Source organism: Halomonas sp. GFAJ-1 (assembly GCA_002966495.1).
Classification (GTDB): Bacteria; Pseudomonadota; Gammaproteobacteria; order Pseudomonadales; family Halomonadaceae; genus Vreelandella.
On sequence record CP016490.1, the window covers coordinates 1727414 to 1785084 of the forward strand.

At 56.2% G+C, this 57671-nt stretch carries 51 protein-coding genes and 1 pseudogene (2 of these 52 running past the window's edge); 40 read left to right on the top strand and 12 right to left on the bottom strand.

Annotation, left to right across the window (positions count from 1 at the left end; all coding sequences use genetic code 11):
- Positions 1-2306: the 3' portion of a chromosome segregation protein SMC gene (locus BB497_07895; GenBank protein ID AVI62633.1), read on the top strand. It extends 766 nt beyond the left edge of the window; 2306 of the gene's 3072 nt are visible here — the last part of the coding sequence; its start codon lies beyond the left edge, outside the window; it ends in the stop codon at positions 2304-2306.
- 33 nt (positions 2307-2339) lie between these two features.
- Positions 2340-2714: a hypothetical protein gene (locus tag BB497_07900; GenBank protein AVI62634.1), complete on the top strand. Its 375-nt coding sequence runs from the start codon at positions 2340-2342 to the stop codon at positions 2712-2714.
- A 112-nt stretch (positions 2715-2826) separates the two neighbouring features.
- On the opposite strand, the gene BB497_07905 is transcribed toward BB497_07900, so the two are convergent.
- From BB497_07905 to BB497_07915, 3 genes are all read right to left on the bottom strand, one after another.
- On the bottom strand, positions 2827-4209 hold the full coding sequence (locus tag BB497_07905) for a succinate-semialdehyde dehydrogenase (protein ID AVI62635.1): 1383 nt from the start codon (positions 4207-4209) through the stop codon (positions 2827-2829).
- A gap of 126 nt (positions 4210-4335) precedes the next feature.
- Positions 4336-4965 (bottom strand): peptide-methionine (S)-S-oxide reductase, encoded by a 630-nt coding sequence (locus tag BB497_07910; GenBank protein ID AVI62636.1) that lies wholly within the window; start codon positions 4963-4965, stop codon positions 4336-4338.
- Between the two features lie 103 nt (positions 4966-5068).
- The gene (locus BB497_07915) at positions 5069-5986 is read right to left on the bottom strand and encodes a LysR family transcriptional regulator (GenBank protein AVI62637.1); all 918 of its coding nucleotides are present in this window, start codon (positions 5984-5986) and stop codon (positions 5069-5071) included.
- A 138-nt stretch (positions 5987-6124) separates the two neighbouring features.
- Here BB497_07915 and BB497_07920 point away from each other — a divergent pair, with 138 nt between their 5' ends.
- From BB497_07920 to BB497_07965, 10 genes are all read left to right on the top strand, one after another.
- Positions 6125-7636, top strand: coding sequence for a methylmalonate-semialdehyde dehydrogenase (acylating) (locus tag BB497_07920; protein ID AVI62638.1), 1512 nt, complete (start codon positions 6125-6127; stop codon positions 7634-7636).
- Between the two features lie 26 nt (positions 7637-7662).
- Positions 7663-9318, top strand: a complete 1656-nt coding sequence (locus BB497_07925; GenBank protein AVI62639.1) for a choline dehydrogenase — start codon at positions 7663-7665, stop codon at positions 9316-9318.
- Between the two features lie 198 nt (positions 9319-9516).
- On the top strand, positions 9517-9720 hold the full coding sequence (locus BB497_07930) for a cold-shock protein (protein ID AVI62640.1): 204 nt from the start codon (positions 9517-9519) through the stop codon (positions 9718-9720).
- A gap of 289 nt (positions 9721-10009) precedes the next feature.
- Positions 10010-11779 carry a potassium transporter TrkA gene (locus tag BB497_07935; protein AVI62641.1) on the top strand — a complete coding sequence of 590 codons (1770 nt, stop codon included), beginning with the start codon at positions 10010-10012 and terminating at the stop codon, positions 11777-11779.
- A 73-nt stretch (positions 11780-11852) separates the two neighbouring features.
- Complete coding sequence (locus tag BB497_07940) at positions 11853-12518, top strand: carboxylesterase (protein ID AVI62642.1); 666 nt, start codon at positions 11853-11855, stop codon at positions 12516-12518.
- Positions 12519-12594: 76 nt separating this feature from the next.
- A complete protein-coding gene (locus tag BB497_07945; GenBank protein ID AVI62643.1) occupies positions 12595-13293 on the top strand; it encodes a hypothetical protein in 699 nt (232 codons plus the stop codon).
- Entirely contained in the window at positions 13290-14780 is a 1491-nt protein-coding gene (locus BB497_07950; protein ID AVI62644.1) for an NADH-ubiquinone oxidoreductase, read from the top strand. The genes BB497_07945 and BB497_07950 overlap by 4 nt, the downstream gene beginning before the upstream one ends.
- Positions 14777-16282, top strand: coding sequence for an NADH dehydrogenase (locus BB497_07955; protein AVI62645.1), 1506 nt, complete (start codon positions 14777-14779; stop codon positions 16280-16282). The genes BB497_07950 and BB497_07955 overlap by 4 nt, the downstream gene beginning before the upstream one ends.
- Positions 16279-18051, top strand: a complete 1773-nt coding sequence (locus tag BB497_07960) for a hypothetical protein (protein AVI62646.1) — start codon at positions 16279-16281, stop codon at positions 18049-18051. The genes BB497_07955 and BB497_07960 overlap by 4 nt, the downstream gene beginning before the upstream one ends.
- Entirely contained in the window at positions 18048-19082 is a 1035-nt protein-coding gene (locus BB497_07965) for a hypothetical protein (GenBank protein ID AVI62647.1), read from the top strand. Before BB497_07960 ends, BB497_07965 begins: the two co-directional genes overlap by 4 nt.
- 120 nt (positions 19083-19202) lie before the next feature.
- Here the strand turns inward: BB497_07965 and BB497_07970 are convergent, their stop codons facing one another.
- Positions 19203-20612: a phosphate starvation-inducible protein PhoH gene (locus BB497_07970; GenBank protein ID AVI62648.1), complete on the bottom strand. Its 1410-nt coding sequence runs from the start codon at positions 20610-20612 to the stop codon at positions 19203-19205.
- Between the two features lie 200 nt (positions 20613-20812).
- Positions 20813-21682: a LysR family transcriptional regulator gene (locus BB497_07975; protein ID AVI62649.1), complete on the bottom strand. Its 870-nt coding sequence runs from the start codon at positions 21680-21682 to the stop codon at positions 20813-20815.
- Positions 21683-21792: 110 nt separating this feature from the next.
- Here BB497_07975 and BB497_07980 point away from each other — a divergent pair, with 110 nt between their 5' ends.
- From BB497_07980 to BB497_08015, 8 genes are all read left to right on the top strand, one after another.
- The gene (locus BB497_07980; protein ID AVI62650.1) at positions 21793-22656 is read left to right on the top strand and encodes a cation transporter; all 864 of its coding nucleotides are present in this window, start codon (positions 21793-21795) and stop codon (positions 22654-22656) included.
- A 104-nt stretch (positions 22657-22760) separates the two neighbouring features.
- Positions 22761-23030 carry a hypothetical protein gene (locus BB497_07985; protein AVI62651.1) on the top strand — a complete coding sequence of 90 codons (270 nt, stop codon included), beginning with the start codon at positions 22761-22763 and terminating at the stop codon, positions 23028-23030.
- Between the two features lie 148 nt (positions 23031-23178).
- Positions 23179-23646 carry an aminoacyl-tRNA deacylase gene (locus BB497_07990; protein ID AVI62652.1) on the top strand — a complete coding sequence of 156 codons (468 nt, stop codon included), beginning with the start codon at positions 23179-23181 and terminating at the stop codon, positions 23644-23646.
- Positions 23647-23768: 122 nt separating this feature from the next.
- Complete coding sequence (locus BB497_07995; GenBank protein ID AVI62653.1) at positions 23769-25166, top strand: ATP-dependent RNA helicase DbpA; 1398 nt, start codon at positions 23769-23771, stop codon at positions 25164-25166.
- 72 nt (positions 25167-25238) lie between these two features.
- On the top strand, positions 25239-26114 hold the full coding sequence (locus tag BB497_08000) for a kinase (GenBank protein ID AVI62654.1): 876 nt from the start codon (positions 25239-25241) through the stop codon (positions 26112-26114).
- An 85-nt stretch (positions 26115-26199) separates the two neighbouring features.
- On the top strand, positions 26200-28071 hold the full coding sequence (locus BB497_08005; GenBank protein AVI62655.1) for a multidrug ABC transporter ATP-binding protein: 1872 nt from the start codon (positions 26200-26202) through the stop codon (positions 28069-28071).
- Between the two features lie 103 nt (positions 28072-28174).
- On the top strand, positions 28175-29182 hold the full coding sequence (locus tag BB497_08010; GenBank protein ID AVI62656.1) for an NADPH:quinone oxidoreductase: 1008 nt from the start codon (positions 28175-28177) through the stop codon (positions 29180-29182).
- A 93-nt stretch (positions 29183-29275) separates the two neighbouring features.
- The gene (locus BB497_08015; protein ID AVI62657.1) at positions 29276-29809 is read left to right on the top strand and encodes a DNA mismatch repair protein MutT; all 534 of its coding nucleotides are present in this window, start codon (positions 29276-29278) and stop codon (positions 29807-29809) included.
- Between the two features lie 64 nt (positions 29810-29873).
- On the opposite strand, the gene BB497_08020 is transcribed toward BB497_08015, so the two are convergent.
- Positions 29874-30146 carry a hypothetical protein gene (locus BB497_08020; protein AVI62658.1) on the bottom strand — a complete coding sequence of 91 codons (273 nt, stop codon included), beginning with the start codon at positions 30144-30146 and terminating at the stop codon, positions 29874-29876.
- Between the two features lie 154 nt (positions 30147-30300).
- Between BB497_08020 and BB497_08025 the strand changes: the two genes are divergently transcribed.
- The 3 genes from BB497_08025 to BB497_08035 are packed head-to-tail and all read left to right on the top strand — an operon-like array spanning position 30301 to position 33088.
- Positions 30301-31494: a hypothetical protein gene (locus tag BB497_08025; protein AVI62659.1), complete on the top strand. Its 1194-nt coding sequence runs from the start codon at positions 30301-30303 to the stop codon at positions 31492-31494.
- An 8-nt stretch (positions 31495-31502) separates the two neighbouring features.
- Entirely contained in the window at positions 31503-32333 is an 831-nt protein-coding gene (locus BB497_08030; protein AVI62660.1) for a mechanosensitive ion channel protein MscS, read from the top strand.
- Positions 32330-33088: a DUF429 domain-containing protein gene (locus tag BB497_08035; protein AVI62661.1), complete on the top strand. Its 759-nt coding sequence runs from the start codon at positions 32330-32332 to the stop codon at positions 33086-33088. Before BB497_08030 ends, BB497_08035 begins: the two co-directional genes overlap by 4 nt.
- A gap of 4 nt (positions 33089-33092) precedes the next feature.
- Here the strand turns inward: BB497_08035 and BB497_08040 are convergent, their stop codons facing one another.
- Positions 33093-33824: a transcriptional regulator gene (locus tag BB497_08040; protein ID AVI62662.1), complete on the bottom strand. Its 732-nt coding sequence runs from the start codon at positions 33822-33824 to the stop codon at positions 33093-33095.
- 138 nt (positions 33825-33962) lie between these two features.
- Here BB497_08040 and BB497_08045 point away from each other — a divergent pair, with 138 nt between their 5' ends.
- Both BB497_08045 and BB497_08050 read left to right on the top strand, forming a co-directional pair.
- On the top strand, positions 33963-34628 hold the full coding sequence (locus BB497_08045) for a lysine transporter LysE (GenBank protein AVI62663.1): 666 nt from the start codon (positions 33963-33965) through the stop codon (positions 34626-34628).
- Positions 34629-34700: 72 nt separating this feature from the next.
- Complete coding sequence (locus BB497_08050) at positions 34701-35186, top strand: glutathione peroxidase (GenBank protein ID AVI62664.1); 486 nt, start codon at positions 34701-34703, stop codon at positions 35184-35186.
- A 19-nt stretch (positions 35187-35205) separates the two neighbouring features.
- On the opposite strand, the gene BB497_08055 is transcribed toward BB497_08050, so the two are convergent.
- Positions 35206-35589 (bottom strand): hypothetical protein, encoded by a 384-nt coding sequence (locus tag BB497_08055; GenBank protein ID AVI62665.1) that lies wholly within the window; start codon positions 35587-35589, stop codon positions 35206-35208.
- Between the two features lie 159 nt (positions 35590-35748).
- On the opposite strand from BB497_08055, the gene BB497_08060 reads away from it, so the two are divergent.
- The 10 genes from BB497_08060 (at position 35749) to BB497_08105 (ending at position 47099) form a co-directional block, all read left to right on the top strand.
- A complete protein-coding gene (locus tag BB497_08060) occupies positions 35749-36951 on the top strand; it encodes a trans-2-enoyl-CoA reductase (protein ID AVI62666.1) in 1203 nt (400 codons plus the stop codon).
- A gap of 69 nt (positions 36952-37020) precedes the next feature.
- Positions 37021-37236 (top strand): hypothetical protein, encoded by a 216-nt coding sequence (locus BB497_08065; GenBank protein ID AVI62667.1) that lies wholly within the window; start codon positions 37021-37023, stop codon positions 37234-37236.
- A 343-nt stretch (positions 37237-37579) separates the two neighbouring features.
- Positions 37580-38500: an AraC family transcriptional regulator gene (locus BB497_08070; GenBank protein ID AVI64299.1), complete on the top strand. Its 921-nt coding sequence runs from the start codon at positions 37580-37582 to the stop codon at positions 38498-38500.
- Between the two features lie 100 nt (positions 38501-38600).
- Complete coding sequence (locus BB497_08075; protein AVI62668.1) at positions 38601-39815, top strand: acetylornithine aminotransferase; 1215 nt, start codon at positions 38601-38603, stop codon at positions 39813-39815.
- A 35-nt stretch (positions 39816-39850) separates the two neighbouring features.
- A complete protein-coding gene (locus tag BB497_08080; GenBank protein ID AVI64300.1) occupies positions 39851-40915 on the top strand; it encodes an arginine N-succinyltransferase in 1065 nt (354 codons plus the stop codon).
- On the top strand, positions 40915-41946 hold the full coding sequence (locus tag BB497_08085) for an arginine N-succinyltransferase (GenBank protein AVI62669.1): 1032 nt from the start codon (positions 40915-40917) through the stop codon (positions 41944-41946). Before BB497_08080 ends, BB497_08085 begins: the two co-directional genes overlap by 1 nt.
- A gap of 79 nt (positions 41947-42025) precedes the next feature.
- Entirely contained in the window at positions 42026-43498 is a 1473-nt protein-coding gene (locus tag BB497_08090; GenBank protein AVI64301.1) for a succinylglutamate-semialdehyde dehydrogenase, read from the top strand.
- Complete coding sequence (locus tag BB497_08095) at positions 43495-44853, top strand: succinylarginine dihydrolase (GenBank protein AVI62670.1); 1359 nt, start codon at positions 43495-43497, stop codon at positions 44851-44853. The genes BB497_08090 and BB497_08095 overlap by 4 nt, the downstream gene beginning before the upstream one ends.
- Positions 44854-45065: 212 nt before the next feature.
- A complete protein-coding gene (locus BB497_08100; protein AVI62671.1) occupies positions 45066-46043 on the top strand; it encodes a hypothetical protein in 978 nt (325 codons plus the stop codon).
- Between the two features lie 27 nt (positions 46044-46070).
- Positions 46071-47099 (top strand): 5-methyltetrahydropteroyltriglutamate--homocysteine methyltransferase, encoded by a 1029-nt coding sequence (locus tag BB497_08105; protein AVI62672.1) that lies wholly within the window; start codon positions 46071-46073, stop codon positions 47097-47099.
- Between the two features lie 134 nt (positions 47100-47233).
- On the opposite strand, the pseudogene BB497_08110 reads toward BB497_08105, so the two are convergent.
- Positions 47234-47950: pseudogene (locus tag BB497_08110) on the bottom strand (CDP-alcohol phosphatidyltransferase).
- Between the two features lie 275 nt (positions 47951-48225).
- Here BB497_08110 and BB497_08115 point away from each other — a divergent pair.
- From BB497_08115 to BB497_08135, 5 genes are read left to right on the top strand one after another with little or no spacing between them, the layout of a single operon-like run.
- The gene (locus BB497_08115) at positions 48226-49206 is read left to right on the top strand and encodes a dehydrogenase (protein AVI62673.1); all 981 of its coding nucleotides are present in this window, start codon (positions 48226-48228) and stop codon (positions 49204-49206) included.
- A gap of 42 nt (positions 49207-49248) precedes the next feature.
- The gene (locus tag BB497_08120; protein ID AVI62674.1) at positions 49249-49647 is read left to right on the top strand and encodes a hypothetical protein; all 399 of its coding nucleotides are present in this window, start codon (positions 49249-49251) and stop codon (positions 49645-49647) included.
- Complete coding sequence (locus BB497_08125) at positions 49644-51599, top strand: glycosyl transferase family 1 (GenBank protein AVI62675.1); 1956 nt, start codon at positions 49644-49646, stop codon at positions 51597-51599. Before BB497_08120 ends, BB497_08125 begins: the two co-directional genes overlap by 4 nt.
- A 3-nt stretch (positions 51600-51602) precedes the next feature.
- On the top strand, positions 51603-53543 hold the full coding sequence (locus BB497_08130; GenBank protein ID AVI62676.1) for a hypothetical protein: 1941 nt from the start codon (positions 51603-51605) through the stop codon (positions 53541-53543).
- Positions 53530-54636 carry a GTP cyclohydrolase gene (locus BB497_08135; GenBank protein ID AVI62677.1) on the top strand — a complete coding sequence of 369 codons (1107 nt, stop codon included), beginning with the start codon at positions 53530-53532 and terminating at the stop codon, positions 54634-54636. Before BB497_08130 ends, BB497_08135 begins: the two co-directional genes overlap by 14 nt.
- Before the next feature lie 5 nt (positions 54637-54641).
- Here BB497_08135 and BB497_08140 read toward each other — a convergent pair whose 3' ends face one another.
- The 3 genes in view from BB497_08140 to BB497_08150 are tightly spaced (each overlapping or abutting the next) and all read right to left on the bottom strand, a layout consistent with a single transcriptional unit that may run on beyond the window.
- Positions 54642-55421 (bottom strand): creatininase, encoded by a 780-nt coding sequence (locus tag BB497_08140; protein AVI62678.1) that lies wholly within the window; start codon positions 55419-55421, stop codon positions 54642-54644.
- Entirely contained in the window at positions 55418-56230 is an 813-nt protein-coding gene (locus BB497_08145; protein AVI62679.1) for an FkbM family methyltransferase, read from the bottom strand. Before BB497_08145 ends, BB497_08140 begins: the two co-directional genes overlap by 4 nt.
- Positions 56230-57671, bottom strand: the 3' portion of a protein-coding gene (locus tag BB497_08150; GenBank protein ID AVI62680.1) for a glucan biosynthesis glucosyltransferase H. 529 nt of this gene lie beyond the right edge of the window; the window shows 1442 of its 1971 coding nt (coding positions 530-1971); its start codon lies off the right edge, out of view; it ends in the stop codon at positions 56230-56232. Before BB497_08150 ends, BB497_08145 begins: the two co-directional genes overlap by 1 nt.

A 57671-nucleotide genomic window follows, 5' to 3' on the forward strand; every position in this document is an offset into this window, starting at 1 on the left:
CTGAGCAGCGGCGAGACGAGGCCCTAACGCTGCAGCGTCAATTTGACGCCCGCGACAGCCTCGCCGCGGATAAAGCACGCCACCTTGAGCAGCAAGCGCAAATAACGGATTTCCAAAGCCGCTTGACCCAAAGCGACCACGCCCAAGCGCTGCGGCCCCACAGCACTGCGTTAGCCCAAGCGCAACAGGCGCTGAGTACCGCCCAAACAGAACAGCAGCAGGCCGATGCCGCACTCACCACTCAGCTTGCCAGCACTGAGCAAGCCAAGCACACCTTTGAGACAGCGCGCCAGCACCAAACGGAACTGCCCGCGCTACGTGAGCGCCATCGACAGTTGGGCGAGTTTATCCAAAAAGGCCAGCAGTTAAGCGAGCTTGAAGCACGCTGCCAAACGGCCCAGGCCGCTTGGCAGCAAGCCGATGACCACCTAAAGCGCGATGAAGCGCGGTTAGACAGCATTCGCCAGCAAGGTGAGGCCATTAGCCTCACTCTTGAGAGCCTGCAAGCGGAGGGTCAGCAGTTGGCCAGCGCCCCCGCGGAGTTAAGCCGCCATGAGAACCTGCTAACTCAGCGACAAGCGTTGGATGATCTTATTCGGCAGGGGCGTGAACTCACTGCTCACCAACAGCAGGCAACAGAGGCGCTCAACCGCCGACGCAGCGACGCAGAGCAGGCCAAGCGGCACGCGACGGAGCAAGAGATGCACTGGCATCAGGGGCAAGCCGCACTGCTAGCGCTTTCCCTTGAGGAGGACGCACCTTGCCCGGTGTGCGGCAGTCTTGAGCACCCGGCCCCGGCGGTTAAACATGCGGACATCGTTACCCAAGCCCAGGTGGAAACCGCCCGCTCATCCCAGGAGCAAGCCCGTCACGCATCAGAAACCGCCGGGCGTCAGGTCCAGCAGTTAGCACAACAGATAAGTTACAACGCTGAGCAGACGCAGCGCCTTAGTCAACAGCTAGGCGAGTGGGCCAGCCAGCCCCAGGCTGCGTTACAGCAGGCCTGCGAACAATTACGCCGCGAAGTTGAGCGTCGCACCTGTGTCGAGGATGAGATTACCCAGCTAAGCAGTGCTCGAGAAGCGTTACGCCGTGACTGGGGCGCGCTGGATAAACAGCTCAAAGCTCAGCGGCCTATGGTTGAAAAGGCCAAAGAAGAGGCGTTACGGCTAGAGAGCCAGCGCGATCAATTAAGTCAATCGCTGCCTGAAGATGCCCGTAACCCGTTAGCTATGCGCCAAACGCTCACGGAGCTGGATAGCCAGATTGCTGCGTTCGAAAAAGCCTGGGAGGCTGCTCAGCAGACGCTTTCGGCTAGCCAAACCCAGCAGGCGCGGGCAGAAGAGCAACTGCGAGGCGCGAATCAGCGGGTAGCGCACTGCCAGCAAGCCCTTGAACAGGCGCAGGCTGAGTGGCAAACGGCACTACAGGGCAGTTCGTTTGAAAGTGAAGCTGCCTTTCAGGCGGCTCAGTTAGAGGATAGTCAACGGCAAGAGCTAACGCGCCAAGTAGAGGCGTATCAGCGGCGTCTAGCCGAGCTTGAGGGCGCGCTACACAACTACCATGCCCAGCTTGCGGAAAAAACGCCGCCAGATCTCGCCACACTTACCACGCTCACGGAAGCTGCCCAAGCTGAGGAGCATACCCAGCTAGAGACGTGGCGGGCGTTGGATGGGCGGTTAAAGACCCTGCAGGGGATTCGTCAAAAGCTCACCGCCGCCCACGCGGCCCAGGCCGAGCTTGAAGCCCAGTATCGGGTGTGGGGAACGCTCAGCGAGGTAGCCAACGGTCGAACTGGTCATCGCATTAGCTTGCAGCGGTTTGTGCTGGGCGTGCTGTTGGACGACGTACTGATTCAGGCGTCTGAACGGCTGGTGCGTATGAGCCGAGGGCGCTATCAGTTGGTGCGCCGCGAAGACCCTTCAAAAGGCAATAAAGCGTCAGGATTGGAGCTGGACGTAGCCGACACCTACACCGGCAAGAGTCGTTCGGTAGCGACGCTCTCCGGCGGTGAGTCTTTTATGGCAGCGCTTTCGCTAGCACTGGGGCTTTCCGACGTGGTGCAGGCCTACGCGGGTGGTATTCAGCTGGATGCGCTATTTATTGATGAAGGCTTTGGCAGCCTGGACCAGGATGCACTAGATCAAGCCATTGCCATGCTCAGCGAGCTGCAAATGGGCGGTCGTATGATTGGGGTTATCTCCCATGTCAGCGAACTCAAAGAACAAATGCCAGTCCGTGTCGAAGTACGCGCCAGCCGACACGGGAGCTTGGTAGAAGTAAAAGGCGCATTACGCAGTGCCTAGCCGTATGAAGTGGCGCTCTGTTACATAGCGTTGATGAATTTAGCCGCCTTTTTAAAGCAGAGCGTTGGTTTTGAGGTATACGGAGGGCCTGGCGCGGTTTGGCTCGGCAGTTGGGCACGACAAGCACACCAGTCAACTGAATGTGTGAAATGCGGACTTTTATGGCTAGCGACTGATTTTGGGCTGAAACTAGCGCCGATTGCGCTAGAGCCGTTTGGTTCACTGTTTCGCTTCTTTGATGCGTTAAAACCACCGCCTATTCATCTGGCAGAGTACGTGCAGGGCGGAGTAGGGAGTGTATTAGATGATGTTGTCGCGGCATTGGCGACCTGGGTGGTCGTGGTGTTGGTGCTGAAGCTATGGCAACGGAGAGCATCTCAGCCTGTTAAAGCGACTCAGCTTGTTTAAGTGGCTTAGTTTGTTTAAGTGACTTGGCAGTGAGGAATAACAACGCCGCCAGCCTTTATTAGGCTAGCGGCGCTCTCTTTTTCACGCCCCATGCTACTGGGTGTTTAAAGCATTACTCTTGAACGACAATTACTGATTTAACATTGACGAATTCGTGCATTCCAAAGCCGCCGTGCTCACGACCGTAACCAGAGTTTTTAACCCCGCCAAAGGGCATTTCCGGCGTGGCTACACCAAAGCCGTTAATAAATACCATGCCCGTATCAAAGTACTTGCTGGCTAGCTCGGTGGCGCGTTTGACGTCTTTAGAAATAATGCCGCCACCTAAGCCATAGCGGCTGTCATTGGCAATGCGCATGGCATCTTCATCATCTTTGGCGCGAATTAGCGCGGCAACCGGACCAAATAGCTCGTCGTCATAAGCGGGCTGGCCGGGCGTTACGTTGTCCAGCACGGTGACTGGGTAGAAGGCGCCTTTACCTTCTGGCTTTTCACCGCCACAAAGTATCTTGGCACCTTTGCTAACACTCTCTTCCACCTGCGCGTGGAGCTTATCGCGTAGGTCGACCCGGGCCATCGGGCCAACGTCTGTATCGCTTGCTTTGGGATCACCCACCTTCACCGCTTTCATTTTCTCAACAAAGCGCTCTTTGAAGGCATCGTAGTTAGCGTCTGTGACCACAAAGCGTTTTGCGGCGACGCATGTTTGCCCGCCATTGAAAACCCGGCCTGTGACACAGGTATCTACCGCCACATCGAGATCTGCATCATCGAGTACCAAGTACGCATCGTTAGAGCCTAGTTCCAGTACGGTTTTCTTCAGATTCTCGGCCGCTTTTGCCGCTACTTGACGCCCCGCACCATCGCTGCCGGTGAGGGTAACGCCCCTTACTGCGTCATGGGCAATCACTTCATCGGAAACATCGTGGGAAATAACCAGCGTGCGGAAGACATTTTCAGGTAGGCCAGCGTCACGGTAAATTTTCTCAAGCAGCAAGCCGCTGCCCGTCACGTTTTCAGCGTGTTTTAGCAAGACGCTGTTACCCGCCATGATATTGGCGATGGAGTAACGCACTACTTGGTAGGCAGGGAAATTCCATGGCTGAATGCCGTAAATCACACCCATGGGCGAGTAGGTAATAATACCGCGCTTACCGTTACCCGGCTTGCGCTCTTCATCGGCGAGTTCCGTGGGGCCGTGTTCAGCGGTGTAATCACAGATGCCAGCGCACAGATCAATTTCCTGACGGGCTTCCTCTGGTGGCTTGCCCATCTCTTGAACGATTAGCTCAGCAAGCTCTTCTTTATGGGCACTCAGCGCTTCGCCAATGGCTTTAACCACGCTGGCGCGGTGCTCAAGGGGTTTGAGTCGCCAGTCCAGGAACGCTTGATAACTTGCTTCAACCACTTGCTTAGCCTGACTGGCATCCATGAGCGTATAAGTGGCTAGTGTTTCGCCAGTGCTGGGGTTAACTGTCGTGATGCTGTTGCTCATAAGATCTCCTATCTTTAGATCAACGGTGCGTTAGAACCTAGACCAGTCCAAAGCCGACTGGTCTATTGATGATGCTGTTCACTATAGTTGAGAAAGTGTGGTTTTGCCCAAATGAATTGTTAGCGGCTAATCGTAGGTTGGGCCGCCAGCGTCTTCCCCCCACACCTCTTCTAAGCGGTTATCTCGGCCACAGTTATGGCGGTAAAAGCGGTAGCGCAGCGGATTTTTTTGATAGTACGCTTGGTGGTACTCTTCAGCTTCCCAGAACTCGCTAGCGGGCATAATTTGCGTGGCAACTTCACGGTCAAAGCGCTGCTCTATCTCAGCCTTGGTGGCTTCGGCGAGCTCACGCTGCTCATCGTCGTGATAAAAAATCGCTGAACGGTACTGTGAGCCTACATCGCAGAACTGTTTATCAACCGCAAAGGGGTCAACGTTGTACCAAAAAATTTCCAGAAGCTGCTCGTAGCTGATCTCCTCGGGGTTATAGGTAACCTCAACAGATTGGGCGTGCCCCGTATCGCCTCGGCCAATCTCTTGATAGGTAGGGTTCTCGTGCTCCCCGCCGGTATAGCCAGAGAGGGTGGAAATAACCCCTGCTTGGCGGTCGTAAGGCGGCTCCATGCACCAAAAGCAGCCGCCCGCAAATGTGGCCACGGCATTAGGTTGTTCCTGAGCCTGAAGTGAGGCGCTGGTAAAGCTGGCGGCTGCCAGTACGCCAAGCGTTAAGGGGCGAAGGTGGGCAAAACGAGACATGGGGCGCTCCAGTGTACGTAATAAGTCATCGCTCTAGGAGTCGGTGAACGACGCTAGGTTCCCACTGCTTATATATAAAGCGCCGGAGATGTACATTAACTGTCTAACCTGGGCGATGGGGCCACACGGTATTCAGCGTATCAAGCGCTGCTTTAATAGTGGGTTCTGTTGCGCGGTCATTACGCCATATCAAACTAAGAGCGCAAGGCAGGCGGACGTTATCGGCGACAGCCAAGCCGCTCTCCTGGCGTTCGGCCATGGCCAACGCATCCCGGGCCAAGCTAAGCCCTACGCCCGCGCGCACTAAATCCAGCATGCAGGCTTCTTGGTCTACCTGGGCGACGCGGTTTGGCGTAGCGCCACTTTCGGCTAATGCACGGTTTAGTAGCCGGTAATGGGCTGAAACGGGGGGTGTCACAATCCAGGGCAGCCGGGCCAACACTTCCCAGCGGGTATCCGCTAGCTTGGCTTCCCAGCCTGCCGGGGCTACCACGTGGTAATGAAAGTGGGTGAGTTCACGCCAGGCAAGGGTGTCACTGCCCATACCTGTATTGGCGGTACCTTCGCCGGGCGGAGCGAGAAAAAAGCCCACGTCTAATTCGCCCTGCTCTACATCCGCCAACACGCTGCCGCTCATGCCGTGATGTAGTTCGGTTTCCAGCTGCGGTGCCCGAGCCATTAATCGGCTAAGAAAATCGCCTAGGCGGATAAATTCTGGATCGACAATGGTGCCAATTTTTAATTTTCCCCGCAGCGTGCTGTGTAAGGCGCTGGCGCTCTGCTCAAAGGCAAGAGCGCTGGCTAAAGCGTTTTCAGCAGCAGGGAGTAGCGCATAGCCATCGGCGGTTAGCGTTAACCCTTGGGGACGGCGAGTAAACAGCGTAAGGCCTAAGTGTTGCTGCAACTGCTTCAACTTTAGGCTGACAGCGGGCTGGGTAAGGTGCAGCTGTTCGGCAGCTCGCGACACGCTGCCGGTGCGTGCGACGGCAACAAAGGCGCGTAGCGCTGCGTACTCCTGCATAAATAGGCTCCCCATAGTGGTGTGTTATTAGTAAATCTTATACCTGGGTTAAAAATTACTCAATTGATTGCCGTGAAAAGGGGGGTAGCCTGTTGGGCTATCATTGATTACTTAAGCACTCGTTATAAAGGTAGCCCCATGACAATAACCGCTATTCAGCATTTTATTAACGGCCAAGTAAGCGCAGGCGACTCGGCTAATGCTCAAGACGTATTTAACCCCGCCACAGGAAAAGTGACGGGACGGGTAGCACTGGCCTCGCAAACGGATGTGGACACCGCTGTTCAGGCTGCCCAGGCTGCTTTTCCCACTTGGGCGGATACCCCACCGATTCGCCGCGCACGAGTGTTGTTTAAATTTTTGGAGCTGCTAAACGCTCATAAAGATGAGCTGGCGGAAGCGATTACCAAAGAGCATGGCAAAGTATTTACCGATGCCCAGGGTGAAGTGGCCAGGGGGATCGATATTGTTGAATTCGCCTGCGGTATTCCTCAACTGCTAAAAGGCGATTACACCGAGCAGGTCAGTACCGGGATTGATAACTGGACTATGCGTCAGCCTTTGGGTGTCGTCGCAGGCATTACGCCGTTTAACTTCCCCGTTATGGTGCCGATGTGGATGTTCCCGATTGCCATTGCGGCGGGCAACACCTTTGTTCTCAAGCCCAGCCCCTTGGATCCCAGCGCATCGCTGATGATGGCCGACCTCCTTAAGCAGGCAGGTCTACCGGATGGCGTGTTTAACGTGGTGCAGGGTGATAAAGATTCGGTGGAAGCGCTGATTGAACACCCCGACATTAAAGCGCTTTCGTTTGTCGGCTCTACTCCTATTGCTAACCTGATTTATGAGCGCGGTGCCAAACACGGTAAGCGCGTACAGGCGTTGGGCGGGGCAAAGAATCACATGGTGGTAATGCCCGATGCGAACTTGGATAAAGCGGTGGATGCGCTGATTGGGGCGGCCTACGGTTCCGCTGGTGAACGTTGCATGGCGATTAGCGTGGCCGTGCTGGTGGGTGACGTGGGGGATAAAGTTGTGCCTATGCTCACCGAGCGTGCCAAAGCACTGAAGGTTAAAGACGGTATGCAGTTAGATGCGGAAATGGGCCCGATTGTGACCCGGCAGGCGCATCAGCGTATTACTGGGTATATCGAAAAAGGCGTGGCCGAAGGCGCTGAGCTCGTGGTTGATGGCCGTGATTTTGACACCGGCCATACCGGCGAAGGCTGCGGTGAAGGCTTCTGGATGGGTGGCACGCTGTTTGACCACGTTTCGCCTGAGATGACTATTTATAAAGAAGAGATCTTTGGCCCGGTGCTGGTGTGTGTGCGCGTTCCCGATGTTGCCACGGCGATTCAACTGATCAACGACCATGAATTCGGTAACGGCGTGAGCTGCTTCACTGAAAGTGGCAGCGTCGCCCGTGAATTTGGCCGCCGTATCCAAGTGGGGATGGTGGGGATTAACGTGCCTATTCCAGTGCCGATGGCATGGCATGGATTTGGTGGTTGGAAGCGTTCGCTATTTGGCGATACCCATGCCTACGGAGAAGAGGGCGTGCGCTTTTACACCAAGCAGAAATCCATCATGCAGCGTTGGTCGGACTCTATCGACGCGGGTGCTGAATTTGTAATGCCTACGGCTAAGTAACGCCGCTACGTTACGGGAGCCAGTTCATGGCACACGCTGCTACTAATAACTTTGATTACATCGTAATCGGCGCAGGCACCGCAGGGTGCCTGTTGGCCAATCGACTAAGCGCCAACCCGAATAATCGGGTGCTGCTGGTTGAAGCGGGCGGGCCGGATAACTACCACTGGATTCATATTCCGGTGGGCTACCTTTATTGCATTAACAACCCTCGCACGGATTGGCTGTTTCGCACTGAGCCTGATAAAGGCCTCAACGGTCGTTCGCTGATCTATCCACGCGGCAAAACCCTGGGTGGCTGTTCCAGTATTAACGGCATGCTCTACCTGCGTGGTCAGGCAAGGGATTACGACCACTGGGCTGAACTGACCGGCAGCGACGAGTGGCGCTGGGAAAACTGCCTGCCGGATTTCATGAAGCACGAAGACCATCACCGGCTGGATGACGGTGGTGATGGCGATGCTGAGCACCGTCGTTACCACGGCCACGGTGGCGAATGGCGAATCGAAAAGCAACGTTTGAGTTGGGAAGTGCTGGATGACTTCGCCGAAGCAGCGGTGCAAGCGGGTATTCCACGCACCGATGATTTCAATCGCGGCGATAACGAAGGCGTTAACTACTTTGAGGTTAACCAGCGTAAAGGCTGGCGCTGGAATACCTCTAAGGCGTTTTTGCGGCCAATAAAGAAGCGCACCAATCTGACGCTCTGGCACTCTACCCACGTCAACCGTCTGCTGTTTGAGCAGCAAGATGGTCAGCCACGCTGCGTAGGCGCAGAACTTCTACGCGAGGGCAGCGTGATGGAGGTTGCGGCGAGTAAGGAAGTGGTACTGAGTGCGGGGGCCATCGGATCGCCGCAGATTCTGCAGCTTTCCGGTATTGGTGCGCCTGAGCTACTGCAACGCCATGGCATTGATGTGGTGGCAGCGCTTCCTGGGGTGGGTGAGAACCTGCAGGATCACCTACAGATCCGCTCGGTATATAGGGTTAATGGCGCTAAAACCTTGAACACCATGGCCAACTCCTTGGTGGGTAAAGCCAAGATTGGGCTTGAATATTTGTTGAAACGCTCTGGCCCGATGAGCATGGCACCGTCTCAGCTGTGCATTTTTACCCGCAGTTCTGACGAGTACCAACACGCCAACATTGAGTACCACGTACAGCCCTTAAGTTTGGATGCGTTTGGTCAGCCGCTGCATAACTTCCCGGCAATTACTGCCAGCGTATGCAACCTGAATCCCACCAGCCGTGGCACGGTTCGGATCAAAAACCGCGACCCACAAACGGCACCGGCCATTGAACCTAACTACCTAAGCACTGAGGAAGACCGCAAGGTGGCGGCAGATTCACTGCGCGTGACACGGCGCATTGCTGAGCAGCCTGCGTTCGCTAAATACGCACCGGAGGAAGTAAAGCCCGGAGTTGAATACCAAACCGACGATGAATTAGCGCGCCTTGCGGGGGACATTGGGACGACAATTTTCCACCCGGTAGGCACAACGCGCATGGGGCGAGCAGACGACCCGATGGCGGTGGTTGATGCACGGCTTAGAGTACGCGGCATAACGGGTTTACGCGTGGCTGACGCAGGCGTAATGCCCACAATCACTAGCGGAAATACTAATTCACCGACGCTGATGATCGCTGAAAAAGCGGCAAATTGGATGTTGGAAAAAAAGTAATTGCAATGTCATTTTTTTCCATCATAGTGTTGACGTGCGGCTAAGTTAAGCGCATGCTAAATGCAGTTGGTTAGCAAGTCGAACGTTGTCAGCAGTATCGAACGCCCAAGCGTGAGTCTGGTGAAAGTTTCTTGTTCTACCCACTGCAACTCGGGTATTACCCCGGCTTTATAATTCGCTTTATCGAGGATTTCGATCATGGCAACTGGTACCGTTAAGTGGTTTAACGACACTAAAGGCTTCGGCTTCATTTCTCCGGACGACAATGGCGACGACCTGTTCGCGCACTTCTCCGAAATTCAAGCTGACGGCTTCAAAACTCTGCAAGACGGCCAGAAGGTTTCCTTCGACGTCACCCAGGGTAAAAAAGGCCTTCAGGCTTCCAACATCAAAGTTCTATAATTAGAACCCTTGATGTTCGCAGCTAGCGCATTATGCTAGCTTGCTGAAAAACCCCGCCCTGAGCGGGGTTTTTTATTTCTACTCCAATCTACTCTGTTTCACACCTCACACCTCACACCTCACACCTCACACCTCACACCTCACACCTCACACCTCACATTCATATATTCTTTTTTGGTCTTAACCTGTTTCTAAAAATAACTTTTTAGAATATGCGATTGGCGTCACAATGCTCCCATGCTTTTTTGTTAAGCCTTTTTATAAAGCTTTCTGTTAAGGACGTGGGGTTATGTCGCTGGATGCTTGGATCGCTGTTGGGGTAGTGCTGACTATCTTTCCACTGATGGCGCTATCGCGCCTTGGCCCCGATATTATTCTGTTGGGTGCGGTAGTGGTGTTAATGACGCTGGGGGTAATTGACCCGCAGCAAGCGCTGGGCGGTTTTTCCAACAGCGGCCTGTTTACCGTGGCGTTTATGTACGTACTGGTTGCCAGTATTCGTGAAACCGGCGGTATCGACCTCATTATTCGCTATGTTCTAGGCCGCCCTAACAGTGAGCGAGGCGCGCTTGTGCGGTTGCTGCTGCCGGTGGCATCACTGAGTGGTTTTCTTAATAACACCCCCGTCGTTGCCACCTATATTCCTGCCGTGATGAGCTGGAGTCGTCGGCTGCGTCTCTCCCCGCAGCGGCTTTTAATGCCGCTGAGCTTCGCTTCAATACTGGGCGGGACTATTACCCTATTTGGTACCAGTACTAATCTGGTGGTGCATGGGCTACTGGTCGAGCGTTACCCTGATTTTGCCATGGGGCTGTTTGATTTGGCCTGGGTTGGCATTCCTGTGGCGGTGGTTGGGCTTACTTATCTGATTCTACTGGGGCCGCGTCTTCTGCCTTCCCGAGAGGGTATGGCAAAAGCCTTTGCTAACCCCCGCGAGTTCACCATTGAGATGGAGGTTGATCCTGCCGGTATTTTGGTTGACCGCACGGTGGAAGAGGCTGGACTGCGCCATTTGCAGGAGTTGTTTCTGGTCGAAATAGAGCGTGCTGGTAACGTAGTGAGCGTCGTGGGACCCGGGGAGCAGCTAAAGGGTGGGGATCGGTTAGTGTTTGTAGGCACCTCCGATGCGGCCGTTGAGCTGCAGCAGATACGTGGTTTAATTCCTTCTCACGATGGCGCTTCCAGCTTGGAGAAAGAGTTTAAGGAGCGCCGGCTGGTAGAGGCGGTAGTTTCTAATCAGTGTCAGTTTATTGGCCAGCGCATCCGCGATGGACGTTTTAGAACGCTATACGGTGCTGCGGTGCTGGCCGTTTGCCGGAGCGGTGAGCGGGTAACGGGTAACCTAGGGCAAGTGCGCTTGCAGCCTGCTGATGTGCTGCTATTAGAGGCGCGCCCACCGTTTATTGAGCGCCACCGTCAGTCGAAAGACTTCCTACTAATCAGCGAGCTGAACGGCGCAGCGCGCCCGGTTCATGAAAAAGCTCCGCTGGCCTGGGCGATTTTGCTGGGTGCTGTGCTGCTTGCTGCCTTTGGGGTGTTGAGTATGCTCAATGCCGCGATGCTTGGGGCTGCGCTGGCGCTGCTCACGGGTTGCTGCACAGTCGGGGCCGCCAAGCGAGGTTTAGATACCCAAGTACTACTGACCATCGCTGCCTCTTTTGGCGTGGGGGCAGCGCTGCAAAGCTCCGGTGCCGCCGATGTTATCGCGGGAGGCGCTCTTTCCCTGGTGGCGGGTAATCCATTGCTTTTGCTCATTGGTACTTACTGCGTTGTAGCGCTGCTCACTGAGTTAGTCACCAATAATGCCGCCGCGGTGATTATTTTCCCGGTGGTGATAGCCGCCGCTGAAAGCCTAGGGGTTAATCCGATGCCCTATGTGGTAGCGGTGATGTTTGCTGCTTCGGCGAGCTTTCTAACCCCGATTGGCTATCAAACAAACTTAATGGTGCACGGCCCTGGTGGTTATCGAATAAGCGATTTTTTACGTGTGGGCGGTGGTTTAAACTTACTTACCGGTGCCATTTCGTTGACGCTTATTCCGCTGGTTTGGCCGTTTTAAGCGGACAATGTCTCGCTGTTAACGTTACTTTGCGCTAGGGTGGCGCTTTTAAATTCAGCAAGGAATTAACCTCATGACAGCCCCAGGCGAACTGATTATTGAACCGAAAAATGGTCAACCCGCCGATGCGTGTGTGTTTATCATTCATGGCTTAGGTGCCGATGGGCACGATTTTGAGCCGCTGGTTCCCGCGCTTACGCTACCTGACGATGCGCATGTGCGCTTTATTATGCCCCATGCGCCGCGCCTGCCAGTGACCATCAATGGCGGCATGGTGATGCCCGCTTGGTATGACATTCTCGCGATGGACCTGGGGCGCCGCGTAGACGAAGGCCAGCTGATGAAATCTGCCGAGCGGATTCAGGCGCTGATTCAAGAGCAGATCGACCAAGGCATTGATAGCCAGCGCATTATTGTGGCTGGCTTCTCCCAGGGTGGGGCCGTTGCTTACCAGGCCGCGCTCTCTTTCCCTCAGCCTTTAGGCGGCTTGTTAGCCATGTCGACCTACTTTGCGACCGCCGATAGTATCGAGCTAGCCGACGCCAACCGGCACATTCCTATTGAAGCTCACCACGGCAATTTTGACCCCATCGTGCCGGAAACCCTTGGCCGCAGTGGGGTTGAGCGTTTAAAAACATTGGGGTATGAGGTGAATTATCGCCAGTACCCAATGGCTCACGCACTTTGTCCCCAGCAGGTAGGCGATATTGGCCGCTGGCTTAGCGGGCGTTTAGCCTAGGGCTGCGTCGACAAGTGACTAAAAGGCAGGCAAAGTAATTACCCCTACAGCCGATGCAAGGGATTAGCGAAGGCGCATGATAGCTTCCTCTATATTATTAGAAGGGGGGTTAGCACTCTGCTTATGTGTAGTAGCGCTTGCCTGCCTGTTTGATCGTCATCTGTTACGGGCTAGCTGCCTGTTCGTGGTATTTGCCCTGCTCATGACCTTGGCGTGGTGGTGGTTAGGCGCCCCCTGGTTGGCTTTAGCCGAGCTTGTGTTGGGGGCGCTGTTAACGGGGGCGAGCTTTTTTTATGCGTTAAGAATGTTTCCTTCTGACGCAGAAACGTCTCCCCGCGGTAGGCGCGTAACCTACTACGATAATTTACGTGGCTCTTGGCATCACGGCTTAGCGCGGGCGTTGTTAGCGCTGGCATGGTGCTTAATGATGGGCGGCGCGATCCGCTATGTGATGCCTGAAATGGCGTACTCTCCAGCTGAACATCCCCTTGTGCTAGCAGCGGTTTTGATTGCGGCAACGGCCATGGGGGCGTTTGCGCTGCATCGCCATTTACTACGCCGCTTGCTTGCCTTCAATATTCTTGGTTCTGGCGTGTTTCTCCTGCTTGCCGGTATGGCGGGCACCGTGGAGGGCGCGCAGGCATTAGTGAGCGTTGGCTTGGCGATTGCCTGGCTGGGTTCGTTACTAGGGGCGCTGTTGATTCGTCATCTTCTTCTGCTGGAAGGCGAGGATGCCCTGGGCCACGACGGTAAGGCCAAGGAGCACACCCAATGAACTGGCGGTTTGGTCTTACAGAAACGACGTTCGAACCCCTTTGGCTTACCCACTGGGCATTAGGCGCGACGCTAGCACTGCCGATTCTCTTTGGCCTCTTAGGCGCTCTATGCTCTCCCCGGCGAGCGTTACCTGTAGGGCTTGCCTGCGTGCCCATTCTGTTGGCAGGCGTTCTGCTCATGATGGATTACCAGCAGGGGGGGCTTTTGCGCTGGCAGTGGCAGGTGGCGGGGGTAACGGTGTCGCTTCGTTTAAGCGGCGCCAGCGTTTTAATGCTGCTGGTTACTCAGTGGGTGGGTGCCGCTGCGGCGCTCTATACCCCGGGACATTTACGCTTAACGAACCCCGGTAAACAGTCGCGCTGGCTGTGGCCTTTGATGGGTGTGTTGATCAGTGCGCTTTCCCTGATCTGGCTGGCGGCGGATCTGCTAACGCTTTATGCCGCCCTGGAGTTGATGGGATTAGCGGCGGTAGGCATGCTGCTTTTATCAGGTAAACCTGCTGCGCTACTGGCGGGCATGCGCTATCTGTTACTAGCGCTGGTAGGGTCGCTGGCTTATCTGCTGGGTGTCGCTCTGGTGCTTGGGTACTGGGGGGAGCTGGATCTTCAGGCGTTAGCGGAGGTCGTGGAGCCAGGGCCGGTTGCTTGGATAGCCGCAGCGCTAATAGGCGCAGGTCTGGCGCTAAAGGCGGCGCTATTTCCTTTACATGGATGGTTAACCCCGGTGCATGAAAGTGCTTGGACTCCGGTAAGCGCGCTACACGCGGCGCTGGTGGTTAAAGCATCGCTATTCATCTTAATTATGCTGTGGAGTATTCTGCTTCCTGATGCGGTGTTTGCCCCTCGCTTTGTCGCTTGGCTGGGAATGCTGGCCATTGTGTGGGGTGGTCTGGTGGCATGGCGATCAGATTCGCTTAAAACCCTGGTGGCCTCTTCAACGGTAGCCCAGCTGGGCTATTTGATGGTGGCTTTTCCTCTACTGATCGGGCCTGACATTCCCCCTTTACCGAAGGCGCTAGCATGGGAGGGGTTTTGGTTACAGCTGATGGGGCACGCGCTGGCGAAAGCTGCGATGTTTATGGCAGCGGGTAATTTGATTCTTGCCACAGGTGAAAGCTCGCTGAAGGGCCTCGCGGGCACTAGCCGTCGTTTGCCGCTGTCATTACTGGTGTTTGGTATCGCTTCCGTAACGCTTATGGGCTTACCGCCTAGCTCAGGCTTTACGGCGAAGTGGCTGCTTCTACAGGCGATGGTGATGACCCAGCAGTGGGTTGCTGTCGCAGCGCTTTTGGTGGGCACGCTGTTATCCGCGGCCTACGTGTTTCGTGTGTTCCGCTACTCCTTTGATGAAACCGCCCCCAGGCACCACTATCAGCCGTTGGCGCCGAGCATGGATCTAGTCGCGCTAGGGCTTGCCCTGGCAGCATTTGCCCTGGGATTGCTGGCCCATTTACCGCTGTCGCTATTACATGGAGGTGGCCTATGAACGCGGCATGGTTACCCCTTGCCACCTTGGCTACCTCTATTATTGCAGCCGTGGTGATCTTTCTTGTACCCGAGGAGGCACGACGGCTACGCACCAGCGTTAACTTAGTGGCTGCTGTCGGTAAAATTATTCTGGTGGCGTTAATGATTGGGCGGGTGTCCCAAGGCCACCTGGACACCTTTAGCTTTCAGATTATCGGCGGTATCGATTTTGTGCTGCGTGCCGACGCGCTGGGGGTAATGTTTGCTGGCCTGTCGTCGCTTTTATGGTTATGCACCACGATCTACGCCATTGGCTACTTGGAAGGCGCGGCTAATCGGAAACGCTTTTTTGGTTTCTTCAGCCTGTGTGTGGCCAGTACCTTGGGGATCGCGTTAGCGGGCAACCTGTTTACCTTTTTAATTTTCTACGAAATGTTGACGCTGTCTACGTACCCGTTGGTGGTTCATGCGGGCACCGCTAAAGCGTTAGCAGCGGGGCGGGTTTATTTGCGCTACACGCTAACGGGTGGGGTAGTGCTGCTGTTGGGCGTCGTGATGCTTTACAGCTTAACAAGCGACCATTCGTTTGCGTCGGAGCAAGGGCTTTCTCCTTATCTTAACGATCACCGTGGGCAGCTAACGCTAATATTTGCGCTGCTAGTGGGCGGGCTTGCCGTAAAAGCGGCGATGGTGCCCTTTCACGGCTGGCTGCCCAGAGCGATGGTGGCCCCGGCCCCCGTGAGTGCGCTGTTACATGCCGTTGCGGTAGTGAAAGCCGGTGCGTTTGGCATTATGCGGATTATCTATGATCTTTACGGGATCGAGCTGAGCGTCGAGTTAGGCGTTACCACCGCGCTGGCTATCGCTGCTTCCATCACCATCATTTATGGCTCTCTGCGGGCAATTGCGCAGCATGAGCTTAAACCCCGGCTAGCATTTTCAACCATTAGCCAAGTCTCCTACGTTGTACTGGGGGTTAGCCTTTTCGGCCCGTTTGGCACCATCGGGGCACTGGCCCATCTGTTGCACCAGGGGCTGATGAAAGTAACGCTGTTCTTCTGCGCTGGTAATTACGCCGAGGAGCTAGGTATTCACCGCATAGATGAAATGGACGGCGCTGGCAAACGTATGCCGCTCACCAGTATTGCGTTTACGGTGGGGGCGTTGGGGATGATTGGACTGCCCCCCGTGGCTGGTTTTATCACTAAGTGGTACCTGGGTGTGGGGGCGGTTCAGGCCAATATGCACTGGGTGGTGGCTGTGCTGGTGGTCAGTAGTACCTTAAATGCGCTCTATTTCCTGCCGATTGTGCACCGCCTGTGGTTCCGCGAGGGGCCTGCCCATGGTGAAGGGGAGTGGCCAAAGGAGCGGCGCCTTGGTCGTCTGGAAACCCATGGCTGGTTGCTATGGCCTGCGGTATTTACCGCTGTGGTAAGCATTGGGGCAGGCTTATTGGCAGGGCTGCCGTTTAGCCCACTGGACTGGGCAACGCGGGTTGCGGTCGGGGAGTATCTGCCATGATGACACTGTTCTTAATTACGGCTCTGCTTTGGCCACTTTGCATTGCGGGTAATGTGGTGTGGCAGGCCTATCGAACGCCGGTGGCTGCGCGCCACTACTTTACATTGACGTGGCTAACGGCTTCCTGGCCTGCGTTACTGCTGGCCTATGGCGGAGAGGCGCAGTGGGTCATTGAGGCATGGATGCTGGGTGGTTTCTGGGAGTTGAATGCGCTAACTCGCCCGTGGCTTGTGTTTACTACCCTACTATGGAGTTTGGCTGCGGTGCATGGGCGAGGGTATTTCGCCGCTGAACAGGCGAAGGCCCAGGCGGGAGATCATGCTGCCGAACGCCGCTTGCTGCGCTTGGCACTGCTTTGGCCGCTGACGTTTTTGGGCAACGTACTGCTGATTATTGCTCAGGATATTGCCAGCTTTTACCTAGGCTTCGCGTTAATGACGTTTGCTGCTTATGCCCTAGTGGTACACAGCGGCAGCCAGGAGGCGCGGCTGGGGGGCAAGGCGTATTTAATATTGGCTGTGATAGGCGAAGGGCTGATTCTCGGCGGTTTTCTGTGGGCGGCAGGCACTGCGGAAACCTTGTCACTTGAGGGGGTTCGGGAAGGAATTGCCGAAGCCGACCAGGGCGCTCTTATGGCGCTTTTGCTATGGCTTGGGTTTGGCGTAAAGGCGGGGGTTATTGGTCTGCATGTATGGCTGCCGTTGGCCCATCCGGTTGCTCCAGCCCCGGCAAGTGCGGTGTTGAGTGGTGCCATGATAAAAGCGGGCCTATTAGGCTGGCTTAACGTACTGCCGTTAGGGTTTGATGGCCTTTCCCCTGAGTTGATTCAGCTGGGTAACTGGATGCTGGTGGCAGGCTTGGCCGCGGCATTTGGCGCGGCGATTTATGGGGTTTGGCAGCACCATCCTAAGGCCGTGTTAGCCTACTCCAGTATTAGCCAGATGGGCATGTTAACCGCCATGGTAGCGATGGGACTTGTTGCGCCCGGGGTGTGGCCGCTGCTGCTGCCAGGTGTGGTGCTGTTTGCTGCCCATCATGCGCTGGCGAAGGGGGCGCTATTTATGGGAACCAGTATTAGCGAGCACATGCCCCGTTGGCCGACGCCGCTGCTGTTTGCGCTCGTCGCGCTGCCTGGGGTGTCGTTAACCGGTGCGCTAGCGGCGGGGATGATCAGCAAGTGGGGGGTTAAACACGCCCTTTACGAGATGGAGCATACGCTCTTAATTATGCTGTTAACCTGGGCCGCTATCGGCACGGCAGCGCTAGTGAGCGTATGTGTATGGCGCCAATGGCAGCAGCGCCACCAGGGGGGCAGCGATGCTTTCCAGCCGGGAGCATGGCTTTTCGCGGTTATTGCCGCGCTGACGACCCCGCTATGGCTTCCGCTGCCAGAGGGCAGCGTTGTGTTACCGCCAATGGATGAGTGGCTGGGAATTGTATGGCCATTTCCGGTGGGTGTGCTGCTGGTGGTAATAAGCTTTTACTGGCTGCGGCACCTGCGTGCCAAGCGGCCGCCGGAAGGCGATTTATGGTGGCTATATAGCGTAGTCGCCATAAACACTGTAGAGGTGGCAAGCGCCGTGGCACACAAATGCCAAAAGGTAAAAGGAGCAAGCGTTAATGCAGCGCTGGCCGTCGAGCAGTTCGCGATGGGGCGGCTAACGCGGCTTTTATCCAGTGAAGCATGGATGCGTCACCATGGCAGCGGTTTGATGATGGCGTTCGCTGTGGTGCTGGCGCTCTTGTTACTGTGGGAGGGGCTGCGATGAGCGATCAAAATGCTAAACATCGAGAGCTTGAGTTAGAGTCGCCTGAACAAACAGATTCAAGAGGTCGTGAGGCCACGACCCCTGACGATATAACACGCATGGGTTGGTACGATATTGCTTGGCGCGTTCTACGTGCAGCGCGGCGCGACCGCATCACGATGTATGCGGCTGGCATCGCGTTTTATGCGCTGTTGGCGCTGTTTCCTACAATTGCGGCGGTTATCTCGCTATGGGGCTTGATGTTCGACCCTGTTGAAGCCGGGCGCCAGCTGTATGAAGTTAGCCGCTTTATGCCGCCGGATGCGGCGAACCTGATCGATCAGCAGGCCCAGGATGTCGTCGAAAGTGCGCAGTCGGGGAGCGTGATGACTGCACTGGCCGGTTTATTAACGGCCATGTATATCGCTTCTAAAGGCGTTTCTACTCTAATCGTGGGGCTAAACGTGGTTTATGGCCAGCAGGAGAAGCGACCCGCGCTACTGCGCCTTGGCGTATTGTTATCGCTGACGTTTGGGCTGATCGTGATGACCCTCGTATCACTCGGCTTTATTGCGGTGGTGCCCATGGCGGTAGACATGTTGGCAGTGGACCCACCACTGAATAAAGTGCTTCAGTGGCTGCGCTGGCCAGCACTGCTTGTCATTATGAGTGCTTTGATCGCACTGCTATACCGCTTTGCCCCCTATCGCCGCGCTGCCAAGTGGAAGTGGTTAAGCTATGGCACGCTGTTTGCCACAACGATGTGGCTACTGGGCTCGGGTGGTTTATCGCTGTATGTGCGCTACTTTTCGAGCTTTAGCGAACTCTACGGCTCTCTTGGTGCGGTGGTGGCGTTAATGCTGTGGTTTTGGCTCTCAGCCTTTGTTGTGCTGTTTGGGGCAGAAGTGAACTGTGAGATGGAGCGCCAAACCTATAACGATACGACGGTGGGTAAGCCTCGGCCGTTAGGTGAGCGCAAGGCTTTTGCCGCAGATACCGTAGGCGTTGAGAACCCTTGGAAAGGGAGCCCATCGGATACCGTTGATCGCTAAACATGCAGCCAAGAAACAGCCCACGGTGCTGAAGTGCGGTTCTGAAGCACATTGCACAGTGGGCCGGGCTGAAACGATTTAATTAACCACATAGGTTAGTGAAGGCTTCTGAGGTCGGCGCTATAACAGCTCTTCTGCGGCAAGCGCTAAGCGTGAACGCTCTACGTTGGTTAGGGTGATATGTCCTGCGTGGGGCCAATCCCTAAAACGCTCGACCACAGCGGCCATGCCGCAGGTGTTGGCGGTAAGGTAAGGGGTGTCGATTTGGCCAACGTTACCTAAACAAACAATCTTAGTATTGCGGCCGGCCCGGGTGACCAGCGATTTCAGTTGCTTGGGAGTGAAGTTCTGGGCCTCGTCGATAATCAAAAAGGTGTCGTTGAGGGTGCGCCCACGCATAAAGCTGGGCGAGCGAATTTGCACCCGCGAGCCAATCAGCTGCCGTGTGGCGCCGTTATCCCAACTGGATTCGCCTTCTTCATTGCGCAGTAAGTTATCCATGTTGTCGTGGAAAGCGCCCATCCAGGGCGTCATCTTCTCCTCTTCAGTGCCCGGTAAAAAGCCAATGTCTTCGCCCATGGGAATGGGCGCCCGCGTAAACACGATGCGCTCAAACTGCTTGGCGTCTAGGGTTTGCTGGAAAGCCGCGGCCAGCGTCATGAAGGTTTTACCGGTACCTGCATTGCCAGCAATGGTGACAAGGTCTATATCCGGGTCCATCAGTAGGTTAAGCGTGAAATTCTGGCGGCTGTCATGGGCGTGGACGCCCCAAACCCCGGCATGGTGACGGTAGTTGGTGAGCAGCTGCAGGCGGGCTGATACGGGGGAAAGTTCGCGCACAATGGCTTCAAACTCAGCGCCATTTTCGCTATCCGATACCAGCATGCCCACATGCCAATGGCGGGGCATATTGCCGTTCAGTAGGTAGAAGGTGTGGTGGTCGACCCGCTCGACGGTCACATCCACATTTAGCGTTTCCCATAGCGACGCGCCGTTCTGGCCTGCCGATGCATATATCTGGGCGCCTTCAATCATGGCATCGCTATCGGAGAAGGCGCGGTCGTTAAGGTAATCCTCTACCGGCACTTTAAGCGCGGCGGCTTTAACGCGTAGGTTAATATCTTTGGTGATCAGTATGACGGAGGCATCGGGGCGCTCATCCCGCAGCTGGCAAGTTTCCGCCAAAATTCGGTTGTCTGGACTGTCGTCTAACGCATCAAAGGTTTTTAGGTCGCTGTAACACAAAAAGTGCAGGCGCCCGGACTCGCCGCTGATACGCGGAATGGGTATGCCTTTTTGTATCTCATCAAAGGTGACTTGGTTGGTAAGGTCGGAGAGGGTACGGCTAATTTGCCGCGCCGTGCGGGCGATCTCACGTGCCCCGTTTTTGTGCTTGTCTAGCTCCTCAAGCACCGTCATAGGGATAACCACATCGTGCTCATCGAAATGGTAGAGCGCTGCAGGGTCATGGATAAGGACGTTAGTGTCTAGGACATAGAGCCTAGTGGCTTTTTTATCGAGTCTTACCATCGTGGAAACTACTCCTTAGTTGACGGCAACATCGACACTGGCAGACGTACTTTACACGTAGATGACACTGCCCCTGTGTCGGTTCTCTAGCGTGTCCTTGCTCTCCTTATTTAGCACTTTTTTACAGAGTGGAAGGCATTGGCGATTTTCGCCACTGATAAATTTCAACGTTTCCCCTTGGCAAATACCATCAACACGATTTAGCGGGTAGTGCCTAAGAAGCGCGTCACGCTATTCAATAGTGCTGTGGCCACTACGCCCAGGTTTTCTCCCTCCACGTAGCGGTAGTAATGGCTCTCCAGGGCGAGGTCGTGGTTTAGCGCGCAAAGACGGTGCTCTTCCAGCGCTTCTTTCACCAGAGGATAGGGCAGTAGCGCCCACCCCGTACCGTTAATAGCCGCATCGCGTATTACCTCAAACATGGTTAGCCCCAGGTAGTTAGTAGAGAACAGGGCTTCGCTGACCAGCTTGTCTCCTTGGTCGTAGGTTAGGCACACCTGGGTATATTGGGCGAGGTCGTCTCGATGAACGCTTAATAGGCGGCTTAACGGGTGAGTGGGGGCGGCCACTAAACACATACTGACAGGGGCAAGGTTGGAAGCATCCACCGAGGCGCCTTCGGCGGTGTACAGGCCAAAGGCAATATCCACCGTTTGCCGCGATACAAACTGTAGATGCTCTTGTGGGGGTAATAGGTAGACGGAGATGGCCGTTAGCGGATAGCGCTGCTTCAAGTCATGCATTACCTGCCGCCAGAAAGCTTCGGGCAGGGCGTCGTCCCTGGCAATGCACAGCTGGTTTTCCACCCCCTGCATATGCTGCTGGCAATGCTTTTTGATCCGGCTGGCGCTGGTTAGCAGCCGGTAACAGTCGGGCAGCACGCTTTCGCCCACCGCCGAGAGTTGTAGGCTATTGCCCGAACGCTCAAACAGCTCGACCCCCAGGCTATCTTCCAGTGCGTTTACCGCGGCGCTCAAAGTGCTGCGTTTTATGCCGGTATGGCGTGCCGCAGCGGCAAAGGAGCCGTGCTCGGTGACATCAATAAACGCCTGTACCTGTTCTGCTCGCATGACATACGCCTTCTGTTGAGCGCCATTTTTGTTAGCACTGAGCGATTGGTTAGCCCGTAGTGTAATCATTATGATGGCGCAAAATTAAGTAAGATTTTAGGAGTAACATCGTGTCCCCCTTTGTTGCCGAGCGCCGTGCGCTTAGATTTTCCGCTATTTCTGCGAGCCTTTTTGCTTTTACTGGGCTTGTGTTAGGCCTTGCCAGTGGCTCGATCACTATTTTATTCGACAGCGGCTATTCGCTATTAAGTTTAGTGCTGGCCTCGCTTTCACTGTTTGCGCTTCAGCAGGCGCGTAAACCTGCGGATGATCACTACCCCTTTGGGCGGCTAACGGTGGAACCGCTGGCTGTACTGCTCAAAGGCGTGGTGATTGCGCTGGTGTGCGTGTTTTCGCTGGTGTCCGCCCTATGGAGCCTTGCCCAAGGTGGGCGACTGGTCACTCTGGATCTTGCGCTGATGTTTGGGGTGGTAAACGTAACCGGCTGTTTACTTACCTGGTGGTGGTTAAGCCGCTACGCACGCATTGCCCGCTCGTCTTTATTAGCCGCTGAGCTGCGTCAGTGGCAGATGGATACCTGGCTAAGTGCTGCGGTGATGCTTGGGTTTGCGCTTACCTGGGGGCTGACATTAACCCCTTGGGCAGGCTATGCACGCTTTGCCGACCCCGTGATGGTGTTGATCATTGCAAGCTACTTTTTACCGATGCCTATCCGTATGGTGCGCGGTGCGCTGCGCGAGCTAATGTTTGGTGAGCCGGTGGGCAGCGTGCGCCAAGAGATGGTGCAACAAGTAGCAGACTTCGATATCGCCGATGACGATGTGCGTTTGGCCCAGGTAGGCAGTTTCTTAATGGTTGATATTCAACTGGATAAGCAGCAAATAGACGATGCCGAAGAGATTGTCGAAAGCGTTGAGCAGCACTGCAGGCTGCGCAATTTACGTCCGGTGACCAGCATCACCCTGGTTACATAATGTGCTTGTGTGAATAAATGTTGACGTGAACTCAGTGGCAGTGATATTTAGCGCTACCGACAAATCGTGTCGGCCTACTATCGCTATTTTGAGGGTTTCAAAACATGCCTTTGCGCCGCTGTTTGCCCGTGCTGCTGGTAACCGCTCTGGTTGCCGGCTGCGCAAGTTCTACCGTTGCCCCACGCTACACGACTGAAAATCCGGATGTGATGCGTATTGGTGGGGAGCGCCCTAGCAGCGCTAACCCGCGTATCGAAGATGCTGGTTCTTTCTGCCTTGAAACCACCGAGCGCTGGAACGAGCATGGACGTACGCCGGATGGCCAAACCCTGTGGGCGAAAGATACGTTGCGTCGTGTGGTGCCTTGCCAGTAATACGTTAGCCGCTATGTACGCAACGACCGCGCCCGCTTAACAAGCGGGCGCGGTCGTTTATGTTTTATCATGCCTCTATTTTCGCAGGCGGGCTGTTCCACCACGGGCTTTTCCGCCATGGCGAACGACGTTAACTGACGAGAACTCCATGACTCCGGCAATTAATAGTGCAAAGCGCGCAGGCATTGTGTTTCAGCTCCATGAGTATCAACACGATGTCGCTGCTCCGTCATACGGTCAAGAAGCGGCTGAAAAACTGGGCGTAGCGGTTGAGCAGGTATTTAAAACGCTGGTGGTAAAGCTAGATGGCAAACAGCTGGCGGTAGGCATTGTGCCGGTGAGTTGTCAGCTAGGGCTTAAGCAGATTGCTAAAGCCGCTGGGGCGAAGAAAGCGGCCATGGCGGAACCGTCGGAGGTAGAGCGTACCACTGGCTATGTGCTGGGCGGCGTTAGCCCTCTGGGGCAGAAAAAGCGCCTGCCTACTTATATTGATGCCTCGGCGCAGGGGTTTTCTACGTTGTACGTTAGCGCTGGACGGCGTGGGTTGGAGATTGAGCTTTCCCCCAACGACTTGGCTACACTGAGCCAAGGGTGCTTTGCGGTGCTTGCGACGTAAGTGTTGACGTTATCGATTGCTCTCCCCATTGACCTAGACAGCAAGGCAGTGGAAAGCACTTTCTGGTATGGTGCTTCACATTATCGGTTTGCTGGGCTGAATAGCCCCTTCAGGAATTTTTTGTGTCCGACACCTCTTTTGCATCGCTTGCGCTCTCACCCGCGCTGTTGACGAATCTAGACTCCCTTGGCTATCACGACATGACGCCGGTTCAGGCGCAAAGCCTGCCGCCGATGCTGGCGGGGCGCGACGTGCTAGCCCAAGCCAAAACCGGCTCTGGTAAGACCGCCGCATTTGGCTTAGCGCTGCTGGCTGCGCTTCGTGTAGACGCGTTTGTCGTTCAAGGCCTGGTGCTGTGCCCCACTCGGGAGCTAGCCGATCAAGTAGCCGACGAACTGCGCCGTTTGGCGAGGGGGTTGCCCAACGTTAAGGTGCTTACCTTGTGCGGTGGTGCACCATTTGGGCCGCAGCTGGGTTCGCTAGAGCACGGCGCGCATATCGTGGTGGGCACACCCGGACGCATTGACGAGCATTTACGTAAAGGCTCGCTAACGCTGGGCTCGCTGACCACCTTGGTACTGGATGAAGCTGACCGTATGTTGGATATGGGCTTCCAGGCGACCATTGACGACATCATTGCCGACACGCCTGCGGATCGCCAGACGCTGCTGTTCAGTGCGACCTTCCCGGATGAGCAGGCATCTGGTGGCCTTGCCACCATGACCCGCGGCGTAATGCGTGATCCGGTCACTGTCAAAGTGGCTGAGCTTCACGATGCCACTACCATTGATCAGCACTTTTATGAAGTCGTGAACGAAGAGGCGCGGTTTGCCGCCCTTCAGCAGCTGTTGCTGGTCTATCGGCCGGCGACCAGCGTGGTGTTTTGCAACACCAAGCGCGAAACCCAAGCGGTGGCGGAGCAACTTACCGATGCTGGATTTAGCGCCGTAGCGCTCAACGGCGACTTAGAGCAAAAAGATCGTGACCGTCGACTAATCCTGTTTGCCAACCAGAGTGCGTCTATTCTGGTCGCCACGGATGTTGCGGCGCGCGGTTTGGATATTGCCCAGCTAGATGCGGTGTTCAACTATCAAATTGCCCGTGAGCTTGATGTTCACGTGCACCGAGTAGGGCGCACCGGGCGCGCGGGCGCTAGCGGTGTTGCCTGTACCTTGGTAACCCCTAAAGAGCATTATCGGCTAGAGCGGCTGGAAGGCTTGCTAGAGCAGCCGATTACCACGGAACCATTGCCTAAGCCACAGCACTCTGTACCGTTTGAGCCGCCTATGGCAACGCTACAGTTGGCAGGCGGTAAAAAAGATAAGCTGCGCCCGGGGGATATTCTTGGTGCATTGACCAGCGAAGGTGGGCTGAGTGGTGAGCAGGTCGGTAAAATTAAAGTCTTGGCGCGCAGCGCCTATGTGGCGGTGGAGCATAGCGTCGTTCAAAAAGCCCAAGCCAAGCTTGAGCGTGACAAACTGAAAGGGCGTGCCTTCCGCGTTCGCCGTATCCGTTTTTGAGTGACGGGACATTGAACTCAAATAGCAATGTTAGATGGTTAAGATAATAAAGAGGAGCCGACGCAGCTAACCATGAAAATCCCCAAACGTTTACAGCCCCTGGTCGATGATGGAATGATCGACGAGGTGCTGGTGCAGTTAATGAGTGGTAAAGAAGCGCAGGTTTATGTGGTGCGCTGCGGCGAAGAAGTACGCTGTGCCAAAGTGTTCAAAGAGGCCAAACAGCGTAGCTTTAAACAGGCGGTGCAGTACCAGGAAGGGCGTAAAGAGCGTAATAGCCGCCGGGCCAGGGCCATGGCAAAAAAAACCCGCTATGGCCAAAAAGAGCAGGAGCAGGCGTGGCTAAATGCCGAAGTCGACGCGCTCTATCGGCTTGCTTCCGCAGGCGTTCGTGTCCCTGAGCCTCACGGTTTTGTCGATGGCGTATTGCTGATGGAGATGATCAGCGACGCCGAAGGTAACGTAGCGCCGCGCTTAGACGAAGTTACGCTCACGCCAGAGCAAGCCAAAACCTACTACGCCAAAGTCATTCAAGACGTCGTGCGTATGCTGTGTGCGGGTTTGATCCACGGTGACTTGTCAGAATTCAACGTGCTGGTAGATGCCTCCGGTCCGGTGATTATCGATCTGCCCCAGGCTGTCGATGCCGCAGGCAACAACAGCGCCGCCGCCATGCTTTATCGCGATGTCGATAATATGCGCAACTACTTTGGCCAGTACGCACCGGAGCTGCTGACAACGGAATATGGCAGAGAGATGTGGTCGCTGTACGAGTCGGGCGAGCTACATCCGGATAGCAAGCTTACCGGCCACTTCGATGCTGACACCCACATCGCCAATGTTGATGAGCTCATGGAAGTTATCGACGACGCTAAAGAGGAAGAGGCCGAACGCCAGGCGCGCATGCGAGACGACGGCGACGATGACGAGCCGCCACAGCCCTACTGACTAATGCCGCAGGTTGGCTAGCCCGTGTTTGCTGTCTCTTTTTGGCGGCAGGCATGCCGCTGCCCCTTTCACGCAAGGACCTCCCATGCTGTCTCGTATACTTACGCCGCTGTTCCGTTACTTTGAGGGGCGCGTAAACCCCTACCCGGAAGATGAGGTCACCACGCCGCCGAAGGGGTTATTGCCGTTTATTTGGCACTTCTCACGCCCGGTATGGCCGTGGCTACTGGCGGTATCGTTGCTGACGGCGCTGGTCTCCGCAGCAGAAGTGGTGTTCTTCAGTTATATGGGCGAGCTGGTTGACTGGCTGGGCAACGTAGAGCGAGAAAGCTTTTGGCAACACCACGGCCTGTGGTTAGCAGGCGTGGGCTTGTTGGTAATTGTGGGCCTGCCGTTGCTGGTGCTAATGCAGTCCCTGGTGACCCATCAGACGATTTTCGGCAACTACCCCATGATTGGCCGCTGGCTTTCTCACCGCCACATGCTCAGCCAAAGCCTAGCGTTTTATCAGGATGAGTTTGCCGGGCGGGTGTCACAAAAAGTCATGCAAACGGCGCTGGCGATCCGAGAAACCGTCACCAAAGTGATGGACCTGATGGTCTACGCCGTTGTCTATTTTACCGGGGCAGCGATTCTATTGGGCCGCGCCGACCCCTGGCTGCTGTTGCCCCTTGGCCTATGGCTTGTGGGCTATTTAGGCATTATGCGCTTTTTCGTTCCGCGTCTACGGGATGTCTCTATGGCCCAAGCCGATGCCCGTGCCCAGATGACGGGGCGCGTGGTCGATAGCTACAGCAATATCCAAACCATCAAACTCTTCGCCGATACCGAGCGCGAACAAGGCTACGCGAAAGACGCGATGGAGGGCTTCATGGTCACCGTTCACCGTCAGATGCGCTTGGTCACGGTGATGAGCGTTTGTTTAACGCTGCTCAATACGCTGCTGCTAGTGGGCACTGCGGGCATGGCGATTAGCGCCTGGTATATGGACGCCATTTCCCTGGGCGTATTGGCCATCGCCATTGCGCTGGTGATGCGCATTCGCTTTATGTCCGACTGGATTTTATGGGAAGTCGCTGGGCTTTTTGAAAACATTGGCACGGTGCAGGATGGCATGAATACCATTGCCCAGGAGCCGACGATCAAAGATGCCCCCAAGGCCAAAGCACTTGTCGTGCCCAACGGCGAGATCGTGTTTGATGCGCTGCGCTTTCAGTATGCCCAGGCGAAAGGGGAGAGTAAAAACGTCTTTGACGGGCTGAGTTTAACCATCAAACCCGGCGAGAAAATTGGCCTGATTGGCCGTTCAGGGGCAGGCAAGTCCACCCTGGCAAATCTGCTGCTGCGCTTTTACGACCTGCAGGGCGGGCGGATTTTAATCGATGGGCAGAATATTGCCGATGTCACCCAAACCTCGTTGCGCCATCAGATTGGTATGGTTACCCAGGATACCTCGCTACTGCACCGCTCGCTGCGGGATAATATTCGCTACGGCAGCCCCCATGCCAGTGATGAAGATGTATGGCAGGCGATAAGTCGCGCCCACGCAGATACGTTTATCAATGATTTGGTCGACCCAACAGGCCGGCGGGGTCTAGATGCCCATGTTGGTGAGCGCGGCGTGAAGCTCTCCGGTGGGCAGCGTCAACGCATTGCGATTGCCCGGGTGCTGCTAAAGAACGCGCCCATTTTGGTGTTGGATGAAGCCACGTCGGCGCTGGATTCAGAAGTGGAAGCCGCCATTCAAGAGCAGTTGGATACGCTGATGGAAGGCAAAACGGTGATTGCCATTGCTCACCGTCTTTCTACCATTGCTATGCTCGACCGTTTGATTGTGGTGGATGAAGGGCGCATGGTGGAGAGCGGCACCCACCAGGAGCTACTCGCGCAGAACGGCATCTATGCGAGCCTCTGGCAGCGACAGTCCGGTGGTTTTTTGGGGCACGACCTAGACTAGCCTGTTTTGAAAGGGCTTAACTTGATTGCACTACTCTCACTTAGTAGTAGACTGGTCGTTTAAAGCTCGTTTTAATCGAGCGCGTTTTACTGGAGGGAGAGCAATGCAAGCCATTCAGCTTCAACACCCCGGCGGTTTAGATAAATTAGACGTGGTTAATCTCGCGGCTCCAGGTGAACCTGGCCCCGGCGAAATTAAAGTACGCCTGCATGCTAGTTCGTTAAATTTTCACGATTACGCTGTAGTGAAGGGGATGATCCCCACTGATGATGGCCGCATTCCTATGTCGGATGGGGCAGGCGTTGTGGAAGCAATCGGTGAAGGTGTGAGTGAGTTCGCCGTTGGCGATGCGGTGGTGTCTACCTTCTTCCCCGACTGGCTGGAAGGCCCTGCGCGAGTCGGCGATTTCACGACCACACCAGGGGATGGCGTTGACGGCTACGCCCGTGAACAGGTCATTCGTCCAACTACCTGGTTTACCCACCAGCCCAAGGGTTACAGCCACGCAGAGTCTGCCACGCTCACCACTGCAGGACTAACTGCGTGGCGTGCGCTGGTGGTGGACGGCGGTCTTAAAGCGGGTGATACGGTATTGGTATTAGGCACGGGGGGGGTCTCCATCTTTGCGCTGCAGTTTGCCAAGATGATGGGCGCAAGGGTAATCGCGACCTCCTCTTCCAATGAGAAATTGGCCCGCCTGCGGGAGCTGGGCGCTGAGCACACCATCAACTACAAAGAGACGCCAGACTGGGGGAAGGCGGTTAAAGCGTTGACCGATGGTAAAGGTGTAGACCACGTGGTTGAAGTAGGCGGCCCCGGCACGCTGCCGCAGTCGATTGATGCCATAAAAATTGGTGGGCATATTTCGCTGATTGGTGTGTTAACCGGCCGGGAAGGTGAGATTCCAACCGCTAAGTTGATGGCTAAACAAGCGAAGCTGCAAGGGCTTATCGTCGGTAGCCGTCGTCACCAAATCGAGATGATTCACGCCATTGAAGCCTCCAATCTGCGGCCGATTATTGACCGCGAGTTTGCGCTCCATGACATTGCTGACGCTTTCCGTCATCAGGAGTCTGGCAAGCACTTTGGCAAAATCTGCCTCACTTTTTAAGCACTTGAATTAGCGCTTAACGCCATTAATTGAACGCATGAACTAAAGCGGCCATTTGCGTAGAATGGCCGCTTTTATTTGCCAGGAAGATCCATGCATCATATTGCTCATCTCGTCCACGAAGCACTCCCCGCATCGCTTGCGTTAGAGCAGGTGCGGGTATTAAATCGTGAAGCTTCCCGTGCCATCGTCACCCGTGGTGACAATATTTTGTTGCTCTACACCGAGCGTTACGATGACTTTAGCTTTCCAGGCGGCGGTATAGACGCTGGGGAAAGCCCTGAAGTGGGCCTGCACCGTGAACTGTATGAAGAGACCGGCGCCCAGGATATCGAAGTAACCTCACATTTTGGCTACGTAACAGAATATACCCCCACCTGGAAAAAGCAGTGGGATGTGATGTTTCAAACATCTCACTGGTTTACCTGCCAAATTGGCAATACGTTGGGTGAAGCAAAAATGGAAGAGTACGAAACTGCTAATGGCATGGCGGCGCGGTGGGTGTCGCTTGAAGAAGCGCTGCGTCATAACCGTAGCGTTATTGCACGCAAGCCAGCCACCATGGGCCTTTCCATTCACCGCGAAACTTTGGTGCTAGAGCATGTAGCCACTGCCCAGGGCCGTTAGCCCCGGGCTTTGTGTTGTCCTCTAGGTATGGGTCTGTCTTTTAGGTATTCAGGGCTTAAGCGGATTAAGCTTTGTCGAACAGCCTGCTGTATACCACCCCTTTTACTTCAAGCTCCCAGATATCCTCATAGGGCACTGTAGTGCCCTCGACATCTCCAGGCTCGTGGGTGCTATTTTTAATATCCGTTTCAGGAATGACTTTTACGCCTGTCATGCCCACATGCTGGATGCGAGCACTAAAGCGGTTGCCATCCTGATCGATGAGCAACCTTTCCCCGGCAATGCACTTTGAAAGCTTCTCGTGTAACTCTTCCATGGTCACGTTAATCACGCTCATATATGCCTCCTGCGCATCGCGTTCACTTTAAGTAGCTATTAGTTTAGTAGATATTTCTAGTCACTTCATAGTAGACGACAAGTTCATGTTGCGCGGTCATGCCAGCGTTAGGCGTGCTAATCTTTATTTTCTTATCTAGCGGAAAGGTAGCCTTATGGCGCAGCGCTCCAGCAATGAGGCCCCATCATTATGGAAGGTAGTTGAGCTAACGGATTTTACGCTCCCTGAGCGTACCCAGGCGAGCCAGTGGCGACGGAGTTGGCAAACGGCAACTCGTTGGCTAGTGGGCAGAGAGGCCGCAGAACATAAAGCAAAGCAAGAGAGTGAACTGCGTGCCCTGCCAGAAGTGCGGCTTGCCCACCTGGTGCCTAACGTGGACTGGTCGCCTGGGGCGATTGAATTTGCCCATGTTCTTCACCAGCAGGGCCTTGAAGAAGAGCCAGTGGTGTTTTTCGTTACCCCGCCCCATGGTGGGCATCGCGCCGTTGTTAACTATTGGGCAAAGCAGCAGGGCGTTAGCTGTTTGGCTACCCCTACCTACCAGGAACTCTCTGAAGGAAAGCTTGAATGGATAGCGCGTTGTGAAAACCAGCCCAATTGGGCGCTGCCAGAGTTGGAGCGATACTTTTTGCGCCATACCCAAGGCTTACAAGGCGTGCGTGAGTTACTAGAGCGTGCGTTAAGCGGACGCATGGGGCGTGGGGTAATTGGCTGCGACAGCTGGACATACGCCTATTTGCAGCAGGCGATTGGCCTGGACGGCACGCCAGCATTCACTCTTCAGGCAGTGGAGGGCAAACAGTTAGCTCACTATTTCGCGAACTTAGCGGGTGAGGGTAGCTGCCCCAGCGTGTATAGCACCCGTACCGGTAACCCCATTCTTGCAAACGACAGTGACGATAACGCCGAAAATGAGCGTAAAACGATGCATAAAGAGCTGCAGCGTTTATCGGCCCACTGCCGTGGGCATTTAGGTATAGCATGGCACTATTGGCGAGAGCGACTGCGCGAGCCTGCTGAAAGCGACGAATCAACACAATCCCAAGACGACGCTCAGTCTCAAGAGCTGTGGCTGCTGGACGCCTTGGCGGAGGCAGAGCTACCTGCGGAGACTGGAGACCTGGCTACATTGCTGCTGCATACGCTGTTAATTCACGGTGGGTTGGAGGATCAGGCGCTAGGAGATGTGCTCCCGTTTTCTCACCATGAAGTGTTAAACGCGCGGCTATCGCTGGCACGCCGGGGGTTGCTTAGCTGTCACCAGGGGCGCTGGCAAGTTTCACCGCTCAGTTACGCCAGCGTGCGACAGTTGTTGGAATCCCGCAACTACTTAGTTGACGCGCTTTAGGAGGGGGAATGGACGACAAAGAGCAGTACGCCAGGCTGTTTAACGATATCGATAGCCAGGCGCTAATTATCCTCGGCGTTACGCTGGTTAGTACAGTGCTGTTGATTATTGCGAGCCAGCATGGCTTGAACTGGCTGGCTAATCGGCTACATGGTCAGCTGAGGTTCCGCGTGTTTGCGCTTGTGCCGCTGACACGACTGCTGATTTTAATCGCTGCACTTGCCATTGCTGTGCCTGTTGTCATCGAGCCATCCATGCGCAATATGGTAACGCTGTTAGGCGCGCTTGGTTTAGCGATCGGCTTTGCCCTAAAAGACTACGTGAGTAGCCTAATAGCCGGCGTGGTCTCAGCAGTGGAGCTGCCTTATCGGCCGGGGGACTGGGTGAGTATTGAGGGGATGTATGGTGAGGTGAAGCACGTTGGAATGCGCACCGTGGATATCCAAACGCCTGATGATGATATGGTCGCGGTGCCCCACCTCAAGCTGTGGGACTCAGCAATTCATAATGCGAATAACGGCGGCACCAGCTTGCAGTGTGTTACGCACTTTTACCTACATCCAGAGCATGAGGCTGAGCGCGTACGCAAAACGCTACGCGATGTGGCACTTACCAGCGCATATCTTAAGTTTGACCGGCCGGTTGTCGTCGTGGCAGAAGAGACGCCTTGGGGCACGCACTACCGTATTCGTGCCTACCCCGTTGACCCACGGCAACAGTTTTTATTTATTACCGATATGACCGTGCGAGGTAAGCAGGTACTCAGCGACTTGGGCATTAAGCCTGCGCTGTTGCCGCCTGGTGCGGCATTGGAATTGCAGGACGTGACTGGTCGATGACATCACCTAAAACGCTTTATATGGGCTGGGACGTCGGTGGTTGGAACTGCGATAACAACCCTGCCAGTCGCGATGCATTGGTAGTGTTGGATAGGTCGCTTAATCTAGTAGGCATACCGTGGCGGGGAAACCTGCGCACGACGCTTAACGAGGCACACGATAGTCGCGACTTGATTCATCGCCTGCTAGCGCTTTGCCAGCATCAAGCAAGCGGCAACGAGCGTGTGGTGATGGCTATTGATACCCCGCTGGCACTTCCACAGGCGTTGCTGGCGCTTGCACGTGGTGAAGCGGTCAGCGCGCTTGGCCGATCTCAGGAAAACCCTTATTTATACCGCGAGACCGAACGCTGGCTCTTTCAGAGAGGCGTAACGCCCCTTTCACCGATTAAAGATATGATTGGCAGCCAGGCCACGAAAGGGATGCACTTGCTGGCACGTTTTGCACTGCACATTGCCACCTGTGGGCAGTGGCAAAGCGCGGATGGTTCGCTAAGCGCGGTGGAGGGCTATCCGTCGCCTGCCAAGCGTTCTGCGGTGTTTACTGCACTGCGTCAACGAGTAAGCCTACCCGCTGAACATACCGCTATGCTGCAACAGCCAACGCCAAAGCAGCAGGATATTCAGGATGCTTGGCTCTGTGCACTGCTTGCCTGGAGTTTGGAGCATGCCAAAGAGAGCATCTCTTGGCCGCCAGCAGCGATGCCAGCGGCCGAAGGGTGGATCTTTGTGCCACGCGATGCGCTAACTCAGTAGGGTGCTACGCGCTCGCTTCGGGAAGCTCTGCGCTGTGGAACACGTTCTGCACATCGTCCAGCTCGTTAAGCATATCAAGCAGTTTTTCAAACACAGCCACATCCTCACCCTCAACCGGTGTCGTGGTTTGTGGCAGGAACTGAATTTCATCCACCTCAAAGTCGATCTCGCCAAAAGTGTCTAGCAGGGCTTGCTTGGCTTTAGCGTAGTCGGTATGCGGAGCAAAGACGGTAATACGGCCCTCATCCTGCTCGATATCAGTAACGTCCACATCGGCTTCCATCAGCGCTTCAAGCACGGCTTCTTCGTCGCTGCCAGAAAACGAGAAAATAGCGCAGTGGTCGAACATATGGCTCACGCTGCCGGGCGTGCCAATTTTGCTCTTGGTTTTAGTGAAGCAACCACGCACATCGCCAAAGGTACGGTTCGGGTTGTCGGTTAGGCAGTCAACAATCACCATGGCGTTGCCTGGGCCAAAGCCCTCATAGCGCGCTGTTGAAAAGTCCTCGCCGCCAGCACCGCTGGCTTTATCCAGTGCTTTATCTATCACGTGGGAAGGCACCTGATCTTTCTTGGCACGCTCCATTAAACCGCGTAGTGCTAGGTTACCGTTAGGGTCGGTGCCGCCGGCTTTAGCGCAGACGTAGATTTCACGCCCGTACTTGCTATAAACCTTGGTTTTCGCAGCGGCCGTTTTGGCCATGGATTCCTTACGGTTTTGAAACGCCCTACCCATGTTGAAGTCCTTATTAGCCATGAACCGCCTGCGTGGCAGGCGTCATCTTGATTAAAAAAGGGAAAATTTTACCCAACAGCGTACCATGCTAACAGCGTTATTTAAGCGCCTACATTTATTACCTGAACGCAGGTAAAGCTGGCGTATAATAGCGCTTCCTTAATAACTTATTCCACGGAGAGAAGAATGCCGCTGTCACTCTGGCTATCATTGGCCGCGATCTGCGCTATGGGGGCTATGTCGCCGGGGCCGAGTCTGGCGCTGGTGTTGCGTCATACGCTGGGGGGCGGCCGCTTGCCGGGGGTGACTGCCGCTGTATTCCACGCTCTCGGTGTGGGGTTTTATGCGCTGTTAACCGTGTGGGGGTTGGGAGCTCTGATTGTGCGCCATCCCCAGCTGTTTCAAATTATTACGTGGTTAGGCGCTGCGTATTTGGCGTGGCTAGGGATTAAAGCACTGCGGGCAGGGAAGGCGGGGGCATTAGCACCGGGAGCTGTGACCACCACCACGCGCCAAGCCGCTAAAGAAGGTGTCTTAGTGGCGCTGGGCAACCCTAAGTTAATTATCTTTTTTGTTGCGTTGCTCAGCCAGTTTGTAACGCCTGAAATGAGCATTCTTGCTAAAGCAATAATTGTGGCAACAGCGATGGTGATTGATGGTGGCTGGTACGTGCTAGTGGCGGTGGGCCTTTCCCACTCAAGCGTACTGCCTTGGCTGCATCGTTACGCTCACTGGATCAACCGAGTCACTGGCATATTGCTGATTGCCCTAGCGCTGCGTGTTGTAGTGGGGCCAATCAGTTAATCGGTTCTGGCGTAACCGCATTTGCCGTGGCATGGTGATAACACGCTAGCGAAGGCAGGTAGGGGCCTTGCGATGATGATTTATGATCAAGACTGCTATACCCACCAGGGTGAGCCGTTTAATTTACGCGCTTTGCGTGGGCAAGTATTGCTAGTGGTTAATGTGGCTAGCAAATGTGGCTTTACGCCGCAGCTAAAAGAGCTGGAGACGCTTTATACGCGCTACCGCGACCGTGGTTTTACGGTGCTTGGCTTCCCCTGTAATCAGTTTGGCAGGCAGTCACCGGAGAGCGCTGAAGATTTTTGCGCCTTCGGTGAGCAGCAGTTTGGGGTTAGTTTTCCGCTGATGGAGAAGGTCAACGTCAACGGCGGTAATGCCCACCCTCTGTTTGTGCTTCTTAAGCGGGAGGCGCCCGGTGTGATGGGAACCAAAATAATTAAATGGAACTTCACTAAATTTTTAGTAGGGCGAGATGGCCAAGTAATCGCCCGCTTTGGCCCTAAAGACCACGGCTTGCCGCTACGCTTAGCACTAGAAGCCGCGCTGGATAAAGCGTGAACGTCACTCGGCGGTGCGTTTAAAGCTCACCACGGGCCACCATCAAACGGCTCATTAATGCCTCCCAGCGGTGGCGAACCATCATGGTGGTTAAGGATGAAAATAGCGCCCAACTCTTGCGCCGCCAGCCTTTCAGCCGCAGGTTGTGGCTAACTAACTGTTTCATCAGTTTATAGTCATCAAACTGGCGCCACTCGCTGGCAACCGACAGCTGATGTCGAGACATAACCGGTGCCATTTCCAAGCGGAACATCCACTCAAGTTCTTTCAGTGACATATTGTGCTGTTGAATCACATCAATCATCTTGGCGTAGTCGCGCTCGCTGGGTTCACGGTCAAGCCAAAGTGGGGCCAGGGCAAGCCACAGGTCGCCGCGTTCATCGACTAGCTGCTGTGCATTCATGGGGAGTCTCGTCGGCAAGTGGTTAACAGGCCGCTATCCTGCCGCGATCGACAGAGAAGCTCAAGTGCGGACACAGCGCGCCGAGACGGCTAGAATAGCCTCACTAGCTGATGGCATTGCCATGTTGATAATGAAATCAATTTGATAAAGAGGTTCAACGTGATTATTAAACCTAAAGTGCGTGGTTTTATCTGTACGACGACTCACCCTGTAGGCTGCGAGCAGAACGTTCTGGAACAGATCGAAGCGACCCGCGCCCGTGGTTTAGATAAAAGTGCTGGCCCTAAGAAAGTACTGGTGATTGGCGCGTCCAGCGGCTACGGCTTAGCGGCTAGGATTACCGCTGCCTTTGGTTATGGTGCAGACACGCTGGGCGTGTTCTTTGAAAAGCCCAGCAGTGAGAAAAAAACCGGCACCGCAGGCTGGTACAACAGTGCTGCATTCGACAAATTTGCTAAGCAGGAAGGGCTCTACAGTAAATCAATCAACGGCGATGCGTTCTCACATGAGGCGCGGGAAAAAGCCATTGAGTTGATTAAGCAGGACATGGGGGAAATCGATCTAGTGGTCTACTCCCTTGCCTCGCCAGTGCGCAAACTGCCGGATACCGGTGAAGTTAAGCGCTCAAGCCTAAAGCCGATTGGCGATACCTACCGTGCAACGGCTATCGATACCAACAAAGACGTCATCATTGAAGCTGAAGTAGAGCCTGCCACCCAGCAAGAGATCGACGATACCATCACGGTGATGGGCGGCGAAGATTGGGAACTGTGGATGGAAGCCCTAGACCATGCCGGTGTGCTGGCAAAAGGCGCCCGCAGCGTGGCGTTTAGTTACATTGGCACTGAAATTACCTGGCCGATCTACTGGCATGGCGCGCTGGGCAAAGCCAAGGAAGACTTGGATCGCGCCGCCGCCGCCATTGATGCCAAGCTGCAAACAAGCGGTGGTGGTGCCAATGTAGCCGTGCTCAAGTCGGTGGTTACCCAGGCCAGTGCGGCCATTCCGGTCATGCCGCTATATATCGCCATGGTATACCGCATAATGAAAGAGCAGGGCCTGCACGAAGGCACCATCGACCAGCTTAACCGGCTGTTCGGCGAGTACCTTTATTCCCAGGCGGGCGATATGGCCACCGATGAGAAGGGCCGTTTGCGCCTGGACGATTGGGAGCTGCGCGATGACGTGCAACAAGCCTGTCAAGATCTGTGGTCAGACGTCACCACCGAAAACTTATTCGAAATTACCGACTATGCTGGTTATAAGCATGAGTTTTTGAAGCTATTTGGCTTTGAGCGTGATGATGTGGATTACGATGCTGATGTGAACCCTAACGTTGAGTTCGATGTCATTAGTTTATAAGTGGTGATGCGGTTGCGTTAGCTAGAGGTCGTCGCACTCACTTTTTCTACCGGAGGACAGGAGACGTTTATGGATACCAGGGAAAGTAAGACTCGGGAAGAAGAAAAAGAGCACGTATTGAATCAGCGCATACCAGAAGATTTTGAGAACGCTGAACCTCAGCGCCAGCCTGAGGCAAAGAAGTCTCCACGAGGGATGCATAAGCTGATTCCTCTGGTGATTATAGCCCTAGGGATAGTGGTGGCTGGGTTCTTAATTCTTGGAGCAGGTAACAGTGGAGGCTAATTTCTTCACTCTTCTCCTTTTCTAAATTGATTGCCGGACCTTGTGTCCGGCAATTTGCATTTCAGGGCCATTGCTGACATCTCGCCAACTTCATTTCAATATGTCTTGCTTCGTTTCAAGCGGCCACTCTCTTCACTTATTAGCCGTGCGACGCCTTTTTTTATATAGGGCCAACAGGCGCTTCCTTCATTGGTACAATTGGGTAAGATGCTTTTTAAATAGACAGTTAGCCAAGTATTAGACAGCTACTCAAGCCGACGGCGGTTTTTATGCAGCAAAACAGCTCACTATGTTCTCAAGCACGTTGACGCTATCTGGAAGTGAACGTAAACGGGTGGCCTTTGTGCTGCTGCCGGGGTTCTCGCTATTGGCCCATGCAAGCGCCATTGAGCCGCTGCAAATGGCTAACCAGTTGAGCGGGCAGATGCTGTATCAAACGGTCACGCTCAGTTTAAGCGATGAACCCGTGCGCAGCAGCGCGCAGCTTTCTATGCTAGCGCAGCACGCGCTAGGTGCACCGCTTGGGCCGCTGGATATGTTGCTGGTGTGTGCGCCCACGCCACTACCCTATGCGTTGCCCGCTAAGCTAAACGAGTGGCTGCGCAGTCATCAGGGAAGAGGTGTCGCTATCGGTGGGCTTGCTGGCGGTACCGAGGTGCTTGCCCGCTGTGGACTGTTAGAGGGCTACCGAGCGACGCTGCCCTGGCAGCGCTTTGATGCCTTTGCCCAGGCATACCCCCAGGTCACGCTTTCTCAGCAGCTGTTTGAAATTGATCGCGACCGCCTGACCTGCGCAGGCGGCACTGCCGCGATGGATATGATGCTCACGCTGATTGGCAAGCACCACGGCCCGCGTTTGGCGGAGCAGGTCTCCGAGCAGTTTGTCTGCGACCGTATTCGCCTAGCCGATGAGCGTCAGCACGTACCGCTGCGCAACCGCTTGGGCCACGCGCCCCAAAGTTTGGTGGATGCGGTCACGCTAATGGAAAGCAATATCGAAGAGCCGCTCTCGACGCTTGAACTCGCTGAGCATCTAGGCATTTCCCGACGTCAGTTAGAGCGTTTGTTCAAGAAATATCTTCAGGCGGTGCCCAGCCGCTACTACCTGGATTTACGCTTACAGGATGCCCGCAAGCAGCTAAGAGAGAGCGACCGCCCGGTGGGGGATATCGCCCTGATGACCGGGTTCTCCTCTGGCGCGCACTTTTCCACCGCTTATCGCAACCACTTTGGCATTACGCCGCGAGAAGAGCGGCTGGGTTAAGCGCAGCTTTTCATAATTTACCGTCCCAATACTGAAAGCAGGGCGCCCGCCGTGCCCCGTATACTGAATTCATCGCTTACTCCACTGGAGGTACTGTCCCATGAGCCACACCCCGAACCGTCAAGATTTCGACCATTACATGGCGCCCAACTACGCGCCGCAGCAGATTATTCCGGTACGAGGCGAGGGTAGCCGTTTGTGGGATCAAGAGGGCCGTGAGTACATCGACTTTGCCGGTGGCATCGCGGTGAACTCGCTGGGTCACTGCCATCCGGTGCTGGTGAATGCGTTAAAAGAGCAGGGCGAAAAGCTTTGGCACCTCTCTAACGTATTTACCAACGAGCCAGCGCTCAAACTGGCTAAAACCCTTACCAAGCGCACCTTCGCCGATAAAGTCTTTTTATGCTCCTCCGGCGGCGAAGCTAACGAAGCCGCACTGAAGCTGGCCCGCCGCTGGGCGGTAGACCACCACGGCGAGCATAAAGATAAAATCATCTCGTTCTACCAGTCGTTCCATGGCCGCACCTTCTTTACCGTGAGCGTAGGCGGCCAGCCCAAGTACTCCCAAGGCTTTGGGCCGGTACCGGGCGGCATCCTGCATGCCAATTTCAACGACCTGGAGAGCGTGCGTAAGCTCGTAGGCGACGACACCTGCGCCATTATGGTTGAGCCGATGCAGGGCGAGGGCGGCATCGTGCCCGCGACCCAGGAATTCCTGCAGGGCCTGCGCGATCTGTGTGACGAGCACAACGCGCTGCTGATATTCGATGAAGTGCAAACCGGCGTTGGCCGCAGTGGCGAGCTCTACGCCTATAAAAACTTCGGCATCACGCCAGACATTCTCACCAGCGCTAAATCGCTGGGCGGCGGCTTCCCGATTGGTGCCACGCTAACCACCGATGCCATCGCCAAATCGCTGGCCATCGGCACCCACGGTTCTACCTATGGCGGCAACGCGTTGGCATCCGCGGTAGCGCTTGCTGCGGTCGAGTTCATTGATACGCCGGAGGTGCTGCAGGGTGTCAAACATCGCCACGACCTGTTCCGCGAGCACCTGGAGACCATCAACCGCAAGTACGGCGTCTTTAAAGAGATTCGTGGCATGGGCATGCTGATGGGGGCGCAGATGTCAGATGCCTTCGAAGGCCGTGCCAAGGATATTCTGCCGCTGGCCATTGAGGAGGGCGTAATGGCGCTGATTGCTGGCCCCAACGTGCTGCGCATGGCGCCCTCGCTGGTGATTCCCGAGGAAGATATCGCCGAAGGCATGGCGCGCCTTGAACGTGCCATCGAGCGACTTGTTGCCAGCGCATGAGCAGGCAGCAAGATAAAAAAGAGGGGGCGTTAAACATGTTGGTAATCCGTCCGGTCACGCTGACTGACCTTCCCGCCTTAGAGCAACTGGCAGAGCACGCGGTGCCAAGGCTTACCAACCTGCCAGCCAACCGCGAACGCCTTGAGGAGCGCATTGTGCGCTCCCAGGAAGCGTTCTCAAGCGATATCGAGTTCCCTGGCAACGAGCATTATATGTTCGTCCTGGCAGATGATAGCCGCAACGAGGTGCTGGGCACGGCGACGATTCGCGCCCAGGCGGGGGCTGCCGAAGCTTACTACACCTACCGCCAAGAGACGCTAATTCACGCCTCCCAGCAGCTCAATGTGCGCCGCGAGGTGCAAACGCTGGCGCTCTCTCATGAAGCGTCGGATGCCACGCTGCTCTGCGCGCTGTCGCTCAACCCGCGCTATAAAGGCACCAGTGCGGAGAGCCTGCTGCGCCGGGCGCGGCTGATGTTTATCGCCCAGTACACGGAGCGCTTCTCGCGGATTTTGGCGGTCGCCTTCCCCGGCTATTTGGATAGCCATAACGAATCACCTTTTTGGGAGAGCGTCGGACGCCACTTTTTTGCCCGCAGCTTCCAAGAGATGAACCACATTGCGGGGGTGCGCTCAAAAAGCTTTATTGCCGAAGTGATGCCGCAGTTCCCGCTCTACTTACCGCTGCTAACACCCCAGGCCCGCGCCGCCATTGGTCGTGAGCACCCGGCCCATGAAGAAGCGCTGGCCGAAATGCTCGCCGAAGGCTTCGTGCGTTCGCGGCACGTGGATATTTTCGATGCAGGTCCCATTGTCAAAGCTGAGCGTGAGCGCCTGGAAACGTTTCGTAATGCCGCTTGGCACCCGGTGCGTGTGCGCCCTGAGCACGCGCTTCCAGATGCTGAGCCGGCTATGATTGCCAATCAGACGCTGGGCGATTTCCGCTGTATTGTGGCGCGCTATGCGCTCTCGCCCACTGGGCAGCTGATGCTCACCCCGCAGCATGCAGCGCGTTTGGGGGTGGAAGAGGGCCGTGCAGTGCTGGCCGCACCGCTAACCCTGCCAAGCGCGGACGATGCGCTCGATGAAGGAGAGATGTAATGCGCATTCGACCCATTGCCCGTGATGATCTGGATGGGCTCCAGGCGCTTGCGCAGCAGGCAGGCGTGGGGTTTACCTCGCTGCCGGATAACCGCGAGTTTTTGGCCGGTAAAATCGAATCCGCTGCTCGCGCTTTTGAAGAGCGCACCCCGGTAGACGACCGTCTTTATTTCTTCGTTCTTGAAGATGAAACCAACGGCGAGCTGGCAGGCTGCTGCGCCATTGAGGGCCAAGTAGGGCGCGAAGTGCCGTTCTATAACTACCGGCTCGGCACGCTGGCGCACTCCTCTGTGCAGCTGGATCTACACCGCACCATCGACACGCTTTTTTTAAGCTCTGATCATACCGGCGACGCCGAGGTGTGTTCGCTTTTTTTGCGCCCAGAATATCGCGGCGAGGCCAACAAACACCTGCGCAACGGGGCGCTGCTCTCCAAGGCGCGCTGGCTGTTTATTGCTCAGTTCCGCGACCGCTTTCCGCAGAAAGTGCTGGCCGAAATGCGCGGCGTGTTTGATGAAAACAACATTAGCCCCTTTTGGGAAAGCCTGGGGAAACACTTCTTCCCCATGGACTTCAACGAAGCCGACCGCTTAACCGGCTTGGGCCAGAAGAGCTTTATCGGCGAGCTGATGCCCAAGTTCCCGATCTACACCACGTTTATGTCGGAAGAGGCGCGAGCGTGTATTGGCCAGGTACACCGGCACACCCGCCCTGCGCTTGAAATGCTCAAAAAAGAGGGGCTGCGCTGGGAAGGCTACATCGACATCTTCGATGGAGGCCCCACCGTAGAAGCCTATATTGATGACGTGCGTGCCATTCGCAACTCGCAGCTTTATCAAGTGGAAGTCTCACCCAACGCATCGCAAGAGAGCGTTAGCCGCTGGCTGGCGGCATCTACCCAGATGCTCAGCTTTACCGCTAGCTGGATAGGTCGCGCGCCCGCCGATGCCAGCACGATAGTGCTCACCCCCGAAGAAGCCGAACGGCTAGGAGTATCTAGCGGCGATACCGTTCGCCTACTAGAAACCTAACGCCCGGCTCGCTAACAAAACGACTCGACAGAACAGACACGCAGGCTCAGTGAAGGAGAGCACGATGCACACCCAGAACATGCACGCCCAGCAGCAGCAATTGATCAACGGTGCCTGGGTAGTCGGCGACGCCGACGCCTTGACCAAGCAAGACCCCGTGGCGGGAACGCTGCTATGGCAAGGCGCAGCGGCCTCTAGCCGCCAGGTAGGCGCGGCGGTTGACGCAGCGCGTGCGGCATTCCCCCGCTGGGCACGCACCTCCTTTGCTGAACGCCAAGCGCTGGTAGAACGGTTTGTGGACGTGCTCAAGGCGCGTCAGGAAGACCTAGCCATTGCCATTGCCTCTGAAACTGGCAAGCCGCTATGGGAAGCACGCACCGAAGCCGGCGCGATGGTGGGTAAAATCGCGCTCTCCATCAAGGCGTACCACGAGCGCACCGGGGAGCGCGAAAAAGAGGTCGGCAGCGCCAAAGCGGTACTGCGACACCGCCCCCACGGCGTAATGGCGGTGTTTGGCCCTTATAACTTCCCCGGCCACCTGCCCAATGGCCATATGGTGCCTGCCTTGTTGGCAGGTAACACCGTGGTATTCAAGCCTAGCGACCAAACCCCGCTTACGGCGGATTTAACCCTGCAGTGCTGGTTAGAAGCCGGGCTGCCAGCCGGGGTGATCAACCTCGTGCAGGGTGGTGTCGCGGTTGGGCAGGCGCTCTCTGCTCATCCTGGTATCGATGGCCTGCTGTTTACCGGCAGCGCCAAGGTAGGCGGGATGTTGCAGCAGCAGTTCGCCGGGCAGCTGGATAAAATCCTTGCGCTGGAGTTAGGCGGCAATAACCCGCTGGTGGTGAAAGATGTGGAAGATGAGCGTGCGGCGGTGCTGACGATTCTGCAGTCGGCGTTTCTCTCTGGCGGGCAGCGCTGCACTTGTGCTCGCCGCCTGATGGTGCCCCAGGGCGAGATGGGCGACCGTCTAATCGACGCGCTTTCCGATGCTATTACCAGGCTATATGTGGCGGGACAGTTCGATGAAGAGCCCGCGCCGTTCTATGGCGGCTTGGTAAGCGTTGCCGCAGCCGATGGCCTGCTCAAAGCACAAGACGAGCTAGAAGCCATGGGCGGCACGGTCATTAACCGCATGCAGCGCTTGAAAGACAACACCAGCCTGTTAAGCCCAGCCCTGATCGACGTAACCGGCCTTGAGGTGCCCGACGAGGAGCACTTCGGCCCGCTGCTGAAAATCCACCGTTACAGTGACTGGGATGAAGCCTTAACGCTGGCCAACGATACCCGCTACGGCCTCTCTGCGGGTTTAATTGGCGGCGAAAAAGCCGACTGGGACGACTTCCTGCTGCGTATTCGTGCAGGCATTGTGAATTGGAACCGCCAGACCACCGGTGCCTCAGGCGATGCGCCCTTCGGCGGCGTTGGCGACAGCGGCAACCACCGCCCCAGCGCCTACTACGCGGCGGATTACTGCGCCTACCCGGTCGCCTCCATGGAAGCCGAGAGCCTGGAAATGCTGGAAACCCTGCCGCCGGGAGTTAACCTATGAGCGTGAACAGCATTCGAGAAGTCAACTTCGACGGCTTGGTAGGGCTTACCCATAACTACTCGGGTCTTGCCCACGGCAACGTGGCCTCCATGAGCCACGGTGGTTTGGTGTCTAACCCCAAAGAGGGCGCACTGCAGGGGCTGGCGAAGATGAAGTCGCTGATGGACGCAGGCTACGCTCAGGGTGTGCTGCCTCCTCAGCAGCGCCCAGACTTGGGTGCGCTGCGAGACTTAGGCTTTAGCGGCAGCAATAGCGAGATCCTCGCTCAAGCCGCGAAGCAAGCGCCGCAGCTGCTGCGGGCGGTATGTTCAGCCTCCAGCATGTGGACCGCTAACGCAGGCACGATTACCCCCAGCGTCGATGCACCAGATGGTCGGGTGCACTTCACTCCGGCCAACCTGCAGTCCAGTTTCCACCGCTACCTGGAGCCGAAAACTACTGGCCGGGTGCTGCAGGCGATTTTCCGCGATGAGCAGCGCTTCGCCCATCACCCGGTGCTGCCTGCCACGCCCGCGTTTTCTGATGAAGGGGCGGCTAACCACACTCGCCTGTGCGGTGAGTACGGCGAGCCCGGCGTTCATCTCTTCGTGTATGGCCGTCAGGCGTTTGGCGACGTGCGTAGCGGCGAGCGCGAACCCAAGCGCTATCCCGCCCGGCAAACCCTGGAAGCCAGCCAGGCTGTGGCCCGCCAGCACGGGCTGAGCGAGGCGCAAACAGTGTTCGCCCAGCAGCACCCGGACGCCATCGATGCCGGGGTGTTCCACAACGATGTGATTGCCGTGGGTAACGGCCCGGTGCTGCTCTACCACGAAATGGCGTTTCTTGATGAAGAGCGCACGCTGAACGAGCTTCGCGCCAAGATTAGCACGCCGCTGATTCCTGTGCGGGTGCCGGTAGAAGCCGTGAGCATGGAAGACGCGGTGGCATCGTACCTGTTCAACTCTCAGCTGCTCTCCAACCCAGACGGCACTATGACCCTGGTGGTACCCAGCGAGTGCCAAGAGCGCGAAGCCGTTTGGAACACGATTCAGAACTTCATCCTGGCGGGCAATAACCCGATCTGTGAAGTCATCGTCAAAGACGTGAAGCAGAGCATGCGCAACGGCGGCGGCCCCGCCTGCCTGCGCCTGCGGGTGGTGCTAACGGAAGCCGAGCGCGCTGCGCTGACTGGCCGCGTACTGCTCAACGACGCGCTCTATGACGACCTCACCGCCTGGGTGAGCCGCCACTACCGCGACCGCCTCACCGGTGAAGACCTTGCTGACCCCCAGCTCGCCACAGAAGTGCTCACCGCGCTAGATGAGCTGACTCAGCTGCTGAAAATCGGCCCGGTATACCCGTTCCAACAGGGCTGAATCCTCCGCGCAACAGCTCACCATGAACCAATTTCATGGTGAGTTGAAATAATATCGCTTTTCATTCATGTACATGGTCTGGCATAAAGAACGCATCCTCTTCGATGAATGTGGCGTTAACGCCTGTTCATCGAAACATCACACATGGCATCAAGCGCTGAGCTTCACCGCAGCGCTTACGCCAGTCTCGATCAATAGGGTGCTTGTTCGCGATGAGCTACGACTTCACATTCGATATCAAGAGCGTCCGGTTCGACGAAAACTACCGTCCTGCCGAGAGCACGCGTGCCACGACTAATTTCGCTAACCTAGCGAGAGGGCAGCGCTGCCAAGAAAACCTGCGTAACGCGCTGACCATGATCAACAACCGTTTCAATACCCTGGCGCATTGGGATAACCCCAAGGCGGATCGTTACACCGTCGAGCTGGATATCATCACCGGCGAGCTGAACGTGGCGGCAGCGGGCGATGCCTTTCCTGCGATTGAGATGCTGCAGACGACCATCATCGACCAGCATCTCGACAAGCGCATCGAGGGCATGATGGGAAATAACTTCTCCTCCTACGTTCGCGACTACGATTTCAGCGTGTGGCTTTCGGAGCACAACAAAGGCCGGACGGAGTTTGGTATCCCCGAGGGGTTTGGCGATCTTCACGGCAAGTTGTTCAAGCGTTTCGTCGACTCTGAGGCGTATCGAGCCCTCTCACGCAAGGCTCCGGTGATCTGCCTCAGTGTTTCTAGCAACAAGGTGTATCGCCAAACGGAAAATCGTCATCCCGTATTGGGTGTCGAGTACGTGAACGACGCGTCCTCGTTGACGGATTTCTACTTTGCCAAAATGGGCCTGCAGGTGCGGTACTTCATGCCACCCCATAGCGTAGCGCCGCTGGCGTTCTACTTCTCCGGTGATTTGCTGGCCGACTACAGTGACCTCGAACTGATCAGCGCCATCAGCACAATGGAGACGTTTCAGAAGATTTACCGCCCCGAGATCTACAACGCCAATTCGGTGGCAGGCAAGGTCTACCAACCCCATTTGAAGCACCAGGACTACTCGCTAACCCGTATCGAGTACGACCGAGAAGAACGCAGCCAACTTGCCGTCGAGCAGGGTAAGTTCACCGAGCGGTATTTCATCGAGCCTTTCCGCCATGTGCTTGAGCGATGGTCAGCAGATTACGCCCTTTGATCAACCTTTTATCGAGAAAACCTATTGATGAAAACATTATTGCCCACATCGACGGCCGGTAGCCTACCCAAGCCCACCTGGTTGGCCCAGCCTGAGACGCTTTGGTCTCCCTGGAAACTGCAGGGTGATGAGCTGGCCGAAGGCAAGCGGGATGCACTGCGCGTGTGTTTACACGATCAGCGGCAGGCAGGCATCGATATCGTCAGCGACGGCGAGCAGACCCGCCAGCACTTTGTGACGACCTTCATCGAGCACCTCGGCGGCGTCGATTTCGAGCAGCGCAAGACCGTCAAAATACGCGATCGCTACGAGGCCAGCGTTCCTTCGGTGGTCGGCCCTGTGTCGCGGGAGAAGCCAGTGTTTGTTGATGACGCTAAATTCCTGCGTCAGCAAACCGACCAGCCCATTAAATGGGCGCTGCCGGGACCTATGACCATGGTCGATACGCTCTACGATGGCCATTACAAGAGCCGTGAAAAACTCGCCTGGGAATTTGCCAAAATTCTCAACCAGGAAGCTCGCGACCTAGCGGCGGCGGGGGTAGATATCATCCAGTTCGATGAGCCTGCCTTCAACGTCTTCTTCGATGAGGTGAACGACTGGGGTATCGCTGCTCTGGAAAAAGCCATCGAAGGGGTCGCCTGCGAGACCGGCGTGCATATCTGCTATGGCTACGGCATCAAAGCCAACACCGATTGGAAGAAGACCCTGGGCTCGGAGTGGCGTCAATACGAGGAAATCTTCCCCAAACTGCAGGCGTCGAACATCGACATCGTCTCGCTGGAGTGCCAGAACTCCCATGTGCCCATGGAGCTGATCGAACTGATTCGCGGCAAAAAGGTGATGGTTGGAGCCATCGACGTAGCCACCCACACGGTCGAAACCCCAGAGCAAGTCGCCGACACGCTGCGCAAGGCGCTTAAATTCGTCGATGCCGACAAGCTTTACCCTTGCACCAACTGCGGTATGACGCCCCTGCCGCGTAAAGTGGCACAAGGCAAGCTGAAGGCGTTGAGTGAAGGCGCTGCGATTGTGCGGCAGGAACTCACCCGGTAGTCCACTCGGCGAGCCCGGCAGCAGTTGTTCGGGCTTGTTTACCGCCCTCCTGTTGTCGGCGGCGTTACGTGGTCCGAGTTCGTAGGTTTGCCCTCCGGGGATGCACGGCTTGTTGTCGCCTTATCAACCAAGCGCTGTTTATACAGCCACCACACGTCAACACCAAATGAGTAGGCCAGCGTGATCAGTGCGCTGAGTGCAAGTAAGAAGGTGGCGAAAGAAGAAGTAAGTGGCGTTAAGGCCAGTAGCAGCGCGGCCACTTGCCAAACGCATACGGCCTTGCGGCGGAAACTGGCGAATAGTGGCTGACGAAGCCATGGTAGTGGCCCGCTAGCCGCGACAAACAAGTAACGCATCCCGCCTATGATGAGTACCCATGCGCCTAGTGTGGGCTCAAGGGTTAATAACCCCACGCAGAGCAGCATAATCAGCAGGGCATCTAGCTCCATATCAAAGCGGGCGCCAAAAGCAGAGTGACTTTGGGTGCGCCTAGCAATCCAGCCATCTACCCCGTCTAACGCCAGCGCGATCACCGCAATGGCCAACCACTGCCACAGCCCAGCAATAAAGGCATTGCCCACTAACCCACCTGCAACAACCGCCACCAGGGCGGCTCTCGCTAGCGTGACGCGGTTTGCCCAACCCAGCTGGCCGTGGGGCCAAAAAACCAGCGTTAATAGGCTTATACAAGCGTAGAAGCCATAGGCCACTGCCCAGTGCGCTGGGCTAGCCATCAATGCCGGTAGTCCACTGCCCACTATCAACAGCAGAATGCCGCCGAGCACTAATTCCGCGGCGCTGTATAGCCGTTTGGGCAGTGAGTAATAAGGGGCATTGAAGGAGAAACGCATGGCTACTCGCAGAGCGGCGCGTTTAGCCGCAGTGAAAAATAAATGATGCAACTGTTTTTCCATGTACCATTCTTGTATACGGTGGTAGAACTGTCCATATTAAGAATCAACGTTGTGAGCGGCTTTACCTTTTTAGGCCATCCTAATGCTTAACTAGCATTAATCGCTCCATTTTTTTTCTGCGCTAAGCTGTAGAAGAGTCATGCAACGGCGCGTTAGTTTTCAAAGCGCTGGGGTAAAGGATGGAATAAGCGCTTCAGTCATAAGGAAATGTTATGTCGGTGCCTGATACTGCTACCGCCTTTTGGGTTACTCGCGAAGCCTTTGGCGAGCTAAAGCATGAACCGTTAACGTCTCCAGGTGAGAGCGAGCTCCTCGTTCGTGCGCTTTACAGCGGCGTTAGCAGGGGCACGGAGTCCCTGGTATTTAACGCCCGTGTGCCTGAAAGCGAGTACGCGCGTATGCGTGCGCCTTTTCAAACCGGTGATTTCCCTACGCCTGTTAAGTATGGCTACTGCAGCGTAGGGCGCGTCGCGCAGGGTCCACAAGAACTGCTGAATAAAACGGTTTTTTGCCTTTACCCCCACCAAAACCACTACGTGGTACCCGCGGATGCGGTGTTGGTATTACCAGAGCAGGTGCCTGCTTACCGCGCGGTGTTAGCGGCCAATATGGAAACCGCGATTAACGGCGTTTGGGATGCAAATCCGATGCTCGGCGAGCGGGTTTGTGTGGTGGGGGCTGGGGTCGTTGGCGCTTTGGTCGCGTACCTGTGCGCGCAAATCCCTGGTGTCGATATGCGTTTAATCGATATTAATCCAGCCCGTGAGGCGCTTGCCGCTCAGTTAGGCGTGGCGTTTTGTACGCCTGAACATGCTCCTACGGATCAAGACTGTGTGATTCATGCCAGCGGCCATCCCGATGGTCTACGTCTAGGGCTTAGCTTAGTAGGCAACGAAGGACGTGTGATTGAAATGAGCTGGTTCGGCAAAGGGGATGTGGCGTTACCGCTGGGCGGTGCTTTTCACTCCCAGCGGCTAACGCTAAGAGCCAGCCAGGTTGGACAGCTGCCCGCTGTCTTACAGCCCCGCTGGGATTACCGCCGCCGCTTAACGCTGGCCTTAAGTTTACTCACCGATCAGCGGCTGGATGCGCTGATTAGCGGTGAAAGTGATTTCGCTGACTTTCCTGCCATCGCACCGCAGCTATTTGGCCCCGGCAGTACCGCACTTTGTCACCGTATTCGCTATCCATAGCCGTCTTTTGATACACGTTTTCTATTGATAACAGGAGCATCTATGTACCGTTTATGCGTTCGTGATCACTTTATGATCGCCCACAGCTTTAAAGGTGAGATTTTTGGCCCTGCCCAGCGCACCCATGGCGCCACGTATGTGGTGGATGTGGTGTTTCAGCGCCCGGAGCTTGATCAGGACGGGCTGGTGATCGATATCGGCCTCGCCAGCGAAACAGTCAAAGAGGTATTGGCGAACTATAACTTTCAAAATTTGGATGAGGTGAGCGAATTTAAGGGGCGCAACACCACCACAGAATTTATGGCTAAAGTGATTTTTGACCAGCTGGCCGCTGCGATTAGCACGGGCAAAATGGGCACTACCGCCCAGGGGCTAACCCACATGGAGATTAAACTGCACGAGTCTCATGTGGCTTGGGCAAGCTATGAAGGCGCGCTATGAGCCAACGTTTGGCGCTGATAGTCGCCGGTGAGCCGGGCCAGCTGACGGGTGGCTACATCTACGACGCGCAGATAGTCTCAGCGCTGCGTGGTCAAGGTTTTACTATTGATGTGATGGGATTGCCGGGCCGTTTCCCCGATGCGGATGACACAGCTTCCCAGGCGCTTGGCGCCGCGTTAGCGGCGCAGCCCAACGGCGCGAAGGTGATTATCGATGGTTTGGCGATGGGAGCATTGCCGGAGGTGGTGGGTAAACACGCCCATCGGCTGGAGATTACCGCACTACTGCACCACCCCTTAGGAGACGAACAGGGGCTTAGCCGCGAGGCTCAGCAGCGCTTTCACCTTAGTGAGTTAGCCGGTATAGCAAGCGTTGCTAGAGTGATTGTGACCAGCCAGTTTACTGCACGTCGCTTAGGTGAACTTGCCAAGCACTATGGGCAGCCCCTCAGCGCGCCCATTAGCGTGGTAGAGCCTGGCGTGGCGCCTGCGCCGATCAGCCCAGCGGCAGCGCCTGATGAGCCTATTCGACTGCTGTGTGTAGCAACCCTTACCCCACGCAAAGGGCAGGACATATTGGTAAAAGCACTGGCAGGTGTCAGTGCCGTTAATTGGCAATGCGACTGCTATGGCGGCGCCCGAGATGCGGAATTTACCCGCCGGGTACAGCAGCTTATTGATGAGAATGGGCTTGCAGGTCGTGTAGTGATCCATGGGGAGTGCGATCCGGCCAACTTGGAAGCAGCGTATCAGCGTGCCCACGCGTTGGTATTGCCCTCCTGGTATGAGGGCTACGGCATGGTCGTCACCGAAGCCCTGGCCCATGGTCTACCCGTGATTACCACCACCGGAGGCGCCCTAAAAGATACGCTGCCGGAAGGGGCGGGCTTAAGCGTTGCACCTGGCGATGTTGAAGCACTGCAAGAGGCGTTACACAATTTTTGCCAAGGTGCAGCACTTCGCACTGAGCTACGTGCCGGCGCTGCGAAAGCGCGAGGCAACGTAAATGATTGGCAAACCGCCGGGGCTATCTTTGCGGATGCGCTGCAGTGTCCGCCGTCGTTGTTGGCAGCGGGCAGCCAGTTTCAGGCGGACTGGCTAACGCTGCGCGAAAGTGTTGATGCCAATGCGCGCAGTCAGAAGCTTACCCAAGCAGCCGCTACTTGGCTTGCCAACGATGTAAATAATGCGTCCCCTGACCAAGAACACGCAGCCACCATTGCAGACTTAGGCTGTGGTCGGGGCAGTAATACGCAGTTTCTGGCGCCCCAGTTACCCAGTAAGCAGCACTGGATGCTGTTTGACCACGATGCTGACTTACTCAAGGAGGCACGCGAGCGAGCGGTAGCGCTGCGCGATGCCAAGGGGCAGCCTGTATCCATAGAGAGCTACTGCGTATCGCTCACCAGTTTTGAACACCCGGCCATTGCTAAGGCGCGTTTGGTGACGGCCTCTGCGCTGCTAGACCTTGTCTCCCGGGAGTGGATAGAAGCGCTGGTTAGCCAGTGTGTGACGCATCGCCAAGGCGTGCTCGTGGCGATGAGCGTCACTGGCGCATGGTGCTTTACCGATCCACAGCTAACCCCCATAGAGAACGACGAAGACCGCTGGGTGCTTGCCCTGTTCAATGCCCATCAGCAGCGCGATAAGGGGCTGGGTGCTGCCTTAGGTGGCGATGCCCATGGTGCGTTGGTTGATGCCTTTAAACAGCAGGGCTACCGGGTGAGTGAGGCGGACACGCCGTGGCAGCTTACGTCAAACGACCCCGTCGTGCGGCCGCTAATGCACGCGCTGATTGCCGGGTGGGCAGAAGCAGCCACCGAACAAGCACCTGAAGCAGCAGCACGCATCAGCCAATGGCGCGACAGTCGCCAACAGGCGGTTAATGAGGGCAGGGTGGGTGCTTGGGTTGGCCACCGCGATCTGCTGGCGCTGCCAGCGGATGGGGCATAGCCCATGAGGGTCAGGCGCACTTTACGCACCCCCTGGGTACAACGTGGGCTAATGAGCCTGGGGCTGCTGGTGGCCATTGTGCTTTGGGTAGAGCCTGGGGCGGTGATTGCCGAAGTACAGCGCTTTTCTTTTGGTTGGATGGCGCTGGCGCTGATAGTGAGCGTGGTGCAGGTCATGCTGAGCGCTTGGCGCTGGAAGTTTACGGCTGGGTTGGTGGGGGTGCCGCTGCGTTTTGGTTATGCCCTGCGTGAGTACTATCTGGCGCTACTGGTTAACCAGCTGCTGCCCGGTGGGGTGCTGGGAGATGCGGGGCGCGCCCATCGCCATGCAGGGCAAGCGGCTTCCAAAGGGAGCGCATGGCGCGCGGTCGTCATTGAGCGCGCGTCAGGTCAGGTCGCGGTTGCACTACTCACGTTACTCGCTCTGCTTTCATCGCCCCTATGGCACGCGGCATTGGGTACGCGGCGACTGCTGAGCATTGTGATTGGCGTAGCACTGTTGGTAGCAGCCGCCGTCGCTATTGCGGTATGGCTGCGGCGCACCTCGCGCATTGCATTGCCAGCGTGGAGTGTCGTTTTTGGGCAGGAAATATGCCGCAGTTTGCTCAAGCGGCAGGTATGGCCGTGGCAGCTTCTTTCGTCGTTAACCATCGTGTTTAGCTATGGGGTGGTGATGGTTTGTGCCGCTCGGGCGATTGGTGTTGAGCTCGCAGCGGTGGATATTCTAGCGCTGGCGCCGGTGCTGCTGCTGGCGATGCTGGTACCGCTTTCGATTGCTGGTTGGGGACTGCGTGAAGGGGCGGCGGCGGGCGTTTGGGTATTGGTTGGCCTGCCGTCAGCGCAAGGCGTTGCCGTTTCGCTGGCGTATGGCGTGCTTGTACTGCTCTCTAGCCTGCCTGGCATCTGGGTAGCACTTGCTAAACGGGCTAAGGCAACGCCAGCCTCTTCGCCGGCGTCCGCGACTTCTACGCCAACGGCGGCTTCAAACGCCTCCGCGGCGCCTGGGCAGTTGAACGTCAAACAGCGTGTCATCTCCACACCGGAACGTACGCATCGCCGGGCGCAGGGCGCTTTCCAAGGTATCAATAGGTGTCATTTGCAGGCCGGGCCTGCCGGAGCCAATCAGCAGCGGCGCCACCAGCAGGTGCAGACGCTCGACCGTGCCTGCTTCAATAAACTGCGAGACGGTGATGCCGCCCCCTTCAACCAACACCCGCGTAAGGCCGCGCTGCGCCAGCAGGGATATGACATCACGGGGGATGAACTGCCCGTGGTTATTAAGCGGCAGCACGCAGTGCTCGGCGTTGCTTGTGCCAGTGCTAACGTCCGGCCCGGTGATATGCAGCGTGGGCGCGGTATCCGTGGTGAACAGCAAATGCTCGGCGGGTACTCGGCCTCTTGGGTCAATGACCACCCGCACGGGGTGCTTGCCGGTGATATGGCGCACGGTGAGCTGGGGGTTATCAGCGGCTGCCGTTCCCGCGCCCACCACCACGGCGTCAGCCAATGCCCGCAGGCGGTGCAAGTGCACCAAACTCTCGAAGCCGTTGATGTAGTGGGAATGGCCGCTTTCCGTGGCAATTCGCCCATCAAGGCTTTGCCCCAGTTGAGCCATTACCCAGCACGATTGGGCTGCCAGCGGCGTGAGGCAGTCCAACAGGTCGCGGACGGTATCGGTCACCTCCGCTTGGCTTTGCCACCCACTTTGATTAAGCGTGATGTTAGCGCTAGAGGGCAGGCTATGGCGTATCGCCAACAACCACTGCCACGCGGTATCACTATCGATGCTGCCATTGGCATGGGCAGAGGGTTGACCACTGCTGGAATTGGGCATGACGCCTCCCTACAAACCGTATCACTTCATCATGCGGGGCCATATTGCCCAGCGCAAGCGAACTTTGCCCGTTATAAAAGGCAACCTGGAGGCCTACATGTATCACATTGAACGCGCCATTTTTGATATTCGTCGCGGTCTGCCGGTAGTGGTGAACACCAGTGAGCAGCGTCTGCTGGTGCAAGCGTTAGAAGGCAGTGCATCGGTTGACAGCTTGGCTGCATTATCGGGTTCGCGCCCAGCGTTGGTGCTAACACGCCACCGACTTGAGGCGATGGGAATGGCATTAACAGCGGATGCCGCCTGTTTACCACTACCCAAGCACGTTAGTGAAGCTGATCTGCACCGGTTGGCGCTCTCTCAGGAGAGCACGCCGCTAACCCCTGCGCTGTTGAGTGGGCTGAAGCCTGCAGGCGTCGGTGAGCGTGGGGCGGTGGCGTTAATGCGCCGTGCGCTATTAGTCCCCGCGGCGCTGAGTGCCGAGGTAAGCGCGTCAGCGGCTGCGCGTATCGATCAACAGTTGGCCAACGGTGAGCTGTTGGAGGTTAACGCCCGGGACGCAGAGAAGTGCTTGGCGGGCGCCCCGGGTATGTTGAAGCGTGTTAGTGAGGCGCGCATCCCTTTGGAAGACGCGGCGGAAAGCCGCTTTGTGCTATTTCGGGAGCCTGACGGCCTGCGTGAGCATGTAGCGGTGGTGATTGGTCAGCCTGAACGCCTTTCAGGCGCGGTGCCGATGCGTATGCACTCTGCTTGTTTAACCGGTGATCTGTTTGGCAGTTTGCGCTGTGACTGCGGCGAGCAGCTGCGTAACGCCGTGGTTGATATTCAATCCATGGGCGGCGGTGTGCTGCTTTACTTAGCCCAAGAGGGGCGGGGCATTGGCCTGGCAAACAAGCTACGCGCTTATACGCTACAAGATGGCGGCCTGGACACAGTAGACGCTGACCAGGTTCTCGGCTTTGGTGATGACGAACGCCAATACGCGGTGGCGGTGGATATGCTTAACGCGCTGGACATCAACAAAGTGCAGCTATTAACTAACAACCCATTGAAAATGGCCGCCCTACGTGAAGGCGGCATTGAGGTGGTCTCTCGCCAAGCGCTTTATGGCAGCGTGACCGACCATAACCACCGCTATTTAAGCGCTAAAGCCAATCGTGCAGGACACTTTCTGGATGATGTGCTTGAGGGTCATGGTCGGTAACGGTGTTAACGTTGAGCAGTCAGTGGTGGCAAGTGGGCGGTTTCGGCCACCACTTGTGCCAGCTGTGCCGCGTAATGCTTGACCAGTCGCTCACCCAGCTCAGCATTGGCACCGGTGGCATCACCTGCAACGCCCTGGGCACTTAAATCTTTCGCAAGCCAGGCAAAAGCGGCGCTCCCTTCCGGGCTAACAAGGGCGCCGGACTCAGGCATGGCCGGTGGGGCTGGTTGATAGCCATCCAGCGTCACCAGTGATGGGGCCAAATAGTGCATCATCGCGGTTTCCAGCAGCCCACCATGCAGGCCATAGCGAAGCTCTTCTGGGTCAATGGCATCTTCTAGGGCGGGTAGTCGCGTATACGTGGCTTTTACCACCCGCATCGCAAACTGCTTTCTCAGTGTCAGTGCGGCAAGATCCATCACGGCTTTATTGCCCCCGTGGCTATTGATCAGCACCAGTTTTTGTATGCCCGCGCGGGCAATGCTTGCGCCATAAGCCTCTAGCGTGGCGATGGCGAGGGGAGCGGGAAGGCTGAGTGTTCCTGCAAAACCGGCGTGTTCATCACTAGCGCCTACGGCCATAGCCGGTAGGCAGAGCACATCGACCCTTGGGTCGATCATATCCAGCATGGCAGCCTGTAACCCTTCCCCAATGATCAGGTCGGTGCCTAACGGCAGGTGGGTCCCGTGCTGCTCAATGGCGCCGAGGGTCATGATCGCTACCGGGCTACCATTGGCGATAGCCGCCAGCCGTGGGGCGGTGAGGGTTTGCCAGTGATAAATCATTCGTGTTGTGACTCGTGATAGGAGAGGTTATTAGGTGCGTTCAGCAAAGGGTGGTCGCTCCGGCAGGCGTATAGGTCGCCAGAAGCCAGCCCGTCGGCGCCACTGTTTAGCCACTGGGTGATCGCTTCAGGCGACTGCCATGATTCCCAGCGGAACTTGCGCTGCTCACCGGCGATAGCATTGAAACGGTAATCGCCCAGGCGAGCAAGCTGTTCCATACAGGCATGGCTGACCTCTAATACACCGGCGACAAACTCCACCGACAGGGCGGCGACCGGGTGGGTAAGCCCCATGAGCACCTCAGCCTCAAAGCCTTCAACGTCAATCTTAATAAAGCTAGGTTCGCCATACGTCGCAATCAGTTGATCCAGCGTGGTGACCTCTACCCTGAGCTTCTCTTCCCACGCGATTTGACGAAAACCAGGGTTGCGCGTGCTTACCTGGCTGCGCCACTCGGTGGCAAGCGTCGATAGGGTAGGGTTGCCAACACTAATAGCGATATCTGCAAAGCCAGGCTGTGGGCCTGCGGCTAACGGCAGCAGCGTGATCCCTGGCTGGTTAACCAACCGCTTAAACCATTTGGCCAGTGCAGGCTGCGGCTCTAGCGCCACAACATGAGCTCCCAGTGCATGAAACGCTGCGCTGCGGTCGCCTAAATGGGCGCCAATATCAAACGCTACCGTTCCCGGCTGAATAAAAGGGCGGTAGAGGCGCTGTAAGCTGCGCTGCCTGCCTGGGCGCCAGTAGATAAAAAGCGAGCGCGCCACACCACTGGCACTGCGTAGCTGTTGAAAAAAAGCAGAGGGCATTAGTAACGCTCCTTAGCCGAGGGGGAGGCTGCTTTAGCGGGCTGGAGACGGTGCTGGTAAAACGATTGACATGGCATCTCGCCAGGTAACTCGCTAGGCGGTGGTTTCAATATGCCCGTGTGCACAGGGCGTTGACCAAGTGATTGATGGCTGAGGGCGGTGAGAGCTACAAAATCTGCTAAGAGCGGCGGCTTGATAACGGTACTGGGGGTGCGGAGTAAACCCTTATGGCTCACCGCACTGCCCCAGGTAGCGCTGCTGGTGTATTTGACGATGGGTACTGCCGCGATGAGCCCCAACCAAGCGGGCGTTAGCCAGCCAAACGCCGAAGGCGAAAAAAGCACCAGCATGCCTGCCCAAGCAGCGCCACCAAGCGTCATCCAACCTGCATGGTGCCAGCACTCTTTCCAGCTTAACGAACGCTCGCCCCGATGCTGGGTCTGCCAGTCAATGGCCCGTCCTATCAAGACATTCATAATAAACAGGCTATGCCACGCCATCATTAGCGGGGCGATTAAGGCCGCAAACAGAATCTCTAGCAAGGTGCTGGTAATAAGCCGCAGGCGCCCACCAAACCTGTGAGGACATTGCCAGCAGGTGAGTAAAAGGCCTAATAGCTTGGGGGCTACCAGCATGGCCAGCGTGACCGAGAGTAGTCCAAGGGAGAGTGCCTGAGGCAAAGGGTAGTGAGGCTGAGACTCCACGGCTTGATACCCTACCAGGATGCTGGTGCATACCAGAAGGCCAAGCCATATCAGCGAAGAGAGGTAGGCAAATGCGCCAAAAAAGAAGTGCAAACGGCTAATGAAATGAAAGCCTGCGCCGTTAAGGAGCCGCAAATGCTGTAGGTTGCCTTGCAGCCAGCGGCGGTCGCGTTTGGCAAAGTCGAGTAGATTGCTGGGCATAGCCTCAAAGCTATTATGCGAGGCGCTAACGGCAGGGTCATGGCGTGATACGGCGGTGGTGGCCATTGTATCCAGCAGCACTTGCCAGCCGCCGCGCTTAAGCAGCGCTGCTTCTACAAAATCATGGCTGAGCAGCTCACCACCCAAAGGCGGCTTACCTGAAAGGGGGGGTAGCCCTGCGTGGGCCATAAAAGCACGGGTACGAATAATCGCGTTGTGGCCCCAATAGTTAGCGGCATCGCCCTGCCAAAAGCTCTGCCCGGCCGCCAGCATGGGGCTATAAAGCGCCGATGCCAATTGGCTAAAGCGACCGAAGAGGGTGCGCTGCCCCACCGGTATCGGTACGGTTTGAATCAGGCCCACTTTGGGCTGGCGCTGCATGCGATCAATAAGATGTAAAAGCGTGGCGCCGCTCATCAGACTGTCGGCATCCAGCACTACTAGATAGTCGTAACGACGGCCCCAGCGGCGGCAAAATTCGGCAATATTGCCGGCTTTGCGACCAAGGTTATTAGGGCGGCGGCGATAGTGAACCT

Coding starts and splice junctions, on each gene's coding strand:
- BB497_07920 (AVI62638.1), top strand. CDS start 6,125: ATGACAATAACCGCTATTCAGCATTTTATTAACGGCCAAGTAAGCGCA.
- BB497_08025 (AVI62659.1), top strand. CDS start 30,301: ATGGCGCAGCGCTCCAGCAATGAGGCCCCATCATTATGGAAGGTAGTT.
- BB497_08020 (AVI62658.1), bottom strand. CDS start 30,146: ATGAGCGTGATTAACGTGACCATGGAAGAGTTACACGAGAAGCTTTCA.
- BB497_07905 (AVI62635.1), bottom strand. CDS start 4,209: ATGAGCAACAGCATCACGACAGTTAACCCCAGCACTGGCGAAACACTA.
- BB497_07970 (AVI62648.1), bottom strand. CDS start 20,612: ATGGTAAGACTCGATAAAAAAGCCACTAGGCTCTATGTCCTAGACACT.
- BB497_07930 (AVI62640.1), top strand. CDS start 9,517: ATGGCAACTGGTACCGTTAAGTGGTTTAACGACACTAAAGGCTTCGGC.
- BB497_08140 (AVI62678.1), bottom strand. CDS start 55,421: ATGATTTATCACTGGCAAACCCTCACCGCCCCACGGCTGGCGGCTATC.
- BB497_07935 (AVI62641.1), top strand. CDS start 10,010: ATGTCGCTGGATGCTTGGATCGCTGTTGGGGTAGTGCTGACTATCTTT.
- BB497_08095 (AVI62670.1), top strand. CDS start 43,495: ATGAGCGTGAACAGCATTCGAGAAGTCAACTTCGACGGCTTGGTAGGG.
- BB497_07960 (AVI62646.1), top strand. CDS start 16,279: ATGATGACACTGTTCTTAATTACGGCTCTGCTTTGGCCACTTTGCATT.
- BB497_08120 (AVI62674.1), top strand. CDS start 49,249: ATGTACCGTTTATGCGTTCGTGATCACTTTATGATCGCCCACAGCTTT.
- BB497_08040 (AVI62662.1), bottom strand. CDS start 33,824: ATGGGTAGGGCGTTTCAAAACCGTAAGGAATCCATGGCCAAAACGGCC.
- BB497_08035 (AVI62661.1), top strand. CDS start 32,330: ATGACATCACCTAAAACGCTTTATATGGGCTGGGACGTCGGTGGTTGG.
- BB497_08055 (AVI62665.1), bottom strand. CDS start 35,589: ATGAATGCACAGCAGCTAGTCGATGAACGCGGCGACCTGTGGCTTGCC.
- BB497_08080 (AVI64300.1), top strand. CDS start 39,851: ATGTTGGTAATCCGTCCGGTCACGCTGACTGACCTTCCCGCCTTAGAG.
- BB497_07955 (AVI62645.1), top strand. CDS start 14,777: ATGAACGCGGCATGGTTACCCCTTGCCACCTTGGCTACCTCTATTATT.
- BB497_08010 (AVI62656.1), top strand. CDS start 28,175: ATGCAAGCCATTCAGCTTCAACACCCCGGCGGTTTAGATAAATTAGAC.
- BB497_08100 (AVI62671.1), top strand. CDS start 45,066: ATGAGCTACGACTTCACATTCGATATCAAGAGCGTCCGGTTCGACGAA.
- BB497_08085 (AVI62669.1), top strand. CDS start 40,915: ATGCGCATTCGACCCATTGCCCGTGATGATCTGGATGGGCTCCAGGCG.
- BB497_08135 (AVI62677.1), top strand. CDS start 53,530: ATGTATCACATTGAACGCGCCATTTTTGATATTCGTCGCGGTCTGCCG.
- BB497_08065 (AVI62667.1), top strand. CDS start 37,021: ATGGATACCAGGGAAAGTAAGACTCGGGAAGAAGAAAAAGAGCACGTA.
- BB497_07965 (AVI62647.1), top strand. CDS start 18,048: ATGAGCGATCAAAATGCTAAACATCGAGAGCTTGAGTTAGAGTCGCCT.
- BB497_07950 (AVI62644.1), top strand. CDS start 13,290: ATGAACTGGCGGTTTGGTCTTACAGAAACGACGTTCGAACCCCTTTGG.
- BB497_07940 (AVI62642.1), top strand. CDS start 11,853: ATGACAGCCCCAGGCGAACTGATTATTGAACCGAAAAATGGTCAACCC.
- BB497_08115 (AVI62673.1), top strand. CDS start 48,226: ATGTCGGTGCCTGATACTGCTACCGCCTTTTGGGTTACTCGCGAAGCC.
- BB497_08105 (AVI62672.1), top strand. CDS start 46,071: ATGAAAACATTATTGCCCACATCGACGGCCGGTAGCCTACCCAAGCCC.
- BB497_08030 (AVI62660.1), top strand. CDS start 31,503: ATGGACGACAAAGAGCAGTACGCCAGGCTGTTTAACGATATCGATAGC.
- BB497_08005 (AVI62655.1), top strand. CDS start 26,200: ATGCTGTCTCGTATACTTACGCCGCTGTTCCGTTACTTTGAGGGGCGC.
- BB497_07945 (AVI62643.1), top strand. CDS start 12,595: ATGATAGCTTCCTCTATATTATTAGAAGGGGGGTTAGCACTCTGCTTA.
- BB497_07990 (AVI62652.1), top strand. CDS start 23,179: ATGACTCCGGCAATTAATAGTGCAAAGCGCGCAGGCATTGTGTTTCAG.
- BB497_08125 (AVI62675.1), top strand. CDS start 49,644: ATGAGCCAACGTTTGGCGCTGATAGTCGCCGGTGAGCCGGGCCAGCTG.
- BB497_07910 (AVI62636.1), bottom strand. CDS start 4,965: ATGTCTCGTTTTGCCCACCTTCGCCCCTTAACGCTTGGCGTACTGGCA.
- BB497_08050 (AVI62664.1), top strand. CDS start 34,701: ATGATGATTTATGATCAAGACTGCTATACCCACCAGGGTGAGCCGTTT.
- BB497_07900 (AVI62634.1), top strand. CDS start 2,340: ATGAATTTAGCCGCCTTTTTAAAGCAGAGCGTTGGTTTTGAGGTATAC.
- BB497_07925 (AVI62639.1), top strand. CDS start 7,663: ATGGCACACGCTGCTACTAATAACTTTGATTACATCGTAATCGGCGCA.
- BB497_07915 (AVI62637.1), bottom strand. CDS start 5,986: ATGCAGGAGTACGCAGCGCTACGCGCCTTTGTTGCCGTCGCACGCACC.
- BB497_07975 (AVI62649.1), bottom strand. CDS start 21,682: ATGCGAGCAGAACAGGTACAGGCGTTTATTGATGTCACCGAGCACGGC.
- BB497_08000 (AVI62654.1), top strand. CDS start 25,239: ATGAAAATCCCCAAACGTTTACAGCCCCTGGTCGATGATGGAATGATC.
- BB497_08130 (AVI62676.1), top strand. CDS start 51,603: ATGAGGGTCAGGCGCACTTTACGCACCCCCTGGGTACAACGTGGGCTA.
- BB497_08145 (AVI62679.1), bottom strand. CDS start 56,230: ATGCCCTCTGCTTTTTTTCAACAGCTACGCAGTGCCAGTGGTGTGGCG.
- BB497_08075 (AVI62668.1), top strand. CDS start 38,601: ATGAGCCACACCCCGAACCGTCAAGATTTCGACCATTACATGGCGCCC.
- BB497_07985 (AVI62651.1), top strand. CDS start 22,761: ATGCCTTTGCGCCGCTGTTTGCCCGTGCTGCTGGTAACCGCTCTGGTT.
- BB497_08015 (AVI62657.1), top strand. CDS start 29,276: ATGCATCATATTGCTCATCTCGTCCACGAAGCACTCCCCGCATCGCTT.
- BB497_08090 (AVI64301.1), top strand. CDS start 42,026: ATGCACGCCCAGCAGCAGCAATTGATCAACGGTGCCTGGGTAGTCGGC.